Origin of the sequence: Laribacter hongkongensis DSM 14985 (assembly GCF_000423285.1) — a bacterium.
Classification (GTDB): domain Bacteria; phylum Pseudomonadota; class Gammaproteobacteria; order Burkholderiales; family Aquaspirillaceae; genus Laribacter; species Laribacter hongkongensis.
On record NZ_AUHR01000005.1, the window covers coordinates 113,199 to 170,622 of the forward strand.

Genomic DNA, 57,424 nt, shown 5'->3' on the forward strand with positions numbered 1-57,424 from the left:
CGTGGCAGTCGGCGCACTTGGCCCGGACACCCGTGCGGTTGGTCCAGTGGACCGTGCCTTTCAGCTCGGTCAGGTTTTGCTGCATGGTATGGCAGCCGGTACAAAAGGCTTCGCTGTTGGTGACTTCCATGGCTTTGCTGAATGCCTGCCAGGCAACAATGCCGGCGACAAAGCCCGTGGTTACCAGAATGCCCAGGCCTATTTTTCTGGAAGGCGTGCCAAACCAGGCTATCAGGCTTTTGATGTGCTTTATCATTTTGTGCTCCCGATCATGGAATCAATGCTAAGCGCCCGGTAATCCGAGCCAGAGCATTTGCAGGCCCCATACAACGAAGCCATATGCAGCCGTGCCTCCAACCATGCATATCGGCAAAATGACAAATGCAATAACCAGCAGCTTTTTTATATCGCTTGCTGTGCGAGGTTCTTTTTGATCTCGAGTCATGACGCGGCTCCCACCAGCATGAAATTTCATCTCCATGACAAACATCTGCACGGATGTTGAAATTTTCAACTTTATGAGTGAATGAAGCCACGCTTAAGATTGTTTTAATTGATTCCAGTCAATCAGAATATTTTTTGTTATTTTTATTGTCAATGTAATTAATATTGGGTATTAAATTCTTTTGTCATTTATTTGGTGCAATGTTTGTCATTCACGTAAACCCAGGCAGGATAGTGCTGATCCTGATTTGGTTTTCCCGTGTAAAGGAAGACAAGTTGCGCATATTGAATGAACGAGGGAATGGGTAATGCCGAACAAATCATTGCTGTTTGCAAGGGATGGCTTGCGCCTGAAGGGGGGGATTCAGGAGGCTGGGGTCAGGGCTGTGGTTGGCATCCTGCACCCCAGGGCAGGAAATGAAAAAAGGCGGCCGAAGCCGCCTTTCTCAAGCTACGTCAGAAGTTCGATCAGAACTTGTGAACGAGGCCCAGAGCGAAGGTGTTTTCGTTGTCCTTCGTGTCGGTGCCCGAAACGTAGGTTGCATCATGGCTGACGTAACCGTAGGAGGCGTAGGCCATGGTGCGCTTGGACAGGGCATAGTCAACACCCAGCACGAACTGGTCGATGCTGTTGTTGGCGTAGTCTCTCTTCACGTCACCGCGGGTCACGTTGATGTCGAACACGCGAGCATACGAGAAGCGCGGAGTGAAGTTGCCCATGGTGTAAGCCACGGTCAGGGCCATTTCCTTGGCTTGGACCTTGTCACCAGCGTTGATGGAGCCATACTGGTCTGCGGAGACGTTCTGGATGCCTGCTTGGCTCATGACCGAGCCGAACAGGGTGGAGCCGTAGGTTTTGGACTGACCGTAGGCCAAGGCAACCAGCAGGTTGTTGGCAGCGTAGCCACCTTCCAGACGCCAGTAGTTGGCGCTCTTGTCACCACCGGCTCCGTCGGTATTGCCCCCGTTGGCATCACCCCAGTAGGTGTAGCCGGCGTCAACATAGTAGCCAGCGTATTCGTAGCCGGCGCCGATGTTCCACACGCTGCTGTTGCTGCGTTCGCCGCTTGCGGTGGTGTAACGGTTTTCGTCAGTACCGTACAGGACGCTGGCCTTGAAGCCGTTCAGGTTCGGGGTGTCGTAACGCACGGCATTGTCGATGCGGCCGTCCAGCAGGTTGGCCGAGGTGTAGCTCATGCCGTTCACGCCAGTACCGTAGGTCCACGGGTCAAAGCGTTCCATGCTGTCGTTCTGGTAGGTGCTCAGGCGGCCCAAGCGTACCTTACCCCAGTTGCCTTGCAGACCGACAAAGCTGTCGCGACCGGCAAACTTGTTGGCACGGTCATCGCCACCGTTCATGGTGGTGCCGTCGATGCTCAGGTACGACTCAACTTGCCAGATGGCTTTCAGACCGTTGCCGAGGTCTTCACTACCCTTGAAACCGATCTTGGAACCGGTGTCATCAACGCGGGTGTTGGTGTTGAACACGTCACCGTAGCCAAAGGTGTTGCCGGCTTCGATAGAACCTTCCAGCTGACCATAGATTTCCACGTCGGCCATGGCGGCCATCGGCAGTGCGGCGATTGCAACAGCGATGATCTTTTTCATTTTGCTCATCCTTAAGTTTTTACTGAAAGCCGGCTAGTCCGGCATCGACTACGGCTCCGTATCGATAGGACGAACAATATGGAAAGTGACTTGCCTGAAGCAATTGTAAGTCATTGACAGACGGGTTGTATTTATTCAATAAACATAATAAAAATCTAATGCAATGTTTTTAAAGGGTAAATTTACATTGACCATATGTTGCTAATTAGCAACAGAAAAACTGAATATTCTTCTGGCCTATGCCATAAAAGCTTGAATTCTTTAATGGCATTTTCTATATGGGATTCTTTGTTTCGGTTGACGGATGTGATGTTTATGTGTTTGGCATTTTAGTGTGGTGTTGTGATTCATCGGAATGATGCACACATGGTTCTGCCGTCCCTCTGTCCGGCTGCCGGAGTGGTCGTTGCCATGACAAACCGACACCAATGATTTTGCCTTTGTCATTCACGGAAGACGTATCTTCACGTCCATCGATGCGCATGTGACGGGAAAAGCCATGAAGCTGTATCCGCTGTTTTTGCTGCTGGCCGGACTGACAGTCCTGACACCGGGGCCGGGTGTCCTGATGACCCTGACCAACGCCATGCGATACGGCTTGCGCAGCACGTTCGGCGGCATTCTGGGCGTGGCATGCGGCGCATTGCTGGTGGCGTTGCTGGCATCAACCAGTCTGGGTGTGCTGCTGGCAACTTCGGCCGTGGGCTTTACCTTGCTCAAACTGCTGGGCGCTGCCTATCTGGTTTATCTCGGGATCAGGTTGCGGACACCACCGTTCGTGTTCCACTAACTTGCCTTGCACCAGGCCAGTTTCCGCAGGCGGTTTGTCGAGGGCATGTCACTTCAGCTGACCAATCCCAAAGTGATCATTTTTTTCCTGTCGATCCTGCCGCAGTTCATTGATCCGGCGGCTGATTACCGCTGGCAGTTCTGCCTGCTGGTGGCGAGTTACGGCGTACTGGTGCTGTTGATCCATACCGTCTACGCCCTGGGGGCCGGACGGGCACGCCTGTGGCTGGCATCGGAGCGTGGCGGACGCTGGGTCCGGCGCCTGGGGGGATCCGTGTTTGTCGGATTCGGCGTAGCGCTGGCCGGTGCCCGGCAATAGGGCGCTTGACTGTCCACGGCAGTTTTCCCGGTGGATGCACCCGGTCGCCGGAGCGATGGCCGGATGCATGACGGTGCCGCCGTCCTGCCGGGTCAGGCGTGAGAGGGAGTCATGCCGGCGCGTTCTGCCTGCCAGAGGCGCACCAGTGCGAGAAACTCGTCTTCGGGCAGCGGCCGGCCAAAGAGATAGCCCTGATAGGCGTGGCAGCCAAGGCGGGTCAGGAACGTGCGCTGGGCCTCGGTTTCCACGCCTTCGGCAATGACGGCCAGTCCCATGGTGTTGGCCAGTGCGAGGATGGTGCGCACGATGGCAGCATCCACCGGTTCCTGGGCTACGTCGCTGACAAAGGAGCGGTCGATCTTGAGCTGGTCCAGCGGCAGGCGGCGCAGGTAGTTCAGCGACGAATAGCCGGTGCCGAAGTCGTCCAGCGAAAATCCGATGCCGTGTGCCTTGAGGGTGTTCATCTTGCTGATGGTGTCGTGTATGTCGCCGATCAGCAGGCTTTCGGTCAGTTCCAGTTTCAGGCGGCTGACCGGAGCCCGGGTGTTTTCCAGGATGCGCAGGACGTGCCCGACAAATTCCGGCTGACGGAACTGGCGGGCACTGACATTGACAGCCAGAGTCAGCCGGGCCAGGGCCGGATCGGCGGCCCATTGCACCAGACGCCGGCAGGCGGTTTCCAGTACCCAGTTGCCGAAGCGCACGATCAGGTCGGACTGCTCGGCTACCGGGATGAACACGGCCGGGCTCATCATGCCGTGTTGCGGATGGTGCCAGCGCAGCAGGGCTTCGGCTCCCAGTACCTGACCGTCGTCGTCCACCTGGATCTGGTAATGCAGCTCCAGTTGCTGGCGTTCGATGGCCTGGTGCAGGTGGCCTTCCAGGTCGGCACGTTCATCCACGGCCTTTTGCATGGTCTGGTCGAAAAAGCGCAGGGTGTTGCGGCCGGCGGCCTTGGCTTCGTACATCGCCAGATCGGCCTGTTTGAGGATTTCCTCGACGCTGTTGTCCCGGCCGCGGAATAGGGTGACACCCATGCTGGAGGTGCAGTGATGGACATAGCTGCCCAGCTCGTAAGGCGCTTGCAGGCTGGCCAGTACCTTGTCGCCGATGCTGCGGGCATAGGTGGCGGCATCGGCGATGTCGGCTCCCAGGCCTTCGAGCATGACCACGAATTCGTCGCCGCCCAGACGGGAGACCGTGTCGGTTTCACGTACCTGGTTGCGCAGGCGGCTGGCGACCTGTTGCAGGAGCTGGTCGCCCTTGTCGTGCCCCTGGGTGTCGTTCAGGAACTTGAAATTGTCCATGTCGATGAACAGCAGGGCACCGACCTGCTGGTTCTGGCCCGAAGCAACACAGGCTTGCCGCAGGCGGTCCAGCAACAGGCGGCGGTTGGGCAGGTGGGTCAGCGGGTCATAGTAGGCCAGCCGTTCGATTTCCTCTTCGGCCTGCTTGCGCTGGGTGATGTCGATGATGGTACCGACGTAGTTGGTGATGGTGCCCTGCGGGTCCCGCACCACGGTAATGGTGAGCCAGCAGGGGTAGATTTCCCCGTTGCGGCGCTGGTTCCAGACTTCGCCGTGCCAGTTGTCGTTGTCCTGGATCGATTGCCACATGCTCTGGTAAAAGGCCGCATCGTGCTGGCCGGACTTGAGCATCCGGATCGGCTTGCCCAGCACTTCACGGGCGCTGTAGCCGGAGATGTTGCTGAAGGCATAGTTGACCCGCACGATGCGGGTGTCGGTATCGGTGATGACCATGCCTTCCTGCGCTTCGAAGGCTGTGGCCGCCACCCGCAGGTCGGCTTCGGCCTGGCGCTGGTTTTCCATGCTGTCGAGGAAAGTGTTGAACCAGCCGGTCAGCTCGCTGATTTCGCTCAGTGATTTCATCGGCGGCATGCGCCAGTCAGGTGCAAGCCGTTTGGCCTGGAAATCGCGGAATCCGTCCGACAGGGCGCGGATGGGCTGGATGATGCGGCGGTCGAACAGCCGTGACGGCCAGACCAGCAGGACTAGGATCCCTGCCAGCAGGGCTGTCCCGGTCTGGGTGATGTGCCGCAGGGGAGCCAGCAGTTCGTCACGGGGAACGGTGCTGATGATGTACCAGTTCTGGGCCGGCAATCTCCGGTAGTTGAGCAGCGTGGGCTGGCCGGCCAGATCGACGGTCAGCGATCCGGCTTCGCCGGTCAGCAGTTGTCCCAGGCTGGGGGCAATGGGCTGGCCGATCAGTGTGGCATCGGGGTGGTAGAGCAGGCGGCGGGCACGGTCCACCACCAGCAGCCGGGAACCCCGTCCCATTTCCAGCCGGTCGAGATGGCGGTACAGCGCGGTCGGTTCATAGTTGACCAGCAGCGTACCCAGCCGCCGCGGTGTTCCTGTGTCCATTGTCTGGAGCGTATCCCACAGGGGCTTGCTGGCCACGATGACCTGGTGCTGGTCTGACGAATTGTTGATGTTGCTGCGTATGCCGTGCCAGTAGATGTTGCTGCCCGCCTGGCGTGATTCGCGGATCAGCTGGTTGAGCTGGGTGGTGTTGACGTAACGGCTGCTGAGGGTGTCGCCTACGTGGTAGTGCTGGCCGCCAGCCGAAAAAATGTCGAGCGACACCAGTCCGTTCAGGCTGCTGTAACCGCTCAGGATGGTGCTGATGCGGGTCTGGGTGGAAATCTGGTCAATCGTGCTGATGGGGTCGGATTGCGCTGACCTCAGTGGCGTGCCGCTGGCCTCGGCACGCCGGATGGCCTGCTTGATTTCCTCGATGGCGCTGATGTTGCGCAACAGGTCTTCGATATGGTCGAGCTGTTGCGAGAGGTAGACCTCCTGGTCGATCAGCAGGTTCATGCTGTTTTTGGAGGCCATTTCCACCATGGTGTCCCGCACGATGCTGAACGTCAGGATCTGGTACAGCAGGAACGGTGGAATGCAAATGGCCAGCAGGAATCCTGCCAGCTTGAGTGAAATGTTGGCCTTGAACTTCATGGCTGCCGCACGCTGGTGCGGGTCAACAGTTCGGTTTCCACCTTGATCTGTCCGGTGACCGGTTTGCCGGCAATGGCGTCCAGTGCTGCCTTGACGCTGAGATAACCCTGTTCGGCCGGGCGCTGGTCGACCGTGGCCACCATCTGGTTGCTGGCCAGTGCGGCACGGGCCTGGGCAATGCCGTCAAAACCGGCAACCTTGACCTGGCGGATGCCGTGGTCAGCCAGGTAGCGGATCACCCCCAGTGCAATCAGGTCGCTGATGCAGTAAATACCGCGCAGCTCAGGGTTCTGCTTCAGCAGGTTGCCGGTGATTTCATAGGCTTGCTCGATGGTCCACGAACTCTGGCTGGCTACCAGCCGCATTCCGGCTGCTTCCAGAGCCTGGCGGGCGCCTTCGCTGCGGCGCAAGGCATTGATGGCATTGGAATTGCCCTCAATGATGGCGACTTCGGATTTGGTCGGCAGGCTGGCTGCCAGATGGGCGGCAGCCTTGTATGCCGCACGATGGTTGTCGACGCCGATGAATGGCAACGGGTCAATGCCTTCCTGGGCCAGTGCATCGGCATCCAGGCGGGTATCGAGATTGATGATGTGAATGCCGGCTTTATGGGCACGGGCAATAACCGGTGCCAACCGGCTGGAATCAGTCGGGACAATGATTATGGCATCTGCTGATTTGTTGTTGATGATATCGTCAATAAACTGGATTTGCTGGTCTATGGAAGTTTCCAGCCCGACTGCCTTGACGAACAATTCGGCACGGTTTTCTGTCTGGGCCTGTCTGGCACCCTTTTCCATCTCGATAAAATAAGGGTTGGACAGCGATTTCATCACCAGTGCAATTCTGGGGAGATTACCGGTTGCCTTGCCGGATTCAGGGCTGGCAGCAGAAGCCGTTGTCACGGCTTCAATCCTGGGCCGGTTTTCATCCTGGCATCCACCGAGGCCCAGCAATACAAGCAGCGTAATGGCGAAGCGTGCCAGTGTATTCATTGAGCGCCTCGTTGGAATAAACGATTTGAATGGTGTAACGGATTAGCCAGGAATTATGCCCGAGTCAAAACCGGCATTTGCGAATTTATTCATGAAGTGTGCTTGATCTTTATCAAGCGTCTATTGGCTGACGGATACTGTTCATGTATTCGGGATTGATGGTGTCTGAATGCAGGAGCAAGACACCGGCAAGAAGCAGTGAACCGGCAGCGGGTCAGGCAGATGCAAACCGGACCGGGATGCATCGTGAAAGCGGGAAGTGCCGGCAGGCACCGGCCCGCAAGCCGGATTGCCGCCTTGATGCTTGTCCGTCCCGCCCGGCCTGACGGATGTCTGCCGGGGCGGGACGGGGAGGGTCAGTACACGCAGTCGACGCAGTACACCTTGCGTCCGTCACGCTCGGTGGCGACCAGACCGTGCACGTCGGTTTCAAAGCCCGGCAGCTCGCGGTTGAAATCCTGCACGAACTTCAGGTAGTCGACGATGGTGCGGTTGAAGCGCTCGCCCGGGATCAGGAGTGGAATACCCGGCGGATACGGCGTCAGCAGCACGGCAGTCACACGGCCCAGCAGCTCGTCCACCGGCACGCGCTCGATTTCGCGGTGTGCCGTTTTGGCAAAGGCCTCCGACGGTTTCATGGCCGGTTCCATTTCCGACAGGTAAATCTCGGTCGTCAGGCGGGCGATGTCGTGGCGTGCATAGAGCTGGTGGATCTTCTGGCACAGGTCGCGCAGGCCGACCCGCTCGTACTGCGGATGCCGGGCAACGAACTCGGGCATGATCCGCCACATCGGCTGGTTCTTGTCGAAATCGTCCTTGAACTGCTGCAACAGCGAGATCAGCGTGTTCCAGCGGCCCTTGGTGATGCCGATGGTGAACATGATGAAGAAGCTGTAGAGGCCGGTCTTTTCCACCACCACACCGTGTTCGGTCAGGTATTTGGTGACGATGGCGGCCGGAATGCCCATTTCTTCAAAGCTGCCGTCCACGTCCAGCCCCGGAGTCAGCAGGGTGGCCTTGATCGGGTCGAGCAGGTTGAAGCCTTCCTCGATGCCGGCAAAACCGTGCCAGCGGTCTTCGGGCTTGAGCTGCCAGTCGGCCGGGTCGCAGATACCGTCGTCGGACAGCTCTTCCGGGCCCCAGACGCGGAACCACCAGTCACGGCCGTATTCATCGTCCACCTTGCGCATGGCACGGCGGAAATCCAGTGCCTCGACCAGTGATTCTTCAACCAGCGCCTGCCCGCCGGGTTGCTCCATCATCGCGGCGGCGACGTCGCAGCTGGCGATGATGGCGTACTGCGGGCTGGTCGAGGTGTGCATCAGGTACGCCTCGTTGAAGGACGGCACATCCAGCTGCCGGTTTTCCGGATCCTGTACCAGGATCTGCGACGCCTGCGACAGGCCGGCCAGCAGCTTGTGGGTCGACTGGGTCGAGAAAATCATCGACTCCTTGCAGCGCGGACGGTCTTCACCGATGGCGTGGAAGTCGCCGTAGAAGTCGTGGAAGCTGGCGTGCGGCAGCCAGGCTTCGTCAAAGTGCAGGGTGTCGACTTCGCCGTCGAGCAGGCCCTTGATCTCTTCGACGTTGTAAAGGATGCCGTCGTAGGTCGACTGCGTCAGCGTCAGGATGCGCGGCTTGGCGTCAGGATTCTTTGCCAGTGCCTCACGGGCGAACGGGTTGGCCAGGATCTTGCGGCGGATATTCTCCAGCGAGAACTCGCTCTTCGGAATCGGGCCGATGATGCCGTAGTGGTTGCGCGTCGGCATCAGGAACACCGGAATCGCGCCGGTCATCATGATCGCGTGCAGGTTCGATTTGTGGCAGTTGCGGTCGACCAGCACGATGTCGCCGGCGGCCACGGTGCTGTGCCAGACGATCTTGTTGCTGGTCGAGGTGCCGTTGGTGACGAAGAACAGGTGATCGCAGCTGAAAATGCGCGCGGCGTTGCGCTCGCTGGCCGCCACCGGGCCGGTGTGGTCCAGCAGCTGGCCCAGTTCGTCCACCGCATTGCACACGTCGGCGCGCAGCATGTTTTCACCGAAAAACTGGTGGAACATCTGGCCGACCGGGCTCTTGAGGAATGCCACGCCCCCCGAGTGTCCAGGGCAGTGCCACGAGTAGGAGCCGTCGTTGGCGTAATCGACCAGCGCGCGGAAGAACGGCGGTGCCAGCGTGTCGAGGTAGGACTTGGTCTCGCGGATGATGTGGCGGGCGACGAAATCCGGCGTGTCCTCGTGCATGTGGATGAAGCCGTGCAGCTCGCGCAGGATGTCGTTGGGGATGTGGCGTGCGGTGCGCGTTTCGCCGTACAGGTACACCGGGATGTCCGGGTTGCGGCGGCGGATTTCGGCCACGAAACCGTACAGTTTGCCCAAGGCGGCGTCGGTACTGTCCGCAGTGTGGAATTCTTCGTCATCGATCGACAGGATGAAACCGGCCGCCCGGCTTTGTTGCTGGGCGAAAGCAGTCAGATCGCCATAGCTGGTGTAGCCGATGACTTCCATGCCATGCCCCTCGATGGCGGAGGCGAGCTCGCGGATGCCGGAGCCGCTGGTGTTTTCGGAGCGGAAGTCCTCGTCAATGATGACGATGGGAAAGCGAAAGCGCATGCATGAATCCTTCATGGGCTGTTCTGCGATGGGGCGTGCCGGCCTTGAGGCAGTTTTTGTGTAGTGGAAGTCCAGGGAAAAGTCGCAGAGGGTGCCTTCTGCCAGAACGGGACCGGCGCAGTGCCGCGCGCCCTGGCGCATGGGGCCGGAAAGCCCTGGCCGGACGGCCGGGAACCTGTGCCATGCGGGCGGGCGTGATTGTAATCCTAACGTCATCGCTTGCCAGGGAAATTGCGCACTTTTGTGCCGTATCCGGCCATTTTTTTGTGAAGTTTTTCCGTGCGGGCACAGCCCGGCGGGTTTTCCTCCGATTTCTGCCCTCCATGCCCATCGGGGCTATGCCCATGTCGATTCACGGAGGCTTTGCCGATTCACTCCGTGTAAGGCCTTACTCCGTCCGTCTGTCAGTCATCCCTGACACCTTCCGCACCGTTTGACTACACCGGCAACAGTCGCCTGATTTGCGACTCGCCCCATCGTCCGGGCCGTCCGGGCGCACCGGCACCCCGCATTTGCAAATGGAGGTTATCCATGCATCTCACTCCGCGTGAGCTCGACAAGCTCATGATCTATTGCCTCGCCGAAGTGGCGCACAAGCGCAAGGCCCAGGGAATCAAGCTCAATCATCCCGAATCGGTTGCCGTGATTTCGGCGGCAGCACTGGACGGCGCCCGCGCCGGCAAAACGGTTGAGGACGTCATGAAAGATGCCGCCACGGTCCTGACCCGCGACGACGTGATGGAAGGCGTTCCGGAAATGATTCCGCTGGTGCAGGTCGAAGCCGTCTTCACCGACGGCAGCCGGCTGGTCACGGTGCATTCCCCGATCCAGTAAACCGCTCCCTGCACACCCTGCCTTCAATCTGTCTGACGGAGAGTTAGCACCATGACCCAGTACATTCCACCGGGCGGCATCGTGTTTGCCGACGGTCCCATCGAACTCAATGCCGGCCGGCCGGTTACCAGGCTGGTTGTCCGCAATACCGGCGACCGCCCGATCCAGGTCGGATCGCACTTCCATTTCTTTGAAATCAATGCCGCTCTCGAGTTTGACCGCGAACAGGCCTTTGGCAAGCGGCTCGACATTCCGGCCACCACTGCCATCCGCTTCGAACCGGGTGACGAGCGTGAGGTCGATCTGGTGCCGCTGGCCGGCAAGCGCCGTGTCTACGGCTTCAACAACCTCGTCGATGGCTGGACCGGTGGTGACGAAGCGAAAAACGTCTACCAGCCGCGCAAGGCCGAAGCCCTGCGCCGCATGGAACTGCTCGGCTTCAAGCACCGCAAGGCCTGAGGCCGGTCATACCCGGCTGACGGCCTGTGCGGGCCGTCTGCTCCATCTGATGAGGAAAGGCATACACGATGTCCACTATTTCCCGGCAGCAATATGCGGACCTGTTTGGTCCGACCACGGGTGACAAGATCCGTCTGGGTGATACCAGCCTGTTTGTTTCGATTGAAAAAGACCTGCGCACATACGGCGATGAAGCGGTTTACGGCGGCGGCAAGACCCTGCGTGACGGCATGGGGATGGACAACGAGCTGACCAGCATCGGCGGCGCGCCGGACCTGCTGATCACCAACGTCACCATCATCGACGCCGTGCTTGGCGTCATCAAGGCCGACGTCGGCATCAAGGACGGCCGCATCTGCGGCATCGGCAAGGCCGGCAATCCCTCGACCATGCCCGGCGTCACGCCGTCGCTGGCCGTCGGCCCGGCAACCGACGCCATTTCCGGCGAGCACCTGATCCTGACTGCCGGCGGCATCGATGCCCACGTGCACATGATCTCGCCGCAGCAGGCCGAAGCCGCACTGTCCAATGGCATCACCACCCTGTTCGGCGGCGGCCTCGGGCCGACCGACGGCACTAACGGCACCACCATCACTTCGGGAACCTGGAACCTCGAAATGATGATGCGCTCGTTCGATGCCCTGCCGATCAACGTCGGCCTCCTGGGGAAGGGCAACTCGTCCGGCATGAAACCGATCGTCGAGCAGATCGAAGCCGGGGCCGCCGGCCTCAAGGTGCACGAAGACTGGGGTTCCACCGTCGGTGCCATCCGTACCTCGCTGGAGGCGGCCGATGAATACGACGTGCAGGTGGCCATCCACACCGACACGCTGAACGAGGGCGGTTTTGTCGAAAACACCATCGCTGCGTTTGACGGGCGCACCATCCATACCTACCACACCGAAGGCGCCGGCGGCGGCCACGCACCGGACATCATCCGGGTGGCCAGCTACAGCAACGTGCTGCCCAGCTCGACCAACCCGACCCTGCCGTTCGGCATCAACTCGCAGGCCGAACTGTTCGACATGACCATGGTGTGCCACAACCTCAACCCGAAGGTGGCAACCGACGTGGCCTTTGCCGAAAGCCGGGTCCGTCCGGAAACCATTGCCGCCGAAAACGTGCTGCACGACATGGGCGTGATCTCGATCATTTCCAGTGACTCGCAAGCCATGGGCCGGGTCGGCGAAAGCTGGGCGCGTTCGATCCAGACTGCCGACGCCATGAAGCAGGGGCGCGGCAAGCTGCCGGAAGACAATGCCGGCGACGACAACTTCCGCGTGCTGCGCTACGTGGCCAAGATCACCATCAACCCGGCCATCGCCCAGGGCATCAGCCATCTGGTCGGCTCGGTGGAAGTCGGCAAGTTCGCCGACCTTGTGTTGTGGGAGCCGGCCTTCTTCGGTGCCAAGCCGAAGTTCGTCATCAAGGGCGGCATGATTGCCTGGAGCCTGATGGGTGACCCGAACGCCTCGCTGCCGACACCGCAGCCGGTGATCTACCGCCCGATGTACGGCGCGTTTGCCTCGGCCCTGCACAAGACCTGCATCACCTTTGCCTCGCAGGCCGGCGTGGCCAACGGCATCGCCGAGCGTTACGGGCTGCAACGGCTGGTCGAGCCGGTCCGCAACACGCGCGCCATCACCAAGAACGACATGGTGCGCAATGCGCATACGCCGCACATCGAGGTCAACCCGGAAACCTTCGCCGTGATGGTGGACGGGGTACATGCCACGGTGGCGCCGATCCGCAGCGTGTCGCTGGGTCAGCTGTACTTCTTCAGCTGACCGTTGTCACGGGTGCCCGGGGGCCGGGCACCCGCAGCCAACTCACCGGGATGTGTGATGAATGCTCTGGACGTGATGTGGATCGGTATCGGCGGAGGCGCCGGATCACTGCTGCGCTGGTATGTCGGCATCAAGGTCGGCGAACGCTATCACGGCGCTTTTCCCATGGGGACGTTCCTGATCAACGTCACCGGTGCCTTCGTGATCGCCTACCTGTCGGTCCTGTTCGGCGTGGACTGGCGTGACCGGTTCGGCTCCGGCATCAACGCCGGCGTGCTGACCGGTGTCCTCGGGGGCTACACAACGTTCAGCAGCATGCAGCTGGATGCGGCGAAGCTTGCCGACTCCGGGCGCGGCAAGCTGGCGACCGGCTACCTGCTGCTGTCCACGGTGGCCGGCCTCGCTGCGGCGGTATTCGGGGCATGGCTTGCCATGCTGCAAGGCTAGGAGGACGACATGATCAACCTGGTCATACTCGTGTTCGTGGGCGGTGCCTTCGGAGCCATGTTCCGCGAATTCGTCATGCTGATGGTGCCGCACATGGCCGACGGTTTTCCGCTGGACATCTTCGTGGCCAACGTCGTGGCGAGCTTCCTGCTCGGCCTGTCCACCACCCTGCACCAGCGCGTCAAGCTCCATCACCACGTCCACACCATGATCGGTACCGGGATCATGGGCGGCCTGTCGACGTTCTCCAGCTTTGTCTGGGGAGCGGTGACCGTCATGCGCCAGCCCGGTCATTTCTGGATTTCCGTGTTTTACCTGATCGCCAGCCTGCTGGTCGGTTTCCTGATGGTGGAAGCCGGACTCAAGCTGGCCAAAAAGACTGCCGCCTGAGCGGGCAGGCATTTCTGGAATCTTCTGGGGGGAAGCACCATGCTGCTGATTGAAAACATTCTGGGCAACCGGCAGGACGCCGGCTGGCAGGAACGACTGGCCGGGCTGCACGTCGACATGCTGGCACTGGACCAGTGGGAGGCGCAGAAAAACCGTCTGCGCAAGAAAACCGTGGCCGGAGTGGAGATTGCCCTGGCCCTGCCGCGCCAGAGTCACCTGCACGATGGTGACGTACTGTTTTATGACGAGGCTGCCGGCGAGGTGATCGTGGCCAGCATCACGCTCAAGGACGTGATGGTCATCAACCTCTCCGATACCGAGGCGCTGTCGCCCGAGCTGATCGCCCGCACCTGCTTTGAACTCGGCCATGCGCTGGGCAACCAGCACTGGCCGGCCGTGGTCAAGGAAGGCCGGGTGTACGTGCCGCTGACCGTTGACCGCAAGGTGATGGAATCGGTGATGCGCACCCATTCCTTCGAGCACATCCACTACAGCTTCATGCCCGGTGCCGGCGTGATTCCGTACCTCGCCCCGCATGAAACCCGCCGCCTGTTCGGCGGAGCCGACTCGACGCCCCACAACCATGTGTCCCAGCTGGCCGGGGAGGGTGACGGCGCCAGGATGAATCTGGCTGAACACGGTCACTGCCACGAACACACCCACCAGCACGACGACGGCACCGAACACGCCCACCCGCACGAGCATACCCACCAGCACCTGCAAAGCGGAGACGACCATCACCATGCGGAAGTCCACGGCAACTTCACCCCGCACCGGCACGACCACTGACAGGAAGGGGCTGGCCATGAAGGCGATCAGTGCCACCGAATTGCTGCGCGTGCTGCAGTTTGGCGATTCGACCCTGCCGGTCGGGGCCTTCTCGTTTTCCAACAGTCTGGAATCGGCCCTGCAGGCCGGAGAAGTGCACGACGCCGATACGCTGGGGCAGTACGTCCGGGCGGCCTGCCGCCAGACTTCGGGACTGGACGGCGTGGTGCTGCTGGCAGCGCACCGGGCCGCCTGCCGGCAGGACCTTGACGGCGTACTGGCAGCCGATGAGGCACTGATGCTGCGCCGCGTGGGGGAGGAGCAGCAACTGATGACCACCCGCATGGGCAAGAAGCTCGGCGAACTGGCCTTGCGGCTGTGTCCCGCGCCGCTGACCGGCGAGTGGGTCAAGGCCATCAACGACAACGTCACGCCAGGCTGTTTTCCGGTCGGCATGGGGCTGCTGTTTGCCGGCCTGGAACTGCCCGAGCGCGATGCCTTTGCCGTCCATCACTACGGACTGGCCTCGATGATGGTGGGCGCCGCCCTGCGCATGATGCGCGTCGACCACTACGACACCCAGTCCATCCTGTTTGCGATCAATGGCGAAGTCGAGGACGAATACCTGCGGGTTGCGGGGTTCGGCCTCGGGGACATGGCCGGCTTTGCCCCGGTATTCGACGTCATGGTGGCGCACCACGTCGAATCGCACGTACGCATGTTCATGAATTAAGGCAGCACTACAACACACAACATCAGGGAGAAGTTGGCACATGAAAAAGATTACCCGTATCGGCATTGGTGGCCCGGTGGGCTCAGGCAAGACCGCCATCATCGAAGCCATCACACCGCTCATGCTCGACCTGGGCATCAAGGTGTTGATCATTACCAACGACGTGGTGACCACCGAAGACGCACGTCACGTGCAGCGCACCCTCAAGGGCGTGCTGGTGGAAGAAAAGATCATCGGCGTGGAAACCGGCGCCTGCCCGCATACGGCCGTGCGTGAAGACCCGTCGATGAACCTGGCGGCGGTGGAAGACATGGAGTCGCGCTTTCCCGACACCGACGTGGTGCTGATCGAATCCGGCGGCGACAACCTGACGCTGACCTTCAGCCCGGCGCTGGTGGATTTCTTCATCTACGTGATCGACGTGGCTGCCGGTGACAAGATTCCGCGCAAGAACGGTCCGGGCATCAGCCAGTCCGACATCCTGGTCATCAACAAGACCGACCTCGCACCCTATGTGGGGGCCAGCCTGGAGGTGATGGACCGCGATTCGAAATTCATGCGCGGCGACAAGCCTTTCATCTTCACCAACTGCAAGACCGGCGAGGGAATTCCGGAGCTGGTGCACCTGATCCACGACATGGCGCTGTTTGACGTGCCCATCAAGGAGGCATCGTGATCTTGACGGACGTCAACGCCTTCAGGAATGCCATCGCCGCGTTTGACGACGCGGCGGAACTGGCTCCGTGGCGTGCCCGCCAGCCGCAGCAGATGGCGGTGGGCATGCCCGGCAAGGTGGGCTACCTGCGGCTCGGCTTCGAGCTGCGGCACGGCCGCAGCATCCTGGCCGACCTCTACCGGGTGGCGCCGCTGCTGGTACAGCAGGCGCTGTACTGGGACGAGGCGCTGCCGGGCATGCCCTACGCCATGATCATCTCGACCGGTGGCGGCACCCTGCAAGGAGACCGGCTGGGCATCGACATCAAGGTCGGGGCCGGAGCCATGGCCCATGTCACCACGCAGGGGGCAACGCGGATTCACGAGATGGACGCCAACTATGCCGCGCAATCGCAGTCGATCGTGCTGGAAGACGGCGCCTATCTCGAATACCTGCCGGACCCGACCATCCCGTACCGGAACGCACGCTACCTGACCCGTACCCACATCACGATCGACCCCGGCGCCACGCTGCTGTACGGCGAAATCGTGATGCCGGGGCGAAAGCACCACGGTACCGGCGAACGGTTTGCCTATGACCTCTTGTCGATGGCGGTCGATGCCCGACGTCCGGACGGCACGCCGGTCTTTGCCGAAAAGATCCTGGTCGAACCGCAGCGGCAGCCGGTCGGGCTGGCCGGAATCATGGCGGGCTACGACACCTTTGCCAATGTGCTGCTGCTGGCTCCGCCCGCAGTGGCGCAGGCCGTGCGCGAGCGTTGCCCGGCCGGACGCGATGCCGGGCGGCGGCTGCTGTTCGGCGCCAGCCGGCTGCCGCGCGAGGCCGGACTGATGTACCGGGTGGTGGGATGTGAGGCACGCGAAGTACGGCGTCAGGTCCGTGAATTCTGGCGGGCCGTGCGCGAAGTGGTGACCGGGGCAGGCTTGCCGGTCGATCTGGTCAGCCGCTGAGGACTTGCTGCCGGCGGCGTTTTCCGTTGTTTTTCAGGAGACAGTCCATCATGTCTACCGCCAATCCTCCCAGCCAGTTTCTCCGCAGTTACCTGCGCGGAGCCGGGCAGGTGTTTTTCATGGAGAACGCCATCACCGGCCTCTTCTTCCTGGCCGCCATATTCTGGGCCGGTTATGTCGAAGGCCAGCCTTCGACCGCATGGGGCGGGGCAGTGGGCCTGCTGGTGGCCACCCTGACGGCGCTGATGATCGATTCGGACGACACTGCCATCGGACAGGGGCTGTTCGGCTTCAACGGCGTGCTGGTCGGGGTGGCCGTGCCGACCTTTCTGGCCGACCACCCCCTGATGTGGCTGTATCTGGTCATCGGGGCTGCCGCGTCGACCGTGGTGCTGGAAGCCTTCAACAACGTCGTGACCAAACTGTGGGGCGTGGCGGCATCGACCGGCCCGTTCGTGCTGACGACCTGGATCCTGATGCTGGCCGCCTATTCGTTTTCAACCGTGCCGATCGCCGGCATGGGGCCGCCCAAACTGCCGATGCCCAACCTGGACCAGGCACCGTTGGTCCTGGGCGGAATGGACATCCTGCTGGTGCTGCTCAAAAACGTCAGTCAGGTGTTTTTGCTGGACAATCCGGTCAGCGGCATCCTGATCGTCATCGGGATTTTCTTTGAAGACTGGAAAGCCGGGATTGCCGCCATTCTAGGGTCGATCGTGGCGCTGGTGTTTGCCTGGCTGTTCGGCGCCTCGCACCACGCCATCGTCAACGGCCTGTACGGTTTCAGCCCGGTGCTGACCGCGATTGCCTGTGGCGTGATCTTCCTGAAGCCTGGCTGGAAAACCGCCTTTTTCGCCCTGCTGGCAACCATCTTCACCGTCATTATCCAGGGGGCACTGGATACCCTGCTGGCCCCGGTGGGCATCCCGACCTTTACCGCGCCCTATGTGCTGGCCATGTGGCTGTTCACCCTGCCCAAAAAGGAACTGGCACCCCATCCGCACGCTCCGCGTTCCGATACCAAGCTCAATACCGACAGCTGAAGCCGGGTGTCCGGCCCTGACACAACCTGGTTCCGGCCTGCATGTCGTGCTCGCCGGCCCCCGTTCTGCCCGGCATCGACGGTAGCCGGCCCGAGAGAGCGGACGAGGCTTGTCCGTCCTGCCCGGGAACAGCCGTTGCCCTGAATCCGACAACACAAGGAAAAATCCGATGCATATGGCCGATGCACTGCTGTCGCCCGCTGTGGGCGTAGGCTTTTACGTAATCAGTGGCGCAGCGCTGGCGCTGGCTTCCGGCAAGCTCAAGCGGCAACTGGCGCAGCACAGCGAGCTGGTGCCCTTGATGGGGGTGCTGGGAGCGTTTGTCTTTGCTGCGCAGATGATCAATTTCTCCATTCCCGGTACCGGTTCCAGCGGCCACCTCAGCGGGGCATTGCTGCTGGCAATCCTGCTGGGGCCATGGGCCGGGGTACTGGTGGTGGCGTCGGTCCTGCTGGTGCAGGCCCTGTTTTTTGCCGATGGCGGCCTGCTGGCTTACGGTGCCAATGTGTTCAACATGGGCATCATCGGCTGTTTTGCCATTTATCCGCTGGTATTCAGGCCGCTGGCCGGCGATTACAGCCGGCGCGAACGGGTGATGGCAGCCGCCGTGATCAGCGGCATGCTGTCCGCGGCACTGGGAGCGGTCGGCGTATCGCTGGAAACCTACTGGTCCGGCATCACGGTCTTGCCGCTGCGTGAATTCCTGATGCTGATGGTGCCGATCCATCTGGCCATCGGACTGGTCGAGGGCATGATCACCGGGGCACTGGTGCTGTTTGTCCTGCGGGTCCAGCCGGATTTGCTGATGACCGGCCGGCCGGTCCGGGAGGCGGCATCCACAGGCCGTCATGTGCTGGCCAAAACGGTGTTTGTGGCTGCGCTGCTGGTGGGCGGGGTGGTGTCGTGGTTTGCCTCGGCCAATCCGGACGGGCTGGAATGGGCGATCGACCGCATGGGCGCCACCGGGCATGTTGCGAGCGAAGCGCCGCCGGATACCCTGCATGCCGCAGCCGCTGCGGTGCAGGAGAAGCTGGCCGTCATGCCTGACTACGCCCTGCCGGCCGCGGCCGGCACCGTGAAACCGGCCGGCCGGTCCGGTGAATCGCTGGTGGCGCCGCAGACTTCGCTGGCCGGCATTGTCGGCAGCCTGGCGACGCTGGGCCTGCTGGTCGGCCTGGGCCTGTTGCTGCGGCAACGGCAGCGTTGTCGTCCTTCCGTGCATCCGCATCCGTGACGGGAAAGGCGGAGATGCAAAACGGGATGCCGGACCGGCATCCCGTTTTTGTTGTCCGGGCAGGACTTACATTTTCTGTTCGATGTGCTGCCAGGTTGTTTTCAGCTTGTTCCAGAAGCTGGCTTTCCGGTCTTTCTGGCATTCCGTCACCACCATCGGGGTGACTTTCAGGGCACCGGTTTCGTCCATGACGGCATCGACCGGCTGGTGTTTCTTGTTCAGGCCTTCACTGAAATAGACGGCGTTGGGTTTGAACTGGTCGTCCAGCGTCAGGAATTCTTCGCAGGTCCATTGCGAGACGGGCTTTTTTGGCGGGGTGCCCGCCACGCTCATGGTTGCAAACAGGGCCAGTGCCAGGCCGGACAGGGCGAGAGAACGCTGCATGGTGGATCCTTTTCTTCGTGATCAGAATTGTCGATGACGACTTTTTCACCATACACCATGCAAAAAAGCTTGCCCGATGGCTTGGCTTTACGGCTTTTGATTGCCAGAGGTACCAACGGTCCAGAGCGGCTGCGCCGACCGGCTGATCCAGTGACCGACATTCTGGCGCAGCAGCAGGCTGATCTCGGTGGCCTGGCGACGAGCCTGGAGGTTGAGCCAGGCAAAGCCGGCAGCGTGGATGTCGCCGGAGGCCTGCCCGGGCGGCGTCCGTGATTCCGGCAGGGGCAGGGCGACGCGGAACAGGCGGTCCTGCCGGTCGAACTTCAGCGCATGTGCCGTGGTACGCAGCAGGGTCAGCGTGTGGCGGGTGGCGGGATACCAGACGGCAGACTGCGCCTGCAATTGCTGCGGTTCGGCGTGGGCCAGCGCATCGGCCAGCAGTTCCAGCAGTTCGATCATGCTGCGCTGGGTGCGCTGGATCTGCTCGAGATCCCGTTTGGGGAACCCGGTTTCGTCGAGCACGGCAGCAAACAGGGTGCGCTGCATCACCAGCCGCTTGTTCAGCGGCTCCAGCAAGGCCTGCATCAGTTTGGACGAGGGCAGGTCGAGGGTCGCCAGCCGGTTGTAGAGGCTGGCGCATTCACGCAGGTTGTCTGCCAGCAGGTAGCGCCAGTGGTCGGTGGCCCGCTGCGGCAGCAGGCGGGCAAAGGTCAGCGCCACGATGCCGCCGGCAAAGATATTGGCCGAACGCCACAGCGCAGCGTGCATGTCGGTGCTGCCCGGTCCGGCGATGATGGTCAGCGTCACGCCGGCAATCAGGGCGATGTAGCCCAGCGGACCAATGGCGAGATAGCCGCATATCGCCGCGGCCAGCACCAGCAGCACGTAGCCGAGCCAGGCCACTTTGGTGAAGAGGGCAATCAGCAGGATGCCCGCCAGTGCGCCGGCAGCCGTGCCGATGGCACGCTGGCGTGCCTTCTTGAAAATGCTGCCCAGATGCGGCAGCGAGCCCATGACGATCAGCACGGTGATCGACATCCATTCGCCGTGCGGGATGTCAAAGCCGAGGACCAGTGCAACCGTCAGCAGGTACGCCAGTCCGACCCGGACTGCGTGCAGGACCGGATAATGACGGTAGATCGAATAGGGGGACAGTGCCCGGCGCCAGAAGCGCGCTTGCCAGATGTGCACGTGAAAACCGTGATCCAGATTAATAGTCGCTGACAAAACCCGTTTCCCCTGCGGGCCCGGGTAACACCTTGCCTGTGCTCGCCTAGGGGCTTTGTTAGCCGCTCTGAAAGAGTTGCCGGCGACACAAGGTCGCGGCGGGTTGTTTCAACATACACCACGCCGGTCTGGAGGCCGGGAAGCAAAAACCCGCGCAGGGGATGCGCGGGTTGTGCAGGAGAGACCAGGAGGCTTACAGGAATTCTGCCACGCCGTAGCCGACGATGGTCACCAGACCGAACAGGAATACCAGGGCGGCCCAGCGGGTACGGTAGATCGCCAGTCGCGGCACGCGCTTCATCAGCATCACCGGCATGATGTAGCAGTAGAGCGCGATGATCGGGGCAGACATGGCACCGATGATCTTGAGGATCGGCGGGTTGACCACGGCCAGCAGCCACAGGCCGATGATCATGCCGATCGTGGTGTAGCGGCGCAGCTTCTTGTGGTTGAAGCGGGCCTTGGCATCGCTGTCGGCGCTCCAGGTCGCCACGCGGTAGATCATGCCGTCCAGGCCTTCGCGGGTGCCGATGAAGTGGCCGAAATACGAGCTGACAATGGCAATGAAGGCAACCAGCGGGATCAGGAACTTGAGCCACGGTTCGTGCGCCTGGAGCGAAATCATGGTCAGCACGTCGATGTTGTTGGCCTTGGCCGCCACCATGCTCTCCGGCGTCTGCGACAGCACGATCGAGAACACGAAGAACATCACGAATACCAGCAGGATCAGGCTGTTCCAGAACACCACGCGGTCGGTCTTGGCCACGGCGGCTTCGGCATTGTCGGCCTGTTCGCGGTAGTTGCGTCCCAGCGCCGAGCAGATCGGCGAGAAGTTCATGGCGAACACCAGCACCGGGAAGGTCAGCAGCAGGTTCTTGGCCACCAGACCACCGTCGAACGGTGCGGTGAACATGGAGAAATTCCAGTAGGGAATCATGTACAGCGACAACGCGAACAGGATGGCAATCAGCGGATACACCATGATCGACGTGACCTTCACCACCACCTTTTCACCGGCCAGGATCACCCCGGTCAGGCCGGTCAGCAGGATGCCGGTCAGGATCGGGCGCGAGATGCTGTCCATGCCGAGCTGGTTTTCCAGAAACGAGCTGACGATGTTGGTGACACCGGTGGCGTAGCCCACGCAGATGGTGATGATCGACAGGAAGTACAGGATGCTGACGATGAAGCCGGCGTTGCGTCCCAGGTCCTGCTCCACCACGCCGGTAATGTCGGTGGCGGTTTCGTTCGAGGCAACCAGGCGGGTGATGCCGCGGTGCGAATAATAGGTCAGCGGGAAGATGATGACCGTCAGGATGATCATGGGCCAGATACCGCCAAGCCCGGCCTGGATCGGCAAAAACAGGATACCGGCACCAATGGCCGTACCGAACAGGGTCAAAACCCATTCCATGTCGTAGCGGGTAAGGCTCGCGTTCAAGGTCATTCCTTCTAGTTCAGCTGGTGGCCGCAGGGCGGCCGGGACGGATTTGGCTGGAATGGCACTGGCTGGCCCATTCCGGAATGGCGCGGATTATAAGCAGGAGAATTTGAAAATTAGAACATTACGGAACAATAAATTTTAAGGCGGCCGCTATGGCATTTGTCATGTCTGGCCGGCTTTCAGGCTTGATTTGCCTGTTGTTTTCGGAAGGCGAGATGATTTTCCAATCAATCGAAAACAAACAGGCGCAAAAAAGGCGCCATATCGCGCCTTTTTTGTTCGAAAACGAAAATGTGATTTTTTGCCAGCCGTCGTCCGCCTGGCTGTTTCAACTGACAGCCGGTGCAAACAAACGCGGCAAACCATCCAGTCCGACATAACGGAGTGAAACGTCAGCGTGCTGGCGCACCACCGGTTTGGGGTGCATGCCGACGCCCAGACCTGCCACGGCCAGCATCTTGAGATCGTTGGCACCATCGCCCATGGCAATGGTCTGGGCGGGAGCCAGGCCCATTTCATCGCGCAGGCGCACCAGCCAGTCAGCCTTGGCCTGGGCATCGATCACGTCGCCCAGCAGGCGACCGGTCAGGTGGCCGTTGACCACTTCCAGCTCGTTGGCCACGGCGTGGTCCAGTCCGAGCTCGTCGCGCAGCCGGTCGGTAAAGAAGGTGAATCCGCCGGAAATCAGCAAGGTGCGGATGCCGGCATCGCGACAGGCCCGGACCAGCTCGCGGGCGCCGGGCATCAGTTTCAGCCGTTCGCGGTAGACCTGCTCCAGCGCTGACAGCGGCAGGCCCTCCAGCAGGGCCACCCGTTCGCGCAGCGACGCGGTGAAATCAAGTTCGCCGGCCATCGAGCGGGCCGTGATGGCAGCAACCTGCGGCTTGATGCCCTGCATGTCGGCGATTTCGTCGATGCACTCGATGGCAATCAGCGTGGAATCCATGTCGCTGACCAGCAGGCGGAAATCCTCCCAGCGGCGCCCGTCCTCGACAAAGGCGCAGTCGACCGGATAAGCCTCGCAGAAGGCATCGATTTCCAGGCGGCTGTCGGTGTGGGCATCGCACAGGCGGTAGGCCTGGCCGGGTACCAGGGTTTCGATGCGGGAGGCGCGGCTGAGCCGGACCAGGGTATCCAGGTGAGGGGCCGGATCGTTGGGAGCCTGAACGATCAGATGGTGGCGCATGGCAAGGTCCTGAAGCGTGAAGCGGGCATTGTAACGCCTTGCCGGCAACGCGGCATTCATCGGGCATGTTCGTCCGGGCGGGAAAAGCTGACCCATGCCAGCCGGCAATCGGCCAGCCAGCCCGGTTCGCCGGCAGCCGGCAGGGCAGGTTGTCCGGCAGTGACCGGCTGCTCCTGTCGCAGGTTGCAACGCCACGGGCGCACGGCACCGGGCAGGGTGTCCAGCTGGTGCAGGAATGACGGCAGGGCCGCAGGACCGGCCAGCCGGGCGGTGACCTGGAGCGGGCTGGCTTCCAGCCGCAGCGTGAGCATGGCTTGTGGCAAGGCCCACGCCGGTTGCGCCTGTATCCCGATCCGGTAGCCATGCGGCGGCAGGGACTGGTGCTCCAGCAGGTTGACCAGCTGCATGCGCTCCTGTGGCTGCAACCAGCGCTGGCGCGCCAGGTAGGTCAGGGCCGGCCGGTATTGCTGCCAGTGAACAAGGTCCTGCTGGCGCTGCTGCAAGGATTGCCCGGCGGCCTGTGCTGCGGCCCGGGCGGCATCCCGTCCGTCCCGGGCCTGTTCGTATCCGTGCCAGCCGGTCAGCAAGCTTGCCAGCAACAACCCGGACGCAGCGCCGGCGGCCAGCGCCGGGCGCCGGTAGTGCGGCCAGCCGGCACGGCTGAACAGGGAATCAACGGGCGGTTTTGGCATGGGCAGCAGGGGGCAGGCGTACCGCCAGCGTGAAACGGGCCTGGGCATCCAGCAGGGGATGCCGTCCTTCCAGCACGGCGGTGGGTGCAACATTGATCGGAGGAGAAGGCTGGTGGACCTGCAAGCCTGTGGCCTGCAAGCGGGCCTGCAGGCTGGCGAATCCGGCCAGCTGGTCGCGGTACGGCGCAGCCGGGCGGGCGGGTTGCAGGGCCAGTCGTGCCCAGTTGCCCAGCGGCTGGCGCAGGTCCAGTTCCGGCAGGGCCGGAGCCGGCTGGCCTTTGGGCAATGGCTGGTGATGATCGGGCTGCCAGTCCAGCGTGACCAGCCGGAAGTCGGGGGTTTCTGCCAGCACGGCCAGCAGCTTTTGCATCAGCTCATCCGGCAGCGGCATGTGCTGCCGGATGGCCCGGCTGTTTTCGACCAGTGCCCGCACGTCTGCGGCCGGAATGCGGACAGGAAGCCGGATGGCGGCTGCCGTGTGCTGTAGCTGGCGGGCCTGTTCAGCCAGTTGCTGCCGCTCGGCGTCCAGCTGGCGGATGTACCACGTACTCATGGCACCGATGCCGGCAGCCATGCCGCATGCAATGACTGCCGTCATGGTCAGCCCGTGACGGAGCTGCCGGTATTGCCAGTAGCGGCGCAGGGCAAAACGGCCGTAATCATTGCGGCCTTGCCGCGCCAGCGCCAGCAAGAAAGCGCGGCTGTCGGGCGTGGCAGGCAGCTTCAGCCGGCGGGCGCATTCGCCGATGCCTGCATGCACGACATCAACCCGGTCACCGAACTGCATGTCGGCTGCCGGTTGCAGGCCGGGTGCGGTCAGCACCAGCACCGTAGCGCGGTCGTTGAGGCCGGTCTGCTGGATGCTGGCCAGATAGTCGAGGACGATGCGGGTTTCACGGGCCAGCCCGGCCTCGATGGCGGTATCGTTTTCCAGCTGTACCAGGCGGGCAAGATGCAGGATGCCGTCACGGAACCAGGCATAGCGCAGGCAGCCGTCGCCGGTATGGCTGACCAGCAGCAGCCGTGGCAGGTGCAGGCCCAGCCGGCCGGGCAGGTTGTCTGCCTGCAATGCCAGCGATTGCACGCTGGCAATCGGGATATTGGCCGCCAGCAGTGGTTCGAGCCAGTCCAGCACGGCCTGCGGGTCGGCAAAGCCTGCCAGCAGGGCCTGGTGCGTCCCGCGCTGATGCCGCCAGCGCAGGGTGCGCAGTTGCGGTTGGGGCAGCAGGGTGGCCAGCCGGCGCAGGCCCCAGCGCTGGCGGTCGCGCAGGCCGACTTTGGGAGCGGTATCGACATGCAGGATTTCGCCCGGCAGGTCCAGCACGACCCGGATGACGGCATCCGGAGCATGCCGGACCAGGTAATCTGCCAGCTGGCCGGGAGCTTGCGGGTCATCACCGGCAAAGCGGATTTCCGGTGCGGGAGCGGCCGGGCCGGCGGACCAGAGGCTGGCGCCATGGCTGTTCAGGTACAGGAAGCGTTCGGCCGCCATGGCTTATCTCGAAAGGTTGCTGATCATGTCGTAGATCGGTCCCAGGACCGCGCTCATCACCAGCGCCAGCAGCAGGCCGAGGGCTACGGTCAGCATGGGTTCGATCAGGGCCTGCAACCGGTCGATCGACTCCTTGACGTCGCGGTCGTAAAAATAGCCGACGTTGGCCAGCGCCGTATCCAGCGCGCCGGTCTGCTCGCCGATCTTGAGCATGCGCAGCACCAGCGGCGGAAATAGCTCGCTTGCCGCCATGCTGTCGGTAATGCCCTGTCCCTCGGTAATGCGGCGGCGGCTGTCTGCCAGCGCCTGTGCCACCCGCAGGTTGCCGGCGCCCTGTTCGCAGACTTGCAGGGCGGTCAGGACCGGCACCCCGGCGCTGTACATCAGGGCAAAGGTGGCAGCAAAGCGCGCGAGGATGACTTTCTGGTACACCGGCCCGACCGGCTTCAGGCGCAGCTTCCAGCTGTCGAACAGCAAGGCTGCCGCCGCCGAGCGGCGACGCAGTGCCTGATAGGCCGCCACCAGCGTCAGCGGCACCAGCGGCATCAGCCAGCCAAAATGGACGAACACATCGGACACGGCCAAAAGGATGCGGGTCTGGAGCGGCAGCTCTTTCTGGATGTCGCGGATGAAATCCACCAGTTGCGGTACCAGGTAGGTCATCAGGAAGATGATCACCAGCAGTAGCATGGTGCCGACGAAGGCCGGATAGAGCAGGATTTTCCTCGTCTGGGCAATCAGCTCGTCCTGCCATTTGAGCTGGTCTGCCAGCCGGGCCAGCACGTCCGGCAGGGCGCCGGTGGTTTCGCCGGTGGCGACCAGGTTGACGAACACGCTGTCGAATACCGACGGATGCTCGGCCAGGGCCTCGGAAAGGCGTTTGCCGCCTTCGATGTCGAGCACCAGCATGGCGAGGATTTCGCGGAACAGCGGCGAGCTGGCACTGTCGCGCAGGTCGGCCAGTCCTTCAAGCAACGGCACGCCGGCCCGCAGGGTCTGGTCCAGGTAAAAGCAGAAATGGATGCGCTCCTGCCGCGGCAGGGTCTTGCGCCGCAGCCAGTCGAGGAGGCCGGCCCGCTGCGGACGGGCATCGAGGGTGACCAGTCCCAGCCGGGTCAGGCGCTGGTCCAGGTCCAGATCGTTGGCGGCGACCATGACACCTTTGACAATGCGGCCATCGGCGCGTGCCGCCCGGTAGGAAAATTGCATGGTGCGGCTCCTAGATCCGGTCCGTCAGGTCGATCACGCGGGCCACCTCTTCCAGCGTGGTCCGGCCCGCTGCCACCTTGGCGCAGGCGTCGTCGGCCAGAGTGCGGAAGCCGTGGGCCAGTGCGTGCCGTTTCAGCTCCTGCAAGGTGGCGCGACGGCCGACCAGTTCGTCCAGCCCGGCCGTCATGCGCAGGATTTCCATGACGGCCAGCCGTCCGCGGTAGCCGCTGTGGTGACAGGCCGGGCAGCCGCGGGCGCGGTACAGGCAGGCGCCGGCGGCCTCCAGACCAAGCACCCGTACTTCGTATTCTTCTGCGGCATAAGGTTCCCGGCAGTGCAGGCACAGCTTGCGCAACAGGCGCTGGCCGATCACGCCGACAATGTTGCCGGCCATGATGTCGGGCAGCACACCGATGTCCAGCAGGCGGGGAATGGCACCCAGCGCCGAACTGGTGTGCAGGGTGGAATACACCTGATGGCCGGTCATGGCGGCGCGGAATGCCATTTCGGCCGTGTCGTGGTCGCGGATTTCACCGACCAGGATCACGTCCGGATCCTGGCGCATCAGCGAGCGGATGCCGCTGGCGAAGTCGAACTTGACCGTGTCGGATACCGAGCTCTGGCGCACCATCGCCATCGGGTATTCCACCGGGTCTTCCAGCGTCATGATGTTGACGGATTCGCTGTTGAGGTGGTTGAGCACCGAATACAGCGTGGTGGTCTTGCCCGAGCCGGTTGGTCCGGTTACCAGAATGATGCCTTCCGGGCGCGCCATCATCAGCCGCAACTGGTCAAGCTGTCCGGGCGGCAGGTCGAGCTGGTCCAGCGGCACGATGCCCTTGAGTCGGTCCAGTACGCGCAGCACCAGGTTTTCGCCATGCACGGTGGGCTGGGCGGCCACCCGGAAATCGATGGTACGGCCGCTGAGGAACAGCGAAATGCGCCCGTCCTGTGGCGCCCGCGTTTCCGCGATGTTCATGCCGCTCATGATCTTCAGGCGCACCACCATGGCCGGCCAGTAGGTCTTGTGCAGCGAGCGGATCTGGCGCAGCACGCCGTCGATGCGGTAACGGATGCGGATGAAGCTTTCTTCCGGTTCGAAGTGCAGGTCGGAGGCTTCGCGCTGCACGGCATCAGCCAGCAGGGCATCGATCAGCCGGACCACCGGCTGGCTGTATTCGCCTTGCCCCAGCGCCAGGCTGGCGGCATCCACTTCGCCGGTTTCGATCTCGCGCAGGATGCCGTCAATCGACAGTTCGTAGCCGTAATACTGGTCGATGGCCCGGTTGATGTCGCTTTCGCTGGCCAGCACCGGCACGATGTGGCGCAGGCGGTTGCCGGCCTGCAGGCGGATCTGGTCCAGCGCCACGATGTTGTTGGGATTGGCCATCGCCAGGGTCAGCTGGCCCGTGGCCTCGTCCCAGACCAGCGGAAACAGTGAATGGCGTTTGGCCTGCTCGCGCGGCACGTATGCAAGGGCGGCGCGGTCGACGACCAGTCGTGACAGGTCGACCGTACGGGTGCCGATTTTTTCCGACAGCGCCTCGCGCATGGCCGCTTCGGTAATGAAGCCCAGCCGGATCAGCATTTCGCCAAGTTTGGCACCGCTGCGTTTTTGCTCGGTCAGGGCGATGGCCAGCTGATCCTGGGAAATCAGTCCGCGCAGGACCAGCAGCTCGCCCAGCGGCAGGCGCGGCGCATTCATGGCTGCTCTCCGATTTCGGCCAGCCGGCGGCGGGCGGCCGTCCGGTCAAAGCGGGCATTGGCCGTTTCGGCCAGTTGCAGGGCTTCGGCATACTGGCGGGCTGCCAGGGTTGTTTCGCCCAGCCGGTCCAGCGTCACGGCGAGGTTGAAACGGTAGTCCGGCTGCATGGGCGCTGCGGCCACGGCAGCGAACCAGTGCGCTTGAGCCTGCATCCAGTCGCCTTGCTGCATGGCCTCCTGGGCTGCCGAGACTTCGGCCTGGCTGCTGGCCGGGGCGGCTGCCTGCATCCGGGCCGTCGGCGCCGGTGGCAGCAGTCTGGCGACGTCAGGTTCGTCATGCAGCGTGATCAGGCGCGTGCCGTCGGCTGCCAGACGGTTATGCAACAGGCCGGCCGGTGCCTTGTCTGTCGGATCGGCCGGTGGCGCCATGTCCTGTGGCTCGCTGGTGGCCGGTACGGAGGCTGCGGGAACGGCAGCGGGAGGCTGCGCCGGCAGGGGCAGGGGGGGGCCGCTGTCCAGCAGGTCGGCAAACGGATCGGGTTCGGCGGCAGGTGCTGATGCCGGCGCCACCGGTCGCGCTGGCCGTACCGGAAGCGGCGCTGCTTCGTCCGGCGCCAGCCACCACAACAGGCCGGCACTTCCCGTGCAGGACAGCAGCAGCAAACCCAGCAAATACCACGTCCGGGCCGGCAGTTGCGGCAGGCGGCGCGGAGCCGGGCGCGCCTCAAACAGGCGGCGGGCTTCGGCGGCGGTAGCGACAGGCGCGCTGGCCGGGCTGGCAATGGTCGTGGCGTTGCCGGCCGTAGTGCCTGAGTCAGCAGGCAGGACGGGGGCTACGGCCGAAGCGAGGGGCGAGGAAGCTGCCGGGGATGAGGATTGTGGTTGCATTCCGGCGTGACCGGGAGCCGGGCTCAAGGCTGGAGCCGGCATGTTGTCCTGATGCGTACCGGCAGGACGGGGCTGCGGCCCGGTCGCTGCGGTGGCCGGTGCAGGCAGGAAATCGGCCAGCTGCTCTGCGGTAGGAAACCCGGCGGAGACTCCGGCATCAGGGGCAAGGGAGGTCGTCCCCGGCATTGTCGACAGGCTGGTGCTGGCGTGCCGGGGCCGGGGGGCTTCGGGGGCAGTGATTGCTGAAGTCTCTGTCGCGGGCAGGGGAGCGTCCGCCGGGGCGAGGGACAGGGACGACAGACCCGGCGTTCTGGCCGGGCCAGGTGCCGGGGGCACGGCTGTCTGCGTGCGTGCTGTTGCAGCCTCTGTCGTGTCTGCCAGCGTCAGGGAACGGGCGGGTGACGGAGTGGCTGCTGGTACCGGAGCAGGTCGGGGAATGGTCTCCTGGACCAGACCGGACTGCCGGGCGGTTTCGGCACGTTTGAGGGCTTCGAGCAGGACACTCACTGGTAGTTCCCCTCGTAGGACAGGACACCGCCTATCTGGCGGAAATCCTGCCGGCCATCAAGAAAGCGGCTGTCGGGCAAGGCATTGCGCAGGGCTGACAGGTCTGTCGTGAGCGAAGGCTGGCTGACCAGTGTCGGCTTGAGGAAAACCACCAGTTCGGTCTTGCGTGCGCTTTCCTTGCGCAGGCCGAACAGGGCGCCCACGACCGGCAGCTGGGACAGGAGGGGGATGCCGTTGCTGTCCTTGTCGATCTTGTCCTGGATCAGCCCGCCCAGCACGCCGATCTCGCCGCTTTGCAGGCGCAGGGTGGATTCCAGCTCGCGTACCTGTAATTGCGGCACCAGGCCCAGGCCGGGATCGCTGGCGCCCTTGTCGGCCAGTACCAGCTGTACGGCCGGGTCCCGCTGGAAGCCGGTGATGTTGGTGATGGTCGGGCGCACGTTGAGCGAAACCCGGCCGTCCGGGGCGATTTGTGGCGTGATGTTCATCACGATGCCGACCGGGACGCTGTGCAGCTCGCTTTCGTAGGTGGTGGTCGGCGGGTTGGTGGTGGTACCCGGTTCGTACTTGATCTTGAGGGTGAAGTAGGGAACGTTGTCGACCACTTTCAGGATGGCGGACTGGTTGTTGAGTGCCATCAGCTTGGGGCTCGACAGGACACGGGTACGGCCAAAGCCTTCCAGCAGGCGGATGGCGGCCGAGAGGCTGCCGCTGCGGTAAAGGCCGGTAAAGGCCGGTGTGGTGGACCCCTGAAGGACCTGGCCGACCGTGCCGAAATACTGTGCCGGGTTGCCGGCATTCTGTGAGAGGCCGTTGCCGGAAAAATTGCTGGCGAACTGCCAGTTCTTGCCGTCTCCGATGCGGCTCCAGTCGACACCGGCCTGATAGTCACGCGTCAGTTCGACTTCGGCGATGGTGGCTTCGATCATGACCTGGCGCAGGCTGGCATGGCGGACCTGTGCCAGATAGGACTGCACCTGCTTTTGCTGGCGCTGGGTGCCGCGCACGACCAGCACGCCGGTTTCCGGGTTGACCATGACGTTGCGGACCGGATCGGTTTCGGTCCGCTGGGTCGAGGCCGGTACGGGAATGGCCGGAGTTGCGGCTCCCCCTTGCCAGACCGGGTTGAGCCCGGCCATCAGGTCCAGCATGCTTCCGCTGCTACCGGCCGCCGGTTTGCTCCCGGCCGGTCGGGGCATGGCCGGCAGGCCGTTCTGGGTGGTGACCACGATCTTTTCCTTGTCGCGCAGCATTTCCTCGATGTTTTTCTGCAGCGTGGTCCAGAAACCGTTGCTGGATTCGGTGGTGATCCTGGAGGACGAACCGTTGCTGGCGGCGGCATTGTTGCCACCGACGCTGGCAAGACCGGAGTTGACGTCGATTTCGGTCTTGGTGACGCGGCTGATGTTGACGTAGTCGAGGGTGTATTCCTGCAGGTAGGGCTCGTCCGGTTCAACGATCAGGGTGCCGTGCTCCAGTTTCCAGCGCAGTGACACCTGGCGGGCCAGCCGGTCGAGAATCTGCGGCAGGGTCTGCCGGATGGCGTTGAGCGTGACGAGGCCGCTGATCTGCGGATGGATGTCGAGATTGATGCGCGCATCCTTGGCGATGGAGGCGAGCAGCTCACGGACCGGTGCCGACCGGCTGATGATGATGCTGTAGACCGGTGCTGCCACAGTGGCCTGGTCAGGCACCGGCAATGGCACCGGAGCCGGGATGCTGCCGGCCGGCGGACTGTCGGACTGCCCCAGATGCTGGGGGGAGGGCATGACGCGCGGCGGAGTCTGGCAACCGGTCAGCAGGACCAGCAGGAGCGGGGAAAACGGCAGCAGACGGGAGTGATGCATGGCTCAGGCAATCCGGTAAGGGTATCCCGCCAGCCGGGCCAGCCAGCCGCGCGGAGTCACGAAAGGGGCATCGGCAAGGGCTTGCAGAACGTGGCGGCGGCTGACGCGCCGGCTGTTGCCGGCGAAGGCGGCCAGGAGGCTTTTGTCTGCCAGCAGGTTCAGGCGCCGGACAAGTCCGCGAGAAGCCTGGCACACGAGCCGCAGGGCACCGGCATCAAAGAGGCGCTCACCCTGGCTGCCGGCCCGTTGCAGGCGGAAGGCGAGATAGTCGGCGCATTCGGCCGGCGTGAGCGGATGCAGGGCAAAGCTGTGCTGGATGCGCTCGCGCAGCTGGCGCAGGTCCTGCCGGGCGAGCATGGCGTCGAGTTCGGGCTGGCCGAACAGGATGATCTGCAACAGCTTGTGGGTGGCGGTTTCCAGGTTGGACAGCAGGCGGATTTCTTCAAGGCTGTCGCGCGGCATGGCATGGGCTTCATCGATCAGGACCACGACCTGCCGGCCTTGCAGTTGCCGTTCGATCAGGGTGTCTTGCAGGCGGCGGATGCGGTCGGGCACTTTGCCTGGCGGCAGGCCCAGCTCGGCGGCCACGGCGGCCAGCAGTTCGCGCGGGCTCAGGCTCGGGTTGGCCAGATAGATCAGGTCGGTCTGCGGAGCCAGCCGGCAGGACAGCATGCGCAGCAGCATGCTTTTGCCGGTACCGACTTCTCCGGTTATCTTGACCAGGCCGTCACCTTGCCGCTGGGCATGGCAAACCGCGTCCAGAACCGCGCCGCGTTGTGCACCGGCATAGAAAAAATCCGGATGCGGCGTCATGCCGAAAGGTGAGCGGATTAGACCGAAATGTTGCAGATACATGGGGTGGGCGGCTTCCGATTTGGCGCGATGCCGGAGCGGCAATTACAATCATCGGTTTGTCGTAAAGGGCACGGATCAGGTGTGCCCGGCCAGCGCCGGTCAGGGTTCAGGCTGATGATGCTTTTGTGAATGTTTCTCTCTGACCGGATTATGTCTGTTTCAATATTTTTCACGTTTTATTCATTTTGAATAACGCTACTTAATAACGGATGTTGCATGTGAGTCAAGGCAACTTTATTGAATTGTCCGGTGTCAGCTTCGGCTACGGCGCACGTCCCATCTTCCGGGACGTGTCGCTGACCGTGCCCAAAGGCCGGCTGGTCGCCATCATGGGTGGTTCCGGCAGCGGCAAGACCACGCTCCTGAAGCTGATTTCCGGCCAGATCAGGCCGACAGCAGGTACGGTGCGCGTCAACGGGGTGGACATCTCGACACTCGACGATGCCGGGCTCTATCGTTTGCGGCGGCAGATGGGCATGCTGTTCCAGTTCGGTGCCCTGTTTACCGACCTATCGGTGTTTGACAACGTGGCATTTCCGATGCGCGAGCACACGGACCTGCCCGGGCCGATGATCCGCGATCTGGTGCTGATGAAACTTGAAGCAGTGGGATTGCGCGGCACGGCCGGCCTGATGCCGGCAGAGCTTTCCGGCGGCATGGCCCGCCGGGTGGCGCTGGCGCGGGCGATCGCCCTTGATCCGGCCCTGATGCTGTACGACGAGCCGTTCACCGGGCTGGACCCGATTGCACTGGGCACCATTGCCTATCTGATCAAGCGCCTGAATACGGCGCTTGGAGCCACGGCCGTCATGGTGACGCACGACGTGCACGTGTCGCTGGACGTGGTGGACTACGTCTATTTTGTCGCCGATGGCGGCGTGGTGGCCGGCGGCACGCCTGACGAAGTGCGGCAGTCGGACGATCCGTTCGTGCGCCAGTTCGTGCATGGTGAGGCGGATGGCCCGGTGCGCCTGCATTATCCCGCACCGGACTACGCGGCAGACCTGGGACTGGGAGGGCGCCATGCTTGACGGAATCCTCAAGGCGGTGGCCGGCATCGGGCACCGCATCATCGAAGGCGTCTGGCGGCTCGGATTTGCCCTGCGCTTCCTGGCTGCCATCGTGCGGCATTCCGGTACGGCGCTGCTGCGGTTCCAGCTGACGATCCGCGAAATCTATTTCGCCGGGGTACTGTCGCTGATCATCATCGTGGTGTCCGGCACCTTCGTCGGCATGGTTCTGGGCTTGCAGGGCTACACCACCCTGATGCGCTTCGGCTCGGCCGATGCGCTGGGCGGGCTGGTGGCGCTGTCGCTCCTGCGCGAGCTGGGGCCGGTACTGGCGGCCATCCTGTTTGCCAGCCGTTCCGGCAGTGCCATGACAGCGGAAATCGGCCTCATGAAAGCCACCGAGCAGCTCGACGCCATGGCTGTCATGGCCGTCAATCCGGTGGCTCGCGTGGTGGCGCCACGCTTCTGGGCCGGCGTGCTGTCAATGCCGCTGCTGGCTGCCCTGTTCAGCGTCATGGGCATCTTTGGCGGTTATTTTGTCGGTGTGGTGATGATCGGACTGGATCACGGAGCGTACTGGTCGCAGATGCAGGCGGCAGTCAGCCTGCACGAAGACGTGATCAACGGCATCATCAAGAGCGGCGTGTTCGGCGTTGCCGTCACCCTGATTGCCGTGTTTGAAGGCTATGATGCCCAGCCCACCGCAGCCGGCGTGTCCGCTGCGACGACCCGGACGGTGGTGACATCGGCCCTTGTTATCCTGGCGCTGGACTTTGTCCTGACCGCCTTCATGTTTTGAACCGATAACCGGATGAAGATGCTTCATGAAACGCGCAACGATTGATCTGTGGGTGGGGATTTTCGCCCTCATCGGCTTTGGAGCCATCCTGTTCCTGGCCCTCAAGGTGGCGAATCTGACTACGACTTCTACTGGTACTACCTATACCGTAGTAGCGGATTTTGACAATATCGGCGGGCTCAAGGTGCGGGCTCCGGTCAAGGCTGCCGGCGTGATCGTGGGGAGGGTGACCGACATCCGTCTGGATACCCATACCATGCGTGCCCGGGTGGCGCTGGCGCTGGATTCGCAATACCAGTTTGCCCGTGATGTGGCTGCCTCCATCAATACGTCGGGACTCCTGGGCGAACAGTACGTGGCCCTGCTGGACGGCGGTGATACGGAAATGCTCAAGGCCGGTGACCGCATCCAGATCACGTCGTCGGCCATGGTGCTGGAAGATTTGATCGGCAAGTTCATGACGAGCTTTGCCGAACAGGGAGCCGGCGAACCGGCCGGCAAGCCCTGACTGATCGCAGGAGAGGGAAGAAAATGATGAAAAAGTGGTTGGCCCTGATGGGGCTTGTGACGGTCTGCCTGCTGCCGGTGGCGGCTCATGCGGAAACGGCTGACCAGATGGTGCGGCAGACTTCGCGTGAAGTGCTCGACATCATCAAGAAGGAAAACGGCAAGAACACGGCGCGCATCCGTGCCGAGGTCGAAGCGGCGGCCGTGCCGAAGTTCGACTTTACCCGCATGACAGCCCTGGCGATCGGTCGTGGCTGGCGCCAGGCCTCACCGGAGCAGCAGGCCCAGCTAACCGAGCAGTTCCGCTCCCTGCTGGTGCGTACCTACGCAGCCACCATGGTGCGCTTCAAGAATGCCCGCATCGATGTATCCGATAACGTGGTCCTGTCTGCCGAAGGACGCGAAGCCATTGTGCGCACCAGCGTGGTGGCTGGTGGTACCGACGGCAGCAAGCCGGTGCAGGTGGATTACACCCTTTACAAGACACCTGCCGGCTGGAAGGTATACAACGTCAGCGTCGAAGGTGCCAGCCTGGTCACGGTGTACCGCAGCAACTTCACCGAAATCCTGTCGCAATCCGGTGTCGAAGGCTTGCTCCAGAGCCTGCGCGACAAAAATGCCCAGCTGGCAGCCCGCAATGGCGCGGCATCCTGACATGACCAGCGAACTGGCCCTGCCGTCGGCCGTCACGTTCGACGAGGTCAGCGGCTTGTTGCGCAACTGGTTGCCGGCCGTACGCGCGGCAGATTGCCGGCTTGACTGGGCCGCCGTACGGCGCGTGGACTCGGCCGCGCTGGCGCTGGCACTGGAGCTGTCCCGGGAAGCCGGGCAGCACGGACATTCCTTGCAACATCTCCACCTGCCGGTGGAAGTGGAGAGCCTGATTGATCTCTATGGACTACAAGCCTTCATCACGGCTGCGTAGCGCGCTGTACGCCTGCCTGCTTGCGGCAACCTTGGCCGGATGCGCCACGGGCCAGGATCCGCGTGATCCGTACGAAGCCTATAACCGCAAGATGTACGCCTTCAACAATGCGGTTGACCGCGCAGTGGTCAAGCCGGTTGCCGAGGGCTACCAGAAGGTGACGCCGCAGCCGGTGCAGACCGGTATCCGCAATTTCTTTGACAACCTGTATGACGTGGTCAGCCTGGCCAACAACATCCTGATGCTGCGTCCGGTGCCGGTGATGAACGACCTGATGCGGGTATCGGTCAACACCGTTTTCGGTCTGGGCGGGCTGATCGACGTAGCGTCGTCCATGGGGCTGGAAAAGAACCAGAACGGTTTTGGTGACACGCTGGCCCACTACGGCTGGGACAACAGCGCCTATTTCGTGCCGCCGCTTTATGCACCGTCAACGGTACGCGACACTCTCGGCCTCGGCGTGGACTACTTCAGCATGCCGTCGCGCGAGATTTTCACGACGACCTGGACCGACCTTAATTCCACCATCGTCAACCAGGTGGACGAGCGGGCCCGCCTGTTGTCGCTGGAACCGGCACGGGAAGCTGCTCTGGACGAGTACGCCTTTACCCGTGATGCCTGGCTGGCCTACCGGGCCCGGCAGCTTGGTCAATCCGTACCGCAGGACGCACCGGGTGAAGAAGACATCGATATCGACGAACTGGTTTCGCCGGAGCCGCAACTGCAATAGCAGGGCCGGCCATGCCTGACTGCTGCCGGTTATGCCTGGGCGCTTGTGCCGCAAGAGGTGGTTGAATCCGGCTTCGGCCGGGAAACGGCTGCAGACCGGCATGCGGATGCCGGTCTGCAGCCGCGGAGTATGCAGTACCGGTATTCCGCGACTGCCGGGTGATTCTGGTGTGCCCCGAGACTGGTTGACGGTCAGCTTGTCGTCCGTCTTTACGTAAAACCCCCGCCAGACTGGATCTGGCGGGGGTTTTTGTCTGAAGGCGGATCAGTTCATCCGTTGGCGGATCAGGCCGGCCAGCCGGCCCAGGCCGTCCTCCATTTGCTCCGGCGTGGCCAAGCTGAAATTGAAGCGCAGATGTCCGGTTACGCTGCCTTCGGTCGGGTAGAACGGTTCGCCCGGCATGAAGGCAATCTTTTCTGCGGCCATGGCCGTCTTCAGCAGCTGCCGGGTATCGCAGTCCTGCTTCAGCGTCAGCCAGAAAAACAGCCCGCCAGCCGGTTTCTGCCAGTCCGCCAGATCCGTAAAGTGGCGCTCCAGGATGGCCTGCATGGTATCGCGCTTGCTGCGGTAGGCCGTTTGCAGGGCCTGCAGGTGGGCGTCGAATGCCGGGGTGCCGAGCCACTGGGCAATCAGCCACTGCCCCGGACGGTTGGAGTGCAGGTCTGCCGCCTGCTTCAGTTTGACAAACCACGGAAACAGGTCCGGCGAGGCAATCAGGTAGCCCACGCGCAGCCCTGGCGCCAGTGTCTTGGAGAAGGTGCCCATGTACACCCACGAGGTACGCTCGACCAGTGCGCAGACCGGTGTGCGGTCGACCTCGTCATAGCACAGCTCGCGATAGGGCTCGTCCTCGATCAGCGGAATGTTCAGCTCGTCCAGCGTGCGGGCGACCTCTTCACGGTCGGCCCGGCTGTAGCACAGGCCGGACGGATTCTGGAACGTGGGAATCAGGTAGGTGAAGGCCGGTGTCACTTCGCGCGCCAGTGCCCGCAGGGCATCGCAATCCAGTCCGGTGGCCGTGGTCGGCAGGCCGCGGATGTCGGCGCCGAAGAAGCGGAACGATTGCAGGGCTGCGAGGTAGGTCGGGGCTTCCATCGCCACCGGGGTGGCCGGATCAATGAACAGCTTGGAAACTAGGTCCAGTGCCTGCTGCGAGCCCGACAAGACCAGCACCTGGTCCTTGGTGCAACGGATCCCCAGTTTTTGCGCGTCGCGGGCGATGGCTTCACGCAGGGCCGGCTCGCCTTCGCTCATGCCGTATTGTTCGGTGTCAAACGGTACGCTGGACCAGTTGAGCTTCGGCAACAGGTCGGTGGCAGGCAGGCCGCCGGCAAACGAGATCACCCCGGGTTGCTGGGTGGCGGCGAGGATTTCGCGGATCAGCGAGCTGGTCAGCTGGCTCGCGCGTTGGGAAAACTGGGGCATGCGGATTCTCGGTAGGCTTGGACTGAATGCCGTCGATTCTGCGATGCCCCGGATAAATTGGTCAATGACGAAGTGCTACCACCAGCGCATGGACAATCCGTCGCGTACACCGTCGGCAATCTGCATGCCCAGACGCTTGCCCAACCGGCTGGAGAAGCTGTCTTTCGGGGTAAAGTCGACCACGTTGTCGGTATCCAGCTGTTCGCGGGCAATGGCGTCCACATTCGACAGCCCGTCAATCAGCCCCAGGGGCACGGCCTGGCTGCCCAGCCAGACTCGACCGGTAAACAGGTCTTCGCCGGTTTGCAGGCGTTTGCCGCGCCCTTGCCTGACCGCAGTGATGAACTGGCCGTGGATGGTATCAAGCAGCTCCTGGCGCATGCTGACCTGCGCCGGTGTCTGCGGGCTGAAGGGGTCACCCATGCCTTTGTCCCGGCCCGAGGTCGCCAGCCGGCGCTCGATGCCGAGTTTTTCCATGGCGCCGGTAAAGCCGAATCCTTCGGACAGTACCCCGATCGAACCCACGATGCTGGCCTGGTTGGCAAAGATCTTGTCGGCAGCGCTGGCAATGTAATAACAGCCGCTGGCACATACTTCCTCGACGGCCACCAGTACCGGGATGTCCGGGTGCAGGGTTTTTTGCCGGCGGATTTCGTCGTAGGCCATGCCTGACAGCACCGGGCTGCCGCCCGGACTGTTGGCACGCAGGATGATGCCGCGGGTATTCGGGTCCTTGTAGGCGTTTTTCAGGCCGTCGCTGATTTTGCGGGCACTGTCGTTTTCGTTGTTGATGACCCCGTTGATGTCGATCACGGCGGCGTGCGGCCGGCCACCGGCCGGCAGGCTGTCATTGCTGTTGCCGAACCAGCTGGCAAACAGCGGCAGGGCGACCAGCAGGATGACGGCCAGCCAGGTCAGGCGGAAAAAGATGGCCCAGCGGCGGGCGCGACGCTGTTCGGTCACGGCTGCCAGCAGGGTTTTTTCAATCACGTCGCGTTCCCAGGGTTCGTTCATGTGCGGTCCGGGTCAAGGGAAAAAGGATCGGGCAGGATAAGGGAAAATCAGCGCGGCAGCTGGCGCAGCCAGCCGTCAAACTCACCAAAGCCGGAGAACAGCTTGAGCGGCGACAAGGCAGCCAGGGCTTCATGCGGATGGGCGCCCTGGGCCAGACCGGCAGCCGGGACCCGGGCGTTTTGCGCCATCAGGAGGTCGTGGGTGGTGTCGCCGACCATCAGGGTGCGCCCTGCATCGACGCCGAAATACCGGGTCAGTTCGTCCAGCATCTGCGGGTCCGGCTTGGAGGCGCATTCGTTGACGGTACGGGTGGCATCGAACAGTCCGGCAATGCCGGTCTGTTCCAGCACCCGGTCCAGTCCGGGGCGGCTTTTGCCGGTCGCGATGGCCAGGAAATAGCCTTGTTCCCGGTAGTGGCAGAGGGCATCAGCCACGCCGGCAAACAGCTGCATGTCGTCTTCCGGATCAAAAAAGAAACGCCGGTAAGCGTCGACCATGTCGGCGTAACGCGCTTCCGGCAGGCCCGGGCTGACGTGGCGCATGGCATCGGTCAGTCCGAGCCCGATCACGTAGGCGGCTGAGCGGTGGTCGGGCACGGGCAGGTCAAGGCTGGCGCAGGCACGCTGGATCGAGCGCACGATATGGGCGGTCGAATCCATCAGGGTGCCGTCCCAGTCGAATACCAGCAGGTCGAAAACGGGAGTGGTCATTCGGGCAGGGTCTCGATGAAACGGTTGAGTTCGTCCGGCAGCGGGGCGCGGAATTCCAGTAGCTGGCCGGTCAGCGGGTGTTGCAGGCGCAGCTGCCAGGCATGCAGGAACATGCGTTTGAGTCCCTGCCGGGCCAGATCCTTGTTGGTTGCGTAGTCACCGTATTTGTCGTCGCCGGCAATCGGGCAGTCGGCCGACTGCATGTGGACGCGGATCTGGTGCGTGCGGCCGGTCTGCAAGGTGGCTTCGATCAGAGTATGGCCGGCAAAGCTGCGTACGATGCGGAAATCGGTGTGCGAGGCCTGGCCGCCGGCTTCGTCTACCCGGACCCGGCGTTCGCCATCGGGCAGGGTGTATTTGGTCAGCGGCTTCTTGACCGACTTGCGGGCCGGATTCCAGCGGCCGACGCCGAGTGCCAGATAGCGTTTGTCGAGCATGTTGCGGCGGATCATGTCGTGCAGGGCCACGAGTGCCGAGCGCTTTTTGGCGATCAGCAACAGGCCGGACGTGTCGCGGTCCAGCCGGTGGACCAGCTCCAGGAATTTTGCCTGCGGACGGGCAGCGCGCAGCTGCTCGATCACGCCGAAGCTGACGCCGGAGCCACCGTGGACGGCAACGCCGCAAGGTTTGTCGATCACCAGCAGGGCATCATCTTCGAAGACGACCGGAAAGGCCGCGGCCGGTACCGGGCGCGTGGCAGCCGGGCGTTCGGCAATGCGGATGGGCGGGATGCGTACGACGTCGCCGGTTTCCACCCGCTGGTCGACCTGGCAGCGTCCCTTGTTGATCCGGACTTCTCCGCCGCGCACGATGCGGTAAACGTGGCTTTTGGGTACACCCTTGAGGATTTTGATCAGCCAGTTGTCAAGGCGCTGTCCGGCCTCGTCGTCGGTGATGGTGTGGAAGGTGACGGAATCTTTGCTCGGGGGTGTCATATTGCTTATACTTCCGGTCGCTTTGCGACTCTGGTGCTGCGGCAACGGAAGACGCAAACCACTGCGCTGCGAACCAGGTTGAAATGATGATTTCGTCTCCTGCCGGTCGCAGCGGCACTACCGGCGGCACTCAGGGTGTCGACCTGACGCGGTGCAAAATCAAGGCAGGCGGCGGCGGTTGTTTCGCTCACCGAAAAGTAGCGATGTTAATGCATTTACGCGCACGACGCACCCAAGCAAGTTCCTGCTTCCTGATGCCTAGCCAGTCAGGAAGCCATGCAGCAAAGTTTGACCCGACACAGCCCCCTCGGCGTCGGTTCCGCCTGTCGTTGCCAGTCTGGGCGGTCTGATTGCCACCGGCTCCTGCCATGCCGGGCGGGCCGGGCTGTGATGAAATAAGACGCCGGCTAACCGAACCGTTCCCGTTCTTTATCCGATCTGTGGCGCATCTTCGGTCAACGTTGTCCGGACGGCCCGCTTTGGCGGCCCGGACAATGGTCAAATACTGGCTGCCTTCATCCCGTGCGACGTGCGTACCGGGAACGTTACATGAAACGTATGCTGTTTAACGCTACGCAGGCCGAAGAGCTGCGCGTAGCCATCGTCGACGGGCAGAAGCTCGTCGATCTGGACATCGAAACCGTTGGCAAGGAGCAGCGCAAGGGCAACATCTACAAGGGTGTCATCACCCGGATCGAGCCATCGCTGGAAGCCTGTTTCGTCGACTACGGAACCGACCGCCACGGCTTTCTGCCGTTCAAGGAAGTTTCGCGTACCTACTTCAAGAACCACGAAGGCGGTCGCCCGCGTATCCAGGACGTGCTGTCCGAGGGGCAGGAGCTCATCGTCCAGGTTGAAAAGGACGAGCGCGGGAACAAGGGTGCAGCCCTGACCACCTACGTCAGCCTCGCCGGCCGTTATCTAGTGCTGATGCCCAACAACCCGCGTGGTGGTGGCGTGTCGCGTCGCATCGAAGGCGAAGAGCGCAACGAGTTGCGCGAGCTGATGAGCCAGTTGCAAACCCCGCAAGGCATGAGCCTGATTGCCCGTACCGCGGGTATCGGCCGTTCGCTGGAAGAGCTGCAGTGGGACCTCAACTACCTGATGCAGCTGTGGACGGCAGTCGAATCCGCTGCCAGCGCCCAGACCGCGCCGTTCCTGATTTTCCAGGAAGGCAGTCTGGTCATCCGCGCCATCCGTGACTATTTCCAGCCGGAAATCGGTGAAATCCTCGTCGATACCGAGGAAATCTGGGACCAGGCACGCCAGTTCATGAGCCACGTGATGCCGGGCAACGTCAACCGCATCAAGCTCTACAAGGACGACGTCCCGCTGTTCTCGCGCTTCCAGATCGAACACCAGATCGAAACCGCCTTCTCGCGCCAGGTTGCCCTGCCGTCGGGCGGTGCCATCGTGATCGACCACACCGAAGCGCTGGTTTCGATCGACGTGAACTCGGCACGCGCCACCAAGGGTGCCGACATCGAAACCACCGCCTGCAATACCAACCTGGAGGCGGCCGATGAAATCGCCCGCCAGCTGCGCCTGCGTGACCTGGGCGGCCTGGTGGTGATCGATTTCATTGACATGGAAAACCCCAAGAACCAGCGTGAAGTCGAACAGCGCCTCAAGGATGCACTCAAGGCCGACCGTGCCCGCGTGCAGATGGGCAAGCTGTCGCGCTTCGGCCTGCTGGAACTGTCGCGCCAGCGCCTGCAACCGAGCCTTGGCGAAACCAGCCACATTCCGTGCCCGCGTTGCAGCGGCACCGGCTTCATCCGCGGTACCGAGTCGTCGGCCCTGAACATCCTGCGCATCCTGACCGAAGAGGCCATGAAGGAAAACACCGGCGCCGTGCATGCTCAGGTACCGGTCGATGTCGCCACCTTCCTGCTCAACGAAAAACGCGCCGACCTCTTCGGCATCGAGGCCCGGCTCAAGGTCGGCATCGTGCTGATCCCCAACATCCACCTCGAAACCCCGCACTACAAGATCGTGCGCGTGCGGCGTGACGAGCTGCTGGAGCAGGCCGAAGAGTTCTTCGCACCGAGCTACACCCTGGTCAAGGAACCGGAAGGCGACGCGGTCGACACCTACCTGCAGGACCGCAGCAAGCCGGAACGTCCGCAGGCGGCCGTGCAGGGCATCACCCCGCAGCAGCCGGCGCCGGAAGCCCGCGAAACCCGGCCGGCCACCGCACCGGCAGCTGCCCGTCCGGGCCTGCTGACCCGCGTGCTGGGCTGGTTGCGTGGCGACAGCCAGCCGCAGGCCGAAGCGCCGGCACCTGCCGTGCAAGGCAGCCGTGAAGCGCGCAAACCGGCTTCCGGTTCGCGTGGTGGCAACCGGGCTGCTGCACCGGCAGCAGCCGGTGACGCCAACCAGAAGCGTGACCGCAAGCAGTCGCGTGCCAAGCACGAAGAACAGCGTCGCCGCCAGCAGGATGGCGAAACCGAAAATGGCAACGGCAACGGCCGTCGTGACCGTCGCGATGAACGCTCCGAGCGCAATGCCGACCGGAACGGCGAGCGTACCGAGCGCCAGGAAAACCGCGACAACCGTCAGCCGGAGCGGAGTGAACGCAGCAGCGAGCGCCGTGAACGTCGCCCGCGTGACGAAAACCGCAACCAGCGCATGCCGGCGGCCGAAGCTGCAACGGATGTAACGGCTGTTCCGGCCACGCCGGTCGTGGTGGCTGACAATGCTGCCGCACCGGCTCCGCGCGAACGTCGCCGTGAGCGCCGCCGTGAGCCGCATGCCGAGCAGGACGTGCTGAACAAGGAACTGGACAACGGTACGGACGGCAAGCCGGTCACCATGGGTGATCTGCCGCCAGCCGACGAGGAGCGCAGTGATCCGGCCGCTACGGCAGAAAACGGACGCGAGCGCAGCCAGCGCCGCCGTCGCGGTCGCCGTGGTGGTGAACGTCGTCCGGAGGCAGCCGGAGTTGCCGTGGACAGCAGCGATGCAGAGGCCGCAGCACCCGAGGCAGGCATGTTGCCGGTCGCCGTGGAAGTTGCGCCGGTAGTGCCGGTTGCCGCGGAACCGGAAAGGGCCGTCGAGGCTGTTGCCGGACTGCAACCGGTTGTTGCCGGGATGGATGCCGCAGAAACAGCAGCCAATACCGTGCAGCTCCAGGATGCTCCGGTTGCCGAGCCGGTTGTCCGGACTGCTGAAGCAGCAGTTGCCGAGCCGGCGCAGGCTGTGGTGACCAGTCCTGAACCGGTTCGTGGCGAAAGCCCGGTGGCCGAGAGCTGCCAGCCGGCCGAGGAGGCAGTCGTTCCGGTTGTCGAGCCGGTGGAACCTGCCAGTGTGGTGTCTGCCGAGAAGGCCCGGCCTGCTGCGGATATCGCCGAACCGGCAATCGTCAGTGCCAGTACTCTGGTTGTGCAGGCGGCTGAGGCCGCGACGGAAGTCGTGGCTCCTGCGGTTGTGTACGACGCTGCTTCGGCAGGGCTGGTTCAGGTGCGTACCCAGCAGGCTGTCGAGACTGATGTTCCGGCTGTGGACAATGCTGCTGCCAATGGCCTGCGTCGCCGCGACATGCTGCGCCAGCAGGTCACCGGGCAGGCTCCGGTTCCGTCGCTGGTCCGGGTGGAAACCCAGAATGAATCCGCTGCGGTCGAGTCCTCTCCGGCTGTCGGAGCCGTACCGCAAGTGCGCCGCCGCCGGGACATGCTGGCCCAGACTGCCGGCTCCGGAGTATCCCGGAGTGAGGCTGCGGGTCTTGCCCAGGTGGAAACGCGCCAGCATCCGTAAGCGGATGAAACCTGTTGCCCTGCCCCGGGAGGGCAACAGGTTTGACGCAGGTCAGGATGATTTGCCGAAGCGTTGACACATCCGGTCTTGCCCAGTAATATCCGCAGCCTGTTTTCCCCGATAGCTCAGTCGGTAGAGCGCCGGACTGTTAATCCGTAGGTCCCTGGTTCGAGCCCAGGTCGGGGAGCCAGAAAATTCAAGGACCTAGCCGTTTTACGGCTAGGTCTTTTTTGCGTTTTGGCCCAATGTTGGGCCCAGCCGCGTATGACCTTCGTCGGCCGGCAGGCTGTTTAAAACTGATCGCTACACGTGACTTCAATACTGGATTGGAGTTCATATGGCGAGTATCAGAAAGCGTGGAAACCGCTGGCAGGTTCGGGGCATCTGCTCCAATGTAACGTAGCGCGGTTTTTGTCCCTTTTTTGCGGGACATTTGGCATAGCGCAGGAGCTGGCCAGACCCAAGGTTTTGCGCTGCCTTTGTCACACATTCAGACTCATGAACTATCGGCCGGGCCGGGCGCTCATAATGTCATTCGTTACGCTTGGACGGGTTCCGGCCAGCCTGGCTGGAAGGCTTCCGGTATCATGTCACCGAGGGCTTTCTTGGGCCTTTCGCTGTTGTATTCCCTCCGCCAGGCGGCGATTACGATCTGAGCATGGCGCAGACTGATGAGCCAGTACTCGTTCAGGCCCCATCCCGGAAGCGCCCGTTGCACGATTCGATGCAAGCTCTGATCGGGCTTGCCAGGCTCAATGAGCAAAGAGTTGAACGCTACGAAGGTGTGCCCAGACGAGCAAGCCTGTCCCATCCTCACCGATCCGCCTCCCATTTCTCTCGACGCCCCGCGCGACCGTGCTCTGTCATCGCTGCCAGCATGGGAAAAATCCGAACGCGCCGCCGGCATCGAACACGCCGGCCAGCGTTGGCTGACCACTCTGCAGGATATCCGCGACGTATTGTTGGCCGGCGCAGTGCCAACTAAGCAGCAGGTGACGGCAGATCGCCAGACCGTGCCGATGACTCTGCCAAAGCTGCAATCGCTGTGGCAGGCCATCTGCCAGCGCCAGCTGGAGATGGCGCCCCAGTACCAGCCTGCTGCCTGGCTGGAAGATGCCGCCCGCCGCGTGTCGCAATTGCAGCTGGTGACGCATCCACTGAAAGCCACCCACCCCGATGCGCGTGGCAGCAGCCTGTTTGTTGCTCCTGACAGCCTGCCGGTGCGGCAGGAGGTCGGCGCCCATGCACTGACTGATATTGCAAGCGATGTGGTGGGCAATGCGGCGGCACTGGATGTCTACAAATTCCTCAAGCTGGAACACGAGGGGCAAAGCCTGTTGGCACTGTTGCAGGCTGGCGATGCCGACGTGCTGGCGGCCCTGAGTGACGATGCTACGCAGGCCGAGGTCTGGCGCGAGGCGTTTTGCAGTATTACCGAGCCGGCCGGCGGCCCTGCCAGCCACAGTCTGGCCAAGCAGGTCTACTGGCCGGTGTCGCCAGACGATTTTCCGCCCCGATGCGCTGGATGACAGCCATTTCCACTTGCTGTCGGCACTGAATTCCAGTGCCTTGTCGCACTGGCTGTTCGGCCGGATCCAGACGCACCGTTTTGGCGAAGAAGCCAAGGCCGCGCGGCAGGCGCGGCGCGATGGCGTGGCGCATCCGCATGGCTATTACGACTACCCCTTGCTGGCCGAGGAGAAAAAAGGCGGCACCAAGCCGCAGAACATCTCCCAGCTCAATAGCGAGCGCAAGGGCAGCAACTACCTGCTTGCCTCCTTGCCACCGCAGTGGGACAGCAGCGCCACTCGCCCGCTGCATGGCGTGGATAGCCTGTTCGAGCGTTTTGGCCGCCTGCCGCAGGTGCGCCGCCTGGTGCGCGAACTGCGTGACTACCTCGGCAAGCAAAAGCCCGAGGCCAACAACATGCACATCAAGAACCGCCGCGATGCCTGGCTGGAAGACATTTTCACCGCGCTGTTGCAGTTCGGCGCGGCGTTCAGCAATGGCTTGCCCAAGGGCTGGACAGCCGATAGCGACTGCCGCCTGCTGCTGGATGAGCAATGCTGGTTAGACCCATTCCGCGCCGAAGACGACGCAGACTTCAACCAGGCTTTCCAGTGGCAGGACTGGCCTGATCAACTGGCCGAACGCTTTGCGCGCTGGCTCAACGGCAGTCTGGGGGCGGAGCGCCTTAGCAAACACCAGTTGTCATTGAACGAGGCCGAGTTTGACTACTGGCGGCGCGAGCTGGCGCACGATCTGGACAGCAAACGCCGCGAGCTGGACAACCGTCGGTTGCCTACCGCCAGCACCGAGGAGGCACAGCATGAGCCAGCCTGAATTGCCCGATATCGACGCGCTGCTGTACATCCCGCAACTGTCGGTGCAAAACGCCAACGCCATCAGCGGCCCGCACAGCTGGGGCCACCCCGGCCCGACGCATTTCACCGGCCTGATGACGGCGCTGGAACGCAAGCTGGGCGCGGATTTCGGCCTGCATTTTGTCGCAGTCGGCATCATCAGCCACGGTTATCAGGCGCAAACCAATGGCGACTATGTGCAGCGTTTCAACCTCAGCCGCAACCCGGTGGGCAAGGACGGCGCAACCTCCGCCATTGTCGAGGAGGGCCGCATTCATTTGCAGCTGTCGCTGGTTTTCGGCCTGCAACTGGACGAGGCACGCAAAACCGCCAGTGATGACGTGCTGGACGAACTGGAGCAACAGGCTGGCCGCACGCTGGCAACCCTGCGCATTGCCGGTGGCAGCGTGCTGCCCGGCCGCAGTGCACTCAAGCCACGCCTGACCCGGCTGGCAGATCCGGATGGCAACAATGGTGCAGAGAAACGGGCCGCACAATTCCGCAACTTGCGCCGTTACCTGATGCCCGGCTATGCGCTGGTAGCGCGTGACGATCTGCTGCACAGCCATCTGGCCACGCTGCAACAGGACAACCCCGACGCCAGCCTGCCGGATGCCTGGCTCGACCAGTCGCGCCTGAACCACACCCCGACGCAAGACGACGAAGGCAACACCGTCTGGCAGGCGCAACGCGGCAGTGGCAAGGGCTGGATTGTGCCGCTGCCGGTGGGTTACGGCGCGATTTCGCCGCTGTACGCCGCGGGCACGGTAGCCGGCACCCGCGACGACAGCACGCCGGTGCGCTTTGTCGAAAGCCTGTATTCGCTGGGCCAGTGGCTTAGCCCGCATCGCCTGCACGATGTTCGCCAGCTCTTGTGGTACCCGACGCACGACTCGGCCAGCGGCGTTTACCGCTGCCGCAATGACTACCAAGCCGCCACCCAAACCGAACACGACACTGTGGGAGTAACAGCATGAGCAAACTGGAAAACGCCTCCGTCCTCGCTTTTGAACGCAAGCTGGACCCGTCCGACGCGCTGTTTTTTGCCGGCAACTGGGCCGACCGCAAGGCCAGTGAAGCCTGGCCGCATGTGGAAGTGCGCACAAAATCCGTGCGCGGCACCATCTCCAACCGCCTGAAAGCCAAAGACCAGGACCCGGCCAAGCTCGACGCCGCAATTGAAAACCCCAACCTGCAAACCGTCGACGTTGCCACCCTGCCGCACGACGCCGACACCCTGAAAGTGCGCTTCACCCTGCGTGTGCTGGCCGGCGTGGGCGAGCCATTCGCCTGCAACAAGGCTGATTACCGCGCGAAGCTGTTGGCTACCGTCGCCGCCTACCGTGAGGCGCACGGCTTTGGCGAGCTGGCACAACGCTACGCGGCCAATCTCGCCAACGGCCGTTATCTGTGGCGTAACCGCATCGGCGCCGAACAGGTGGAAGTCCATGTCGAGCAACTGCAAGACGGCAAGGCCGTGCAGGACTGGACCTTTGACGCGCTGGCGCTGAGCCTGAACGAGCTGGCCACTGGCGGCAAAATCGCCGAGCTGGGCGCGCTGATCGAAGACGGTCTTGCCGGCAAGGCGCATGTGCTGCTGCAAATCACCGCCTTTGTGCGCAGCGGTGCCGGGCAGGAGGTATTCCCGAGCCAGGAGCTGATTCTCGACCGTGGCCGTGGCGACAAGAGCAAGACGCTGTATTTTGTGGCGCAAAAAGACCGCAAGATCGCCGCCATCCACTCCCAAAAAATCGGCAACGCCCTGCGCACCATCGACACCTGGTACGAAGATGCCGCCACCAACGGCCCCATCGCCATCGAGCCCTACGGCTCCGTCACCACCTAGGGCAAGGCATATCGCCAGCCCAAGCAGAAGCTGGACTTCTACACCCTGCTCGACAACTGGGTGCTGAAAGATGTCGCACCGGCCGCCGAACAGCAGTACTTCGTCATTGCCACCCTGATCCGTGGCGGCGTCTTCGGCGAGGCGGGTTGAATCATGGATCACTATCTGGAGATCCGCCTGAGGCCGGACCCGGAATTCGCCCTGCCGCTGCTGCTGGGCGCGCTGTATGCCAAGCTGCACCGCGTACTGGCCGCGCAGCAGCGCAGCGACATCGGTGCGAGCTTCCCCGGCTATGCGCTGGCAACCAAAATAGACTAGGGCAAAACCGTGCCGCCCACGCTGGGCGACACCCTGCGCCTGCACGGCAGCGCCGCCGCGCTCGATAGTCTGATGGCCGTCAACTGGCTGGCCGGCATGCGCGACCACGTCACACTGGGCCACATCCTGCCGGTACCGGCTGCGGCCAGCCCTGTTTGCGTGCGGCGTAAGCAGGTCAAAAGCAACCCGGCCAAAGAGCGCGAGCAGCTGATGCGCCGCAAGGGGATCAGCGAAGCCGAAGCGCTGCGGCTGATCCCCGACGACAAGGCCAAATGGCTGGATCTGCCTTACCTGACGCTGGAGAGCCAGAGTGCCGGCCAACGCTTCTTGCTCTTTATCGCGCAGCAAGCAGCCACTCAGGCGGCCAGTGGCGAATTCAACGCCTACGCCCTGAGCCAGACCGCCACCCTGCCAGCGTTTTAAACGGCAAAAGGGTGCGGCCCGTTTTGTCATGCGGGCCGTACCCTTTTCTGAATGGGTAGATGCTGATCTTTAAAAATCATGAACTTACGCATCCGGTCGGGAAAAGGGATTTGAGCAATAAAATCGCTCCATGCCTTGGCTGACAAGCCATACCGTCGGAATGGCTCTAGTTCACTGCCGGACAGGCAGCTCAGAAACCTTGAAGTTCGCGTGGTGGTCAACAAGATCAATACATTGGTGGTTCGCTGTAAGGACGGAACGGAGCGCCGGGATCCGACGCCGTGAACCATGCGTTCACGGCGTTTTTCATCGCCTGTTCCGTGAGTGTCAGCGACTGCTGCGGTTAGCTGGGCACAGCTCAGACAGTCATTCTTTATTCTTTTTTGGGATTTAAATTCTGTAATTTGTTCTTTGTTGGAATATATCGTGAGCATCAAAATGGTATCACCCTAATCAGACATTAATAGGTGAGCCAGATGAAATCCCGATCCCTGTTTGCCACGGCTGCACTCCTCCTCTGGTCAGTCACCACCATGGCAGATACAACATTGCTCAATGTGTCGTACGACCCGACGCGGGAGCTTTACAAAGACATCAACAGCGACTTCAGTCGTGACTGGCTTCAGCGCGGTGGCGAAGCGCTGACCATCAAGCAGTCGCATGGTGGCTCGGCCAAGCAGGCCCGTTCGGTGATCGACGGGCTGGAAGCCGACGTGGTGACGCTGGCGCTGGCCAGCGACATCGATGAAATTGCCAGGCTGACCGGCAAGCTGCCCGCCGGCTGGCAAAAGCGTCTGCCGCACAACAGCACGCCATTCACATCGACCATCGTGTTTCTGGTTCGCAAGGGCAATCCCAAACAGATCCATGACTGGAGCGATCTGGTCCGCCCTGGCGTGCAGGTGATTACCCCCAATCCGAAAACATCCGGCGGCGCCCGCTGGAACTACCTGGCGGCCTATGCCTGGGCCAAGCGCCAGCCAGGAGCCACCGAGGCCAGTGCCCAGCAGTACCTGCGACGCCTGTACGCCAATGTACCGGTGCTGGATACCGGTGCCCGCGGTGCCACCATGACTTTCGTGCAACGAGGCATGGGGGACGTACTGCTGGCATGGGAAAACGAGGCCCTGATGGCGCGGAACGAGCTGGGGCCGGACAAGTTCGATCTGGTGGTTCCGCCCCTGTCGATCAAGGCCGAACCGCCGGTGGCGCTGGTGGACAAGGTGGCCGACCGGCATGGCACGCGCAAGGTGGCAGAGGCCTACCTGCGTTATCTCTATACTCCAGCCGCCCAGCGCATTGCCGTCCGGCATTTTTACCGTCCGACTGATCCGGCTGTCGCCCAGGAATCTGCGGCCGGCTTTCCGTCAGTCAGGCTGGTAACCATCAGTGAACTGGGCGGCTGGCCGGCAGTGCAGGACAAGCATTTCAGTGATGGTGGCGTATTCGACCAGATCCTGGCGCGCTGATCGTGCCCGGTTGCTGCATCGGCACAGGGAGTCTGGCAAAGCCTTCCTGTGCCTGATGGCGGGATGCCGTGTCTGCCGGCCCGGCTGACAACAGTCCAACTGATCATCTGGATCCCGTTCCAGTCAGGCTTTTTCCGTGTCCTCATGGGGGCGGAAATGCGATCACGCTCTCCGGAGCCAGGGCTCTGGACACCAAGCGGCTCCGGGACCGGACAAAAGGAACGACCGTGGAGCTGCTGGTCGCCCCGGACCTCAAAACCATCCTGCATTCCGGGCGGGCCAGCCTTCATGGCCTGGAATACTGCCGCGTACTGGTGAACAGCGGGCGCGTGGAATATTTCAAGGTCAACGTCATTCTGTGGCAAACCTTCGGCCAGCACTGCATCAGCCAGCTCACCCGCAGCACAGTGCCGGACTTCATGATCGACCAGCTCAAGGCGATACCGGCCCTTTTCTTTGTCGTATTCACTGCCGGGCAGACCGATCAGGAAGAGGGCGATCAAGGCATGCCGGCAAACGATGAAACCGGCTGACTGGCCGTTAACCTACCTATGCGTACCTTTCAGCCGCCATGGGCGACAGAAGGCAGCAAATTCCTGTGGTGTGCACTAGCTTCCTAAAGACAACGGGCTTCGTTTGACGGGAGCATTGAATACTGGCCGGACGAGTCCGGTATCGCAAAATTGCTGCCAGCACCCGTGACGGTATTTTTGTCCGCATGGCGGGGAACGACCTAGGCGGGCCGGTTGTCGGGCGGGTGCGGGATGGATGCGCCCGTGTGGGGCGGCAGGATCGTCCCGTCGCAATCCACCGGATGTCAGGAGAGGGGCTGCTTTGCATGAACGGGATTGATACGGCGCTGTGGTCGATCCGGCGCATGGACCATTTTGCCGGGCAGGACACGGCTGCAACCCGGATTGACCCACGCGCCAAAGTGATCGCGGTATTTGCAATCCTGATTGGTGCGGCTGCGCATCCACCTCATGCCGTCAGTGCCTTGCTGCCGCTCTTGCTGTTTCCGGTCTGCCTGCTGTCGCTGGGTGAGATTCCCGTGTGCTGGCTGGCTTCCCGCCTGTTGTTCGCCCTGCCGTTTGCCTTTTTTGTCGGCATCCTCAATCCGTGGCTGGACCGGACACCGGTGGCCATGCCGTGGGGGGGCGACATGGCTGCGGGCTGGCTGACGTTCGCCTCGATCATGTTGCGTTTCCTGATTGCCGTATCCGCAGCATTCCTGCTGGTGGCGACCACCGGCATGAACCGCGTGAGCAAGGCGCTGTCGCAGATGGGCGTGCCGCGCGTGTTTGCCAACCAGCTCCTGTTCCTCTACCGCTATGTGTTCGTGATCGGCGAGGAGTTGCTGCGCAGCATCCGGGCCTACCAGATGCGGGCAGTCAATGGCCGGCATGCGCTGCCGCCGCGGTTTTACGGTTTGCTGTTGTCAGGGGTGATGTCGCGGTCGATTGCACGGGCCATGCGGGTCCATGCCGCCATGCAGGCCCGTGGTTACGACGGCGAACTGCATTTCGTGCAGCAATGGCGCTGGCGGCTGAGCGACACGCTGTTTGTCGTTGGCTGGACCGGTTTTGCCGTGCTGTGCCGCATGATTGATTTGCCCGTGGTTCTGGGGCATCTGTTGTCTGGAGCATGAAACGCATGAGTCATATGACGGTGACGGTTTCCCGGGTGGGGTTTTGCTATCCGGACAGCCATCAGGCACTGGACGGGGTGGATTTCACGATCCGGCCCGGAGAGTCCGTGGCGGTCATCGGGGCCAACGGAGCCGGCAAGTCCACCCTGCTGCTGCTGCTGACAGGGTTCCTGTTTGCGTCGCAAGGTGAAATCCGGCTGGGAAGTGCCCGGATCAGCAAGACCTACCTGCCCGAGCTGCGTCGTCATGTCGGGCTGGTGTTCCAGAATCCTGACGACCAGCTTTTCATGCCCACGGTGTTTGATGATGTGGCCTTCGGGCCCTTGAACATGCGCCTGTCGGCCGAGGATGTGCGGACTGTCACCATGCAGGCACTGGAAACCGTGGGGGCCGCCCACCTGGTTGACCGGCCGCCATGGCAGCTGTCCGGCGGGCAGAAACGGGCAGTGGCGATTGCCGGCGTGCTGGCCATGCACCCGGACGTGCTGATTCTGGACGAACCTTCCGATGCGCTGGACCCGGGCGCGCGCCGGCGGCTGATCCACCTGCTGCAAACGTTCGAGCACACCAAGATCATTGCCACGCATGACCTCGACCTGGTGCTGGACGTCTGTACCCGGGTGATCGTGCTGCACGAAGGCCGGATACTGGCTGACGCACATCCGCTGGAGGTTTTTGCCGATGCTGCGCTGCTGGCACGGGCTTCGCTGGAAAAACCCCTGTCGCTTCAGCCACGGGGCTGCTATGCCTATGATTTGCCCGCGACGCCGTCGGCTGTCGATGGTCCGCCGGGTGTGGCGCGGCCGTCATTGGGCCCTGACTGACTGTTTTCGTTTCATTCATGCGACTTTTTTCCCGTGATCAGGCACCGTCTGCCGATCCAGATTTTGACAAGGCCGATACCGGTGAGTCCCTGACGGGACTGGTCCGGATCGGCCTGCTTGCAATCGGTGCGGCCGTGTGTGTGGCCTTGACCGGATCCCTGTTCCGTTTGTCGGTGCAGCATGGTTTCCGGGAAATGGCCGGACTTTATGCATGGATGCGCCATGTCGGCGGGGTGGGCGGATTCATGCTGGTCTGGATGACGGCCTCTGTCATCACCATTGTCTCGATGTGGCTGGTACGCCGTTTCATGCCGTCGGCAGCCGGCAGCGGCATCCAGCGGATCGAGGCCGTCTGGCGCAATGAACTGCCCATCGAACGTGACTGGAAATTCCTGCCGGTGAAGTTTGTCAGCGGGGTGCTGGCCCTGTCGTCCGGCTATGCCCTGGGGCGCGAGGGGCCGGTCGTGCAGATGGGAGCCTATATCGGTGGCGTGTTCGGTCGTCACCACTGGGCCTCGGAACAAGACCGGCGCATTCTGGTGGCCAGTCTTGCCGGTGCCGGGCTGGCCGTGGCGTTCAGCGCCCCGCTGGGCGGATTGCTGTTTGCGCTGGAGGAGCTGACACACGTTGCACGCACGCGGCTGGTCACCATCAGCATGATTGCCTGCGCGGTGGCCGTGCCAGTGACACAGTTCATCCTCGGGCCGCAGCCGGTTTTCCAGGTGCCGGCACTGGCCGAGCCTTCGCTGTACGTGCTGCCGTTTTATGTCCTGCTGGGCGTGCTGACCGGGTTTGCCGGCGTGCTGTACAACAGCGCCATCCTGGGCGGGCTGAGCCTGTTCATGTGGCTGGACATGGTGCCGTTCTGGCTGCGGGGAGCCGCATGCGCCGCAGTGCTGGCGCTGCTGGTCTGGTTTGTGCCGGAGTTTGCCGGTGGCGGGGAACAGCTGGTGCAGCAGTTGCTGTCCGGCCCCTGGTTGCTGGCCACGCTGTGCCTGTTGTGGCTGGTGCGATTGGGGTTGGGACCGATGTCCTACTCGATGGGAATGTCAGGAGGGCTGTTTGCACCGATGCTGGCCATGGGGGCGGTGCAGGGGGCGCTCTTTTGTGCCGTCATGACGTGGTGGCTTCCGGGAATCGGGCTGGACTGGCGCATCTGTACCATCGTGGGCATGGGCGCGATGTTTGCTTCGTCAGTCAGGGCACCGCTGACAGGCATCGTGCTGATCCTGGAGATGACGGCAACCGGCCGCCTGGTCGTGCCCATGCTGCTGGCCTGCCTGCCAGCGGCCATCATCCCGTTCTGGCTGGGGCAATTGCCGATCTATGATGCACTGCGGCTGCGCCTGCTGGCGGCCCGTTCCCCTGTTGCGACAGGGGTTGACAAATAAGCGCGCAGTCCGGGAAGACAGTCCTTGCACATCGGCAAACAGGTGCTTACAATACGTTACATAAGGCAATGCAATGTAACGGGAGTGCGCCATGTGGGACGATCTCAGCAAGGAAGCCAAGCTGTACGGCGAATACGATGTCCGTCGCTCGTTCGGTGACGTGCCGATGCGCCGTCCTCATCAGCGCAGACAATGGCTGGGCATGATGTATTCCGGCCTGCTGGTGGGAGTGAGCCTGTTGCTGTTGCTCTGATCGTTACCATCGTTGTTTTGCCCACTGGGCGCTGATTACGCCAAACCCTGCGACACTGTGTCGCAGGGTTTGTTGTTTTGACCTTTCTATAATCGCCTGTCTTTTGTAGAGGGGTCTTGCAATGCGTTTAAAGTATTCCGTGCTCGCGGTGGCATCCACCTTTTCTGCTCTGGTTCAGGCGCAGACAGCAGATACCGAACTGGCCGAAACCGTTGTGACAGCCAGCCCGACCACGGCCCCTCTGGTCGTCACCACTGACCCCAAGGCTCCCCGCCAGCCGGTTCCGGCTCATGATGGTGCCGACATCCTCAAGACCATTCCGGGTTTTTCCGTCGTGCGCAAAGGCGGCACGGACGGTGACCCGGTCTTTCGCGGCATGGCCGGTTCGCGCATCAACGTGCTGATGGATGGCGAATTCATCTACGGCGGCTGTGGCGGACGCATGGACCCGCCCACGGCCTATGTATTCCCGGAAGCCTACGACAGCCTGACCATCATCAAGGGGCCGCAAACCGTCCTGTGGGGGCCGGGCAACATGGCTGCCACCGTGCTCTTCGACCGCAAGGTCAAGCCCTTTGCCGAGCCCGGCGTGCGCGGCACCCTCAGTGCCTTGGTCGGCTCGGCTGCACGACACGACGAAGTGGCCGACGTGACGGCTGGCAATCCCGCCGGTTACGTGCGTGCCATCGCCACCAACAGTCATGCCAACGATTACACCGACGGTAACGGTGATCGCGTGCATTCAGCCTTTCACCGCTGGAGCGGCAACCTCCTGCTGGGCTGGACGCCGGACAGGGATACCCGCATTGAATTCGAGGCCGCCCGCAGCGATGGCGAGGCAGCCTATGCCGACCGCAGCATGGACGGCGTGAAGTTTGCGCGCGAGGGATACGGACTGCGCTTCGAAAAAACCGACCTGACGCCCTGGTTCACCGCGCTGGAAGCCCAGATCTATTACAACTACATCGATCACGTCATGGACAACTACAGCCTGCGGCCGGCGCCGGCTGTTTCCGGTCTGGCCGTGAGCAACCCGGACCGCCGCACCACGGGCGGCAAGATCGTGGCCACCTTGCAGCCGGCCGGGGCGACCGAAATCAAGTTGGGGGTAGACCAGCAGAGCAACCGTCACCGTTTTCGCGCCGGCAAGGGCGCCATGGCCGAAAATTACGTCAACCAGCCTTATGACGAGAATTTCACCTTTGACCAGATCGGCCTGTTCGGCGAGTGGCACCAGAGCATCACCGACGACAAGCGCGTGATTGCCGGACTGCGCCACGACTGGTGGCGTGGCAAGGATGACCGGCAGGGCAAATCCAGCTATGGCCGCAACCGGGATGACCAGCTCACCAGCGGTTTCGTGCGCTACGAGCAGGATATCGGCGGTGCCACCTGGTATGCCGGTCTGGGACATGTCGAGCGGTTTCCGGATTTCTGGGAGTTCAACCGCAACAGCCTGAATGCGGCAGGCGGGCTGGACAACAGCTCGTTCCTGAGCACCCGGCCGGAGAAGAACACCCAGCTGGATACCGGCGTGAACTGGAAATCCGGAGCATGGACCGGCAGCGTGTCCGCGTTCTACAACGAAATCAATGACTTCATCCTGATCGACAACAGCACCAGGCAAAACCTGACCCGTAATGTGGATGCCCGTACCTGGGGCGGCGAGGCCGGTTTGTCCTACCGCATTTCAGCCAGCCTGAAAGCTGACGCCACCCTGGCCTATACCCACGGCACCAACCGGACCGACCAGACGCCGCTGGCCCAGATTCCGCCACTTGAAGCCCGGCTGGGGCTGGAGTGGGACAACCAGGTCTGGAGTGCCGGCGCCTTGTGGCGGCTGGTGACTGCGCAAAACCGCTATGACACCGGCAAAGGCAATATTGCCGGGCAGGATCTGGGAGAAAGTGCCGGCTTTGGTGTCTTGTCCCTGCATGGCGGCTACAAGCCGACCAGGCGCCTGAGCCTGACCGCAGGCGTCGATAACCTCTTTGACAAAGCGTATTCGGAATTCGTCAGCAAGCAGGATCTCGTTGATGTCGGCGGGCTGATCCAGACCTACCGCATCAACGAACCGGGCCGGACTTTCTGGCTGAAGGCCCAGTACAGGCTGGACTGATCTCCGGAGCAACTGCGCCCGGGCTGCCGGCAGACGGACAGCCCGGGCGCAGTCATGTGCAGGACCGTCAGCGCAGGTAGGGACGGGGATCGGTCGCGTTGCCCTTGTAGCGCAGCTCGAAATGCAGCTTCACCCGGTCGGTGCCGCTGTTGCCCATGCGGGCAATGGTCTGGCCGGCCTTGACCGTCTGGTTTTCCTTGACCAGCAACTGCTGGTTGTGGGCATAGGCCGTCAGCCAGTCGTCACTGTGGCGCAGGATCAGCAGGTTGCCGTAACTCTTGATGCCGGCCCCGGCATAGACCACCTTGCCGCTGGCGGCTGCCTTGACCGGATCGCCGGCCTTGCCGCTGATGTCGATGCCCTTGTTGGCTGAAGTGAATCCTGCCAGCAGCGTTCCCTGTGCCGGCCAGGCCAGCGTGATGCCGCCTGCCGGTGGCCTGGGTTTGGCCGTGCTGGCC

Annotated in this window: 51 protein-coding genes, 1 tRNA gene and 3 pseudogenes (2 of these 55 only partly in view); 32 read left to right on the forward strand and 23 right to left on the reverse strand. The window is 62.7% G+C overall.

Annotated elements, in window-relative coordinates; all coding sequences use genetic code 11:
• The 3 genes from torC to G542_RS0106345 form a co-directional block, all read right to left on the reverse strand.
• Positions 1-256: the beginning of a pentaheme c-type cytochrome TorC gene (torC, locus tag G542_RS0106335; protein WP_027823682.1), read on the reverse strand. Its footprint begins 926 nt before the window's first position; only the first 256 of its 1,182 coding nucleotides appear in the window; the start codon lies at positions 254-256; the stop codon falls past the left edge of the window.
• Positions 257-283: 27 nt separating this feature from the next.
• On the reverse strand, positions 284-445 hold the full coding sequence (locus G542_RS16150) for a periplasmic nitrate reductase, NapE protein (protein WP_101929056.1): 162 nt from the start codon (positions 443-445) through the stop codon (positions 284-286).
• Between the two features lie 467 nt (positions 446-912).
• Complete coding sequence (locus G542_RS0106345; RefSeq protein ID WP_027823683.1) at positions 913-2,052, reverse strand: porin; 1,140 nt, start codon at positions 2,050-2,052, stop codon at positions 913-915.
• A 499-nt stretch (positions 2,053-2,551) separates the two neighbouring features.
• Here G542_RS0106345 and G542_RS16155 point away from each other — a divergent pair.
• Positions 2,552-3,160 (forward strand): annotated as a pseudogene (locus tag G542_RS16155) (LysE family translocator).
• 92 nt (positions 3,161-3,252) lie between these two features.
• Here the strand turns inward: G542_RS16155 and G542_RS17905 are convergent.
• The 3 genes from G542_RS17905 to G542_RS0106365 all read right to left on the reverse strand — a co-directional run bounded on the left by G542_RS17905 (position 3,253) and on the right by G542_RS0106365 (position 9,745).
• Positions 3,253-6,138 carry a bifunctional diguanylate cyclase/phosphodiesterase gene (locus tag G542_RS17905; RefSeq protein ID WP_081666764.1) on the reverse strand — a complete coding sequence of 962 codons (2,886 nt, stop codon included), beginning with the start codon at positions 6,136-6,138 and terminating at the stop codon, positions 3,253-3,255.
• Positions 6,135-7,133, reverse strand: coding sequence for a substrate-binding domain-containing protein (locus G542_RS0106360; protein WP_051189947.1), 999 nt, complete (start codon positions 7,131-7,133; stop codon positions 6,135-6,137). Before G542_RS0106360 ends, G542_RS17905 begins: the two co-directional genes overlap by 4 nt.
• Before the next feature lie 356 nt (positions 7,134-7,489).
• On the reverse strand, positions 7,490-9,745 hold the full coding sequence (locus G542_RS0106365) for an arginine/lysine/ornithine decarboxylase (RefSeq protein ID WP_027823686.1): 2,256 nt from the start codon (positions 9,743-9,745) through the stop codon (positions 7,490-7,492).
• Between the two features lie 531 nt (positions 9,746-10,276).
• Here G542_RS0106365 and G542_RS0106370 point away from each other — a divergent pair.
• The 11 genes from G542_RS0106370 to G542_RS0106420 all read left to right on the forward strand — a co-directional run bounded on the left by G542_RS0106370 (position 10,277) and on the right by G542_RS0106420 (position 19,066).
• Positions 10,277-10,579, forward strand: coding sequence for an urease subunit gamma (locus G542_RS0106370; protein ID WP_012696517.1), 303 nt, complete (start codon positions 10,277-10,279; stop codon positions 10,577-10,579).
• A 51-nt stretch (positions 10,580-10,630) separates the two neighbouring features.
• Positions 10,631-11,038, forward strand: a complete 408-nt coding sequence (locus tag G542_RS0106375; RefSeq protein ID WP_012696518.1) for an urease subunit beta — start codon at positions 10,631-10,633, stop codon at positions 11,036-11,038.
• A 68-nt stretch (positions 11,039-11,106) separates the two neighbouring features.
• On the forward strand, positions 11,107-12,825 hold the full coding sequence (locus tag G542_RS0106380) for an urease subunit alpha (protein WP_027823687.1): 1,719 nt from the start codon (positions 11,107-11,109) through the stop codon (positions 12,823-12,825).
• Positions 12,826-12,882: 57 nt separating this feature from the next.
• Positions 12,883-13,272 carry a fluoride efflux transporter FluC gene (locus G542_RS0106385; RefSeq protein ID WP_012696520.1) on the forward strand — a complete coding sequence of 130 codons (390 nt, stop codon included), beginning with the start codon at positions 12,883-12,885 and terminating at the stop codon, positions 13,270-13,272.
• A gap of 9 nt (positions 13,273-13,281) precedes the next feature.
• Entirely contained in the window at positions 13,282-13,662 is a 381-nt protein-coding gene (crcB, locus tag G542_RS0106390; protein ID WP_012696521.1) for a fluoride efflux transporter CrcB, read from the forward strand.
• A gap of 39 nt (positions 13,663-13,701) precedes the next feature.
• Positions 13,702-14,451: an urease accessory protein UreE gene (locus G542_RS0106395; RefSeq protein WP_027823688.1), complete on the forward strand. Its 750-nt coding sequence runs from the start codon at positions 13,702-13,704 to the stop codon at positions 14,449-14,451.
• Between the two features lie 16 nt (positions 14,452-14,467).
• A complete protein-coding gene (locus tag G542_RS0106400; protein ID WP_027823689.1) occupies positions 14,468-15,163 on the forward strand; it encodes an urease accessory protein UreF in 696 nt (231 codons plus the stop codon).
• A gap of 40 nt (positions 15,164-15,203) precedes the next feature.
• Entirely contained in the window at positions 15,204-15,839 is a 636-nt protein-coding gene (gene ureG, locus G542_RS0106405; RefSeq protein WP_012696524.1) for an urease accessory protein UreG, read from the forward strand.
• Entirely contained in the window at positions 15,836-16,789 is a 954-nt protein-coding gene (locus G542_RS0106410; RefSeq protein WP_081666765.1) for an urease accessory protein UreD, read from the forward strand. Before ureG ends, G542_RS0106410 begins: the two co-directional genes overlap by 4 nt.
• A gap of 50 nt (positions 16,790-16,839) precedes the next feature.
• Positions 16,840-17,832 carry an urea transporter gene (gene yut, locus G542_RS0106415; RefSeq protein WP_027823691.1) on the forward strand — a complete coding sequence of 331 codons (993 nt, stop codon included), beginning with the start codon at positions 16,840-16,842 and terminating at the stop codon, positions 17,830-17,832.
• Between the two features lie 169 nt (positions 17,833-18,001).
• Positions 18,002-19,066, forward strand: coding sequence for an energy-coupling factor ABC transporter permease (locus G542_RS0106420; protein ID WP_027823692.1), 1,065 nt, complete (start codon positions 18,002-18,004; stop codon positions 19,064-19,066).
• Positions 19,067-19,132: 66 nt separating this feature from the next.
• Here the strand turns inward: G542_RS0106420 and hdeA are convergent, their stop codons facing one another.
• The 11 genes from hdeA to G542_RS16170 form a co-directional block, all read right to left on the reverse strand.
• Positions 19,133-19,450 carry an acid-activated periplasmic chaperone HdeA gene (hdeA, locus tag G542_RS0106425; protein ID WP_027823693.1) on the reverse strand — a complete coding sequence of 106 codons (318 nt, stop codon included), beginning with the start codon at positions 19,448-19,450 and terminating at the stop codon, positions 19,133-19,135.
• Between the two features lie 87 nt (positions 19,451-19,537).
• Entirely contained in the window at positions 19,538-20,641 is a 1,104-nt protein-coding gene (locus G542_RS16160; RefSeq protein WP_051189948.1) for an FUSC family protein, read from the reverse strand.
• Positions 20,642-20,870: 229 nt separating this feature from the next.
• A complete protein-coding gene (locus tag G542_RS0106435; protein WP_012696531.1) occupies positions 20,871-22,118 on the reverse strand; it encodes an amino acid permease in 1,248 nt (415 codons plus the stop codon).
• Between the two features lie 331 nt (positions 22,119-22,449).
• A complete protein-coding gene (gene serB, locus G542_RS0106440; protein ID WP_027823695.1) occupies positions 22,450-23,307 on the reverse strand; it encodes a phosphoserine phosphatase SerB in 858 nt (285 codons plus the stop codon).
• Positions 23,308-23,363: 56 nt separating this feature from the next.
• Entirely contained in the window at positions 23,364-23,999 is a 636-nt protein-coding gene (locus tag G542_RS0106445; protein ID WP_027823696.1) for a hypothetical protein, read from the reverse strand.
• Positions 23,980-25,491 carry a hypothetical protein gene (locus G542_RS0106450; RefSeq protein WP_027823697.1) on the reverse strand — a complete coding sequence of 504 codons (1,512 nt, stop codon included), beginning with the start codon at positions 25,489-25,491 and terminating at the stop codon, positions 23,980-23,982. Before G542_RS0106450 ends, G542_RS0106445 begins: the two co-directional genes overlap by 20 nt.
• Positions 25,492-25,494: 3 nt before the next feature.
• A complete protein-coding gene (locus tag G542_RS0106455; RefSeq protein ID WP_027823698.1) occupies positions 25,495-26,700 on the reverse strand; it encodes a type II secretion system F family protein in 1,206 nt (401 codons plus the stop codon).
• Between the two features lie 10 nt (positions 26,701-26,710).
• On the reverse strand, positions 26,711-28,405 hold the full coding sequence (locus tag G542_RS0106460) for a GspE/PulE family protein (RefSeq protein WP_027823699.1): 1,695 nt from the start codon (positions 28,403-28,405) through the stop codon (positions 26,711-26,713).
• Entirely contained in the window at positions 28,402-29,292 is an 891-nt protein-coding gene (locus G542_RS0106465; RefSeq protein WP_027823700.1) for a hypothetical protein, read from the reverse strand. The genes G542_RS0106460 and G542_RS0106465 overlap by 4 nt, the downstream gene beginning before the upstream one ends.
• A 503-nt stretch (positions 29,293-29,795) precedes the next feature.
• Positions 29,796-31,646 carry a pilus (MSHA type) biogenesis protein MshL gene (locus G542_RS16165; protein ID WP_051189950.1) on the reverse strand — a complete coding sequence of 617 codons (1,851 nt, stop codon included), beginning with the start codon at positions 31,644-31,646 and terminating at the stop codon, positions 29,796-29,798.
• Between the two features lie 3 nt (positions 31,647-31,649).
• Positions 31,650-32,501, reverse strand: a complete 852-nt coding sequence (locus G542_RS16170) for an ExeA family protein (protein WP_211218790.1) — start codon at positions 32,499-32,501, stop codon at positions 31,650-31,652.
• Positions 32,502-32,710: 209 nt separating this feature from the next.
• Here G542_RS16170 and G542_RS0106480 point away from each other — a divergent pair, with 209 nt between their 5' ends.
• From G542_RS0106480 to G542_RS0106505, 6 genes are read left to right on the forward strand one after another with little or no spacing between them, the layout of a single operon-like run.
• Entirely contained in the window at positions 32,711-33,532 is an 822-nt protein-coding gene (locus G542_RS0106480) for an ABC transporter ATP-binding protein (RefSeq protein WP_190273272.1), read from the forward strand.
• Positions 33,525-34,310, forward strand: coding sequence for a lipid asymmetry maintenance ABC transporter permease subunit MlaE (gene mlaE / locus G542_RS0106485; protein ID WP_012696542.1), 786 nt, complete (start codon positions 33,525-33,527; stop codon positions 34,308-34,310). The genes G542_RS0106480 and mlaE overlap by 8 nt, the downstream gene beginning before the upstream one ends.
• Before the next feature lie 25 nt (positions 34,311-34,335).
• Positions 34,336-34,818, forward strand: a complete 483-nt coding sequence (gene mlaD, locus G542_RS0106490) for an outer membrane lipid asymmetry maintenance protein MlaD (RefSeq protein ID WP_012696543.1) — start codon at positions 34,336-34,338, stop codon at positions 34,816-34,818.
• Between the two features lie 23 nt (positions 34,819-34,841).
• Positions 34,842-35,471 carry an MlaC/ttg2D family ABC transporter substrate-binding protein gene (locus G542_RS0106495; RefSeq protein ID WP_228369931.1) on the forward strand — a complete coding sequence of 210 codons (630 nt, stop codon included), beginning with the start codon at positions 34,842-34,844 and terminating at the stop codon, positions 35,469-35,471.
• A 1-nt stretch (position 35,472) separates the two neighbouring features.
• Positions 35,473-35,742, forward strand: coding sequence for an STAS domain-containing protein (locus G542_RS0106500; RefSeq protein ID WP_012696545.1), 270 nt, complete (start codon positions 35,473-35,475; stop codon positions 35,740-35,742).
• Positions 35,711-36,472: an MlaA family lipoprotein gene (locus tag G542_RS0106505; RefSeq protein ID WP_012696546.1), complete on the forward strand. Its 762-nt coding sequence runs from the start codon at positions 35,711-35,713 to the stop codon at positions 36,470-36,472. Before G542_RS0106500 ends, G542_RS0106505 begins: the two co-directional genes overlap by 32 nt.
• Before the next feature lie 264 nt (positions 36,473-36,736).
• Here the strand turns inward: G542_RS0106505 and G542_RS0106510 are convergent, their stop codons facing one another.
• From G542_RS0106510 to G542_RS0106525, 4 genes are all read right to left on the reverse strand, one after another.
• Positions 36,737-37,897 (reverse strand): aminotransferase-like domain-containing protein, encoded by a 1,161-nt coding sequence (locus G542_RS0106510; RefSeq protein ID WP_027823702.1) that lies wholly within the window; start codon positions 37,895-37,897, stop codon positions 36,737-36,739.
• 75 nt (positions 37,898-37,972) lie between these two features.
• Complete coding sequence (locus G542_RS0106515; RefSeq protein ID WP_027823703.1) at positions 37,973-38,911, reverse strand: S49 family peptidase; 939 nt, start codon at positions 38,909-38,911, stop codon at positions 37,973-37,975.
• A 47-nt stretch (positions 38,912-38,958) separates the two neighbouring features.
• Positions 38,959-39,621: an HAD-IA family hydrolase gene (locus G542_RS0106520; RefSeq protein WP_027823704.1), complete on the reverse strand. Its 663-nt coding sequence runs from the start codon at positions 39,619-39,621 to the stop codon at positions 38,959-38,961.
• Positions 39,618-40,556, reverse strand: coding sequence for an RluA family pseudouridine synthase (locus G542_RS0106525; RefSeq protein ID WP_012696550.1), 939 nt, complete (start codon positions 40,554-40,556; stop codon positions 39,618-39,620). The genes G542_RS0106520 and G542_RS0106525 overlap by 4 nt, the downstream gene beginning before the upstream one ends.
• Positions 40,557-41,105: 549 nt before the next feature.
• On the opposite strand from G542_RS0106525, the gene G542_RS0106530 reads away from it, so the two are divergent.
• Together G542_RS0106530 and G542_RS0106535 are read left to right on the forward strand one after the other, a co-directional pair.
• Positions 41,106-44,312 (forward strand): Rne/Rng family ribonuclease, encoded by a 3,207-nt coding sequence (locus G542_RS0106530; protein WP_027823705.1) that lies wholly within the window; start codon positions 41,106-41,108, stop codon positions 44,310-44,312.
• Positions 44,313-44,426: 114 nt separating this feature from the next.
• Positions 44,427-44,502, forward strand: a tRNA-Asn gene (locus G542_RS0106535).
• Positions 44,503-44,850: 348 nt separating this feature from the next.
• On the opposite strand, the gene G542_RS0106540 is transcribed toward G542_RS0106535, so the two are convergent.
• Positions 44,851-45,144, reverse strand: a complete 294-nt coding sequence (locus G542_RS0106540; RefSeq protein WP_081433578.1) for an integrase core domain-containing protein — start codon at positions 45,142-45,144, stop codon at positions 44,851-44,853.
• On the opposite strand from G542_RS0106540, the gene csy1 (G542_RS19470) reads away from it, so the two are divergent.
• From csy1 (G542_RS19470) to G542_RS0106595, 12 genes and pseudogenes are all read left to right on the forward strand, one after another.
• Positions 45,080-45,841 (forward strand): type I-F CRISPR-associated protein Csy1, encoded by a 762-nt coding sequence (csy1, locus tag G542_RS19470; protein ID WP_373279777.1) that lies wholly within the window; start codon positions 45,080-45,082, stop codon positions 45,839-45,841. The two genes, G542_RS0106540 and csy1 (G542_RS19470), sit on opposite strands and share 65 nt — an antisense overlap.
• A gap of 13 nt (positions 45,842-45,854) precedes the next feature.
• Positions 45,855-46,655 (forward strand): type I-F CRISPR-associated protein Csy1, encoded by an 801-nt coding sequence (gene csy1 / locus G542_RS19475; protein ID WP_051189955.1) that lies wholly within the window; start codon positions 45,855-45,857, stop codon positions 46,653-46,655.
• Positions 46,642-47,652: a type I-F CRISPR-associated protein Csy2 gene (gene csy2, locus G542_RS0106550; RefSeq protein ID WP_027823707.1), complete on the forward strand. Its 1,011-nt coding sequence runs from the start codon at positions 46,642-46,644 to the stop codon at positions 47,650-47,652. The genes csy1 (G542_RS19475) and csy2 overlap by 14 nt, the downstream gene beginning before the upstream one ends.
• Positions 47,649-48,671 (forward strand): annotated as a pseudogene (csy3, locus tag G542_RS16180) (type I-F CRISPR-associated protein Csy3). The gene csy2 and the pseudogene csy3 overlap by 4 nt, the downstream one beginning before the upstream one ends.
• A gap of 3 nt (positions 48,672-48,674) precedes the next feature.
• Positions 48,675-49,262 (forward strand): annotated as a pseudogene (gene cas6f, locus G542_RS16185) (type I-F CRISPR-associated endoribonuclease Cas6/Csy4).
• A gap of 476 nt (positions 49,263-49,738) precedes the next feature.
• Positions 49,739-50,731 (forward strand): sulfate ABC transporter substrate-binding protein, encoded by a 993-nt coding sequence (locus G542_RS0106565; RefSeq protein ID WP_012696557.1) that lies wholly within the window; start codon positions 49,739-49,741, stop codon positions 50,729-50,731.
• Positions 50,732-50,799: 68 nt separating this feature from the next.
• Positions 50,800-51,264, forward strand: coding sequence for a hypothetical protein (locus tag G542_RS18955; protein WP_211218792.1), 465 nt, complete (start codon positions 50,800-50,802; stop codon positions 51,262-51,264).
• 305 nt (positions 51,265-51,569) lie between these two features.
• Positions 51,570-52,379 (forward strand): cobalt ECF transporter T component CbiQ, encoded by an 810-nt coding sequence (gene cbiQ / locus G542_RS0106575; protein WP_034985180.1) that lies wholly within the window; start codon positions 51,570-51,572, stop codon positions 52,377-52,379.
• A 5-nt stretch (positions 52,380-52,384) separates the two neighbouring features.
• Positions 52,385-53,203, forward strand: coding sequence for an energy-coupling factor ABC transporter ATP-binding protein (locus G542_RS0106580; RefSeq protein ID WP_012696560.1), 819 nt, complete (start codon positions 52,385-52,387; stop codon positions 53,201-53,203).
• Positions 53,204-53,220: 17 nt separating this feature from the next.
• Positions 53,221-54,594, forward strand: a complete 1,374-nt coding sequence (locus G542_RS0106585; protein WP_012696561.1) for a ClC family H(+)/Cl(-) exchange transporter — start codon at positions 53,221-53,223, stop codon at positions 54,592-54,594.
• A 91-nt stretch (positions 54,595-54,685) separates the two neighbouring features.
• A complete protein-coding gene (locus tag G542_RS18470; protein WP_012696562.1) occupies positions 54,686-54,847 on the forward strand; it encodes a hypothetical protein in 162 nt (53 codons plus the stop codon).
• Positions 54,848-54,968: 121 nt separating this feature from the next.
• A complete protein-coding gene (locus G542_RS0106595) occupies positions 54,969-56,966 on the forward strand; it encodes a TonB-dependent copper receptor (protein WP_012696563.1) in 1,998 nt (665 codons plus the stop codon).
• Between the two features lie 67 nt (positions 56,967-57,033).
• Here G542_RS0106595 and G542_RS0106600 read toward each other — a convergent pair whose 3' ends face one another.
• On the reverse strand, positions 57,034-57,424 hold the 3' portion of the coding sequence (locus G542_RS0106600) for a peptidoglycan DD-metalloendopeptidase family protein (protein ID WP_012696564.1). 311 nt of this gene lie beyond the right edge of the window; 391 of the gene's 702 nt are visible here — the last part of the coding sequence; the start codon falls outside the window, past its right edge; the stop codon is at positions 57,034-57,036.

Bases quoted from the DNA above. Each gene is read 5' to 3' on its own strand.
- G542_RS0106360 (WP_051189947.1), bottom strand. From the start codon at position 7,133: ATGAATACACTGGCACGCTTCGCCATTACGCTGCTTGTATTGCTGGGC.
- G542_RS0106395 (WP_027823688.1), top strand. From the start codon at position 13,702: ATGCTGCTGATTGAAAACATTCTGGGCAACCGGCAGGACGCCGGCTGG.
- serB (WP_027823695.1), bottom strand. From the start codon at position 23,307: ATGCGCCACCATCTGATCGTTCAGGCTCCCAACGATCCGGCCCCTCAC.
- G542_RS0106400 (WP_027823689.1), top strand. From the start codon at position 14,468: ATGAAGGCGATCAGTGCCACCGAATTGCTGCGCGTGCTGCAGTTTGGC.
- G542_RS0106465 (WP_027823700.1), bottom strand. From the start codon at position 29,292: ATGCAACCACAATCCTCATCCCCGGCAGCTTCCTCGCCCCTCGCTTCG.
- G542_RS0106480 (WP_190273272.1), top strand. From the start codon at position 32,711: ATGTTGCATGTGAGTCAAGGCAACTTTATTGAATTGTCCGGTGTCAGC.
- G542_RS17905 (WP_081666764.1), bottom strand. From the start codon at position 6,138: ATGAAGTTCAAGGCCAACATTTCACTCAAGCTGGCAGGATTCCTGCTG.
- G542_RS0106510 (WP_027823702.1), bottom strand. From the start codon at position 37,897: ATGCCCCAGTTTTCCCAACGCGCGAGCCAGCTGACCAGCTCGCTGATC.
- mlaE (WP_012696542.1), top strand. From the start codon at position 33,525: ATGCTTGACGGAATCCTCAAGGCGGTGGCCGGCATCGGGCACCGCATC.
- G542_RS0106505 (WP_012696546.1), top strand. From the start codon at position 35,711: ATGGACTACAAGCCTTCATCACGGCTGCGTAGCGCGCTGTACGCCTGC.
- cbiQ (WP_034985180.1), top strand. From the start codon at position 51,570: ATGAACGGGATTGATACGGCGCTGTGGTCGATCCGGCGCATGGACCAT.
- G542_RS0106595 (WP_012696563.1), top strand. From the start codon at position 54,969: ATGCGTTTAAAGTATTCCGTGCTCGCGGTGGCATCCACCTTTTCTGCT.
- G542_RS0106540 (WP_081433578.1), bottom strand. From the start codon at position 45,144: ATGGGAGGCGGATCGGTGAGGATGGGACAGGCTTGCTCGTCTGGGCAC.
- G542_RS0106385 (WP_012696520.1), top strand. From the start codon at position 12,883: ATGAATGCTCTGGACGTGATGTGGATCGGTATCGGCGGAGGCGCCGGA.
- G542_RS0106345 (WP_027823683.1), bottom strand. From the start codon at position 2,052: ATGAAAAAGATCATCGCTGTTGCAATCGCCGCACTGCCGATGGCCGCC.
- G542_RS0106455 (WP_027823698.1), bottom strand. From the start codon at position 26,700: ATGCAATTTTCCTACCGGGCGGCACGCGCCGATGGCCGCATTGTCAAA.
- G542_RS16170 (WP_211218790.1), bottom strand. From the start codon at position 32,501: ATGTATCTGCAACATTTCGGTCTAATCCGCTCACCTTTCGGCATGACG.
- G542_RS0106530 (WP_027823705.1), top strand. From the start codon at position 41,106: ATGAAACGTATGCTGTTTAACGCTACGCAGGCCGAAGAGCTGCGCGTA.
- G542_RS0106585 (WP_012696561.1), top strand. From the start codon at position 53,221: ATGCGACTTTTTTCCCGTGATCAGGCACCGTCTGCCGATCCAGATTTT.
- G542_RS0106520 (WP_027823704.1), bottom strand. From the start codon at position 39,621: ATGACCACTCCCGTTTTCGACCTGCTGGTATTCGACTGGGACGGCACC.
- G542_RS0106525 (WP_012696550.1), bottom strand. From the start codon at position 40,556: ATGACACCCCCGAGCAAAGATTCCGTCACCTTCCACACCATCACCGAC.
- yut (WP_027823691.1), top strand. From the start codon at position 16,840: ATGTCTACCGCCAATCCTCCCAGCCAGTTTCTCCGCAGTTACCTGCGC.
- G542_RS16150 (WP_101929056.1), bottom strand. From the start codon at position 445: ATGACTCGAGATCAAAAAGAACCTCGCACAGCAAGCGATATAAAAAAG.
- crcB (WP_012696521.1), top strand. From the start codon at position 13,282: ATGATCAACCTGGTCATACTCGTGTTCGTGGGCGGTGCCTTCGGAGCC.
- G542_RS0106420 (WP_027823692.1), top strand. From the start codon at position 18,002: ATGCATATGGCCGATGCACTGCTGTCGCCCGCTGTGGGCGTAGGCTTT.
- csy2 (WP_027823707.1), top strand. From the start codon at position 46,642: ATGAGCCAGCCTGAATTGCCCGATATCGACGCGCTGCTGTACATCCCG.
- mlaD (WP_012696543.1), top strand. From the start codon at position 34,336: ATGAAACGCGCAACGATTGATCTGTGGGTGGGGATTTTCGCCCTCATC.
- G542_RS0106500 (WP_012696545.1), top strand. From the start codon at position 35,473: ATGACCAGCGAACTGGCCCTGCCGTCGGCCGTCACGTTCGACGAGGTC.
- G542_RS0106565 (WP_012696557.1), top strand. From the start codon at position 49,739: ATGAAATCCCGATCCCTGTTTGCCACGGCTGCACTCCTCCTCTGGTCA.
- G542_RS0106450 (WP_027823697.1), bottom strand. From the start codon at position 25,491: ATGGCGGCCGAACGCTTCCTGTACCTGAACAGCCATGGCGCCAGCCTC.
- G542_RS0106580 (WP_012696560.1), top strand. From the start codon at position 52,385: ATGAGTCATATGACGGTGACGGTTTCCCGGGTGGGGTTTTGCTATCCG.
- G542_RS16165 (WP_051189950.1), bottom strand. From the start codon at position 31,646: ATGCATCACTCCCGTCTGCTGCCGTTTTCCCCGCTCCTGCTGGTCCTG.
- G542_RS0106375 (WP_012696518.1), top strand. From the start codon at position 10,631: ATGACCCAGTACATTCCACCGGGCGGCATCGTGTTTGCCGACGGTCCC.
- hdeA (WP_027823693.1), bottom strand. From the start codon at position 19,450: ATGCAGCGTTCTCTCGCCCTGTCCGGCCTGGCACTGGCCCTGTTTGCA.
- G542_RS0106495 (WP_228369931.1), top strand. From the start codon at position 34,842: ATGATGAAAAAGTGGTTGGCCCTGATGGGGCTTGTGACGGTCTGCCTG.
- G542_RS0106365 (WP_027823686.1), bottom strand. From the start codon at position 9,745: ATGCGCTTTCGCTTTCCCATCGTCATCATTGACGAGGACTTCCGCTCC.
- G542_RS0106380 (WP_027823687.1), top strand. From the start codon at position 11,107: ATGTCCACTATTTCCCGGCAGCAATATGCGGACCTGTTTGGTCCGACC.
- G542_RS0106515 (WP_027823703.1), bottom strand. From the start codon at position 38,911: ATGAACGAACCCTGGGAACGCGACGTGATTGAAAAAACCCTGCTGGCA.
- G542_RS18470 (WP_012696562.1), top strand. From the start codon at position 54,686: ATGTGGGACGATCTCAGCAAGGAAGCCAAGCTGTACGGCGAATACGAT.
- G542_RS0106370 (WP_012696517.1), top strand. From the start codon at position 10,277: ATGCATCTCACTCCGCGTGAGCTCGACAAGCTCATGATCTATTGCCTC.
- ureG (WP_012696524.1), top strand. From the start codon at position 15,204: ATGAAAAAGATTACCCGTATCGGCATTGGTGGCCCGGTGGGCTCAGGC.
- G542_RS0106460 (WP_027823699.1), bottom strand. From the start codon at position 28,405: ATGAATGCGCCGCGCCTGCCGCTGGGCGAGCTGCTGGTCCTGCGCGGA.
- G542_RS0106445 (WP_027823696.1), bottom strand. From the start codon at position 23,999: ATGCCAAAACCGCCCGTTGATTCCCTGTTCAGCCGTGCCGGCTGGCCG.